At 62.9% G+C, this 56,220-nt stretch carries 51 protein-coding genes and 1 tRNA gene (1 of these 52 only partly in view); 28 read left to right on the forward strand and 24 right to left on the reverse strand.

Annotated features, from left to right (window positions below):
• Nucleotides 1-27: 27 nt before the first annotated feature.
• The 5 genes from QRN22_RS02875 to QRN22_RS02895 form a co-directional block, all read right to left on the reverse strand.
• Nucleotides 28-717 (reverse strand): ABC transporter permease, encoded by a 690-nt coding sequence (locus tag QRN22_RS02875; RefSeq protein ID WP_042555481.1) that lies wholly within the window; start codon nt 715-717, stop codon nt 28-30.
• On the reverse strand, nt 714-1,409 hold the full coding sequence (locus QRN22_RS02880; RefSeq protein ID WP_042555480.1) for an ABC transporter permease: 696 nt from the start codon (nt 1,407-1,409) through the stop codon (nt 714-716). The genes QRN22_RS02875 and QRN22_RS02880 overlap by 4 nt, the downstream gene beginning before the upstream one ends.
• 46 nt (nt 1,410-1,455) lie before the next feature.
• Complete coding sequence (locus QRN22_RS02885; protein WP_042555479.1) at nt 1,456-2,208, reverse strand: ABC transporter substrate-binding protein; 753 nt, start codon at nt 2,206-2,208, stop codon at nt 1,456-1,458.
• Between the two features lie 18 nt (nt 2,209-2,226).
• Nucleotides 2,227-3,000, reverse strand: a complete 774-nt coding sequence (locus QRN22_RS02890; RefSeq protein WP_042555478.1) for an ABC transporter ATP-binding protein — start codon at nt 2,998-3,000, stop codon at nt 2,227-2,229.
• A 272-nt stretch (nt 3,001-3,272) separates the two neighbouring features.
• Entirely contained in the window at nt 3,273-3,668 is a 396-nt protein-coding gene (locus QRN22_RS02895; RefSeq protein ID WP_264650062.1) for a response regulator, read from the reverse strand.
• Between the two features lie 370 nt (nt 3,669-4,038).
• Here QRN22_RS02895 and QRN22_RS02900 point away from each other — a divergent pair, with 370 nt between their 5' ends.
• Genes QRN22_RS02900 through QRN22_RS02920 form a run of 5 tightly spaced genes read left to right on the forward strand, consistent with a single transcriptional unit; the run spans nt 4,039 to nt 10,555 of the window.
• Nucleotides 4,039-7,521, forward strand: coding sequence for a response regulator (locus QRN22_RS02900; protein WP_042555477.1), 3,483 nt, complete (start codon nt 4,039-4,041; stop codon nt 7,519-7,521).
• 1 nt (nt 7,522) lies between these two features.
• Entirely contained in the window at nt 7,523-8,341 is an 819-nt protein-coding gene (locus QRN22_RS02905) for a CheR family methyltransferase (protein ID WP_042555476.1), read from the forward strand.
• Nucleotides 8,338-8,925: a chemotaxis protein CheB gene (locus QRN22_RS02910; protein WP_042555475.1), complete on the forward strand. Its 588-nt coding sequence runs from the start codon at nt 8,338-8,340 to the stop codon at nt 8,923-8,925. The genes QRN22_RS02905 and QRN22_RS02910 overlap by 4 nt, the downstream gene beginning before the upstream one ends.
• Nucleotides 8,919-10,121: a hybrid sensor histidine kinase/response regulator gene (locus QRN22_RS02915; protein WP_042555474.1), complete on the forward strand. Its 1,203-nt coding sequence runs from the start codon at nt 8,919-8,921 to the stop codon at nt 10,119-10,121. The genes QRN22_RS02910 and QRN22_RS02915 overlap by 7 nt, the downstream gene beginning before the upstream one ends.
• Before the next feature lie 59 nt (nt 10,122-10,180).
• Nucleotides 10,181-10,555 carry a response regulator gene (locus tag QRN22_RS02920; protein WP_042555473.1) on the forward strand — a complete coding sequence of 125 codons (375 nt, stop codon included), beginning with the start codon at nt 10,181-10,183 and terminating at the stop codon, nt 10,553-10,555.
• A gap of 975 nt (nt 10,556-11,530) precedes the next feature.
• On the opposite strand, the gene QRN22_RS02925 is transcribed toward QRN22_RS02920, so the two are convergent.
• The 7 genes from QRN22_RS02925 to QRN22_RS02955 form a co-directional block, all read right to left on the reverse strand.
• Complete coding sequence (locus QRN22_RS02925; RefSeq protein WP_042555472.1) at nt 11,531-11,716, reverse strand: hypothetical protein; 186 nt, start codon at nt 11,714-11,716, stop codon at nt 11,531-11,533.
• A gap of 182 nt (nt 11,717-11,898) precedes the next feature.
• Nucleotides 11,899-11,974: transfer RNA gene (locus QRN22_RS02930), tRNA-Phe, on the reverse strand.
• Between the two features lie 89 nt (nt 11,975-12,063).
• Nucleotides 12,064-12,336 carry an oxidative damage protection protein gene (locus tag QRN22_RS02935; RefSeq protein WP_042555471.1) on the reverse strand — a complete coding sequence of 91 codons (273 nt, stop codon included), beginning with the start codon at nt 12,334-12,336 and terminating at the stop codon, nt 12,064-12,066.
• Nucleotides 12,333-13,400, reverse strand: coding sequence for an A/G-specific adenine glycosylase (gene mutY / locus QRN22_RS02940; protein WP_042555470.1), 1,068 nt, complete (start codon nt 13,398-13,400; stop codon nt 12,333-12,335). The genes QRN22_RS02935 and mutY overlap by 4 nt, the downstream gene beginning before the upstream one ends.
• The gene (locus tag QRN22_RS02945) at nt 13,397-15,625 is read right to left on the reverse strand and encodes an AsmA family protein (RefSeq protein WP_042555469.1); all 2,229 of its coding nucleotides are present in this window, start codon (nt 15,623-15,625) and stop codon (nt 13,397-13,399) included. The genes mutY and QRN22_RS02945 overlap by 4 nt, the downstream gene beginning before the upstream one ends.
• A 66-nt stretch (nt 15,626-15,691) precedes the next feature.
• Nucleotides 15,692-16,798 (reverse strand): NAD(P)/FAD-dependent oxidoreductase, encoded by a 1,107-nt coding sequence (locus QRN22_RS02950; RefSeq protein WP_042555468.1) that lies wholly within the window; start codon nt 16,796-16,798, stop codon nt 15,692-15,694.
• A 57-nt stretch (nt 16,799-16,855) separates the two neighbouring features.
• Nucleotides 16,856-18,142, reverse strand: a complete 1,287-nt coding sequence (locus QRN22_RS02955; protein ID WP_082045854.1) for a winged helix-turn-helix domain-containing protein — start codon at nt 18,140-18,142, stop codon at nt 16,856-16,858.
• Nucleotides 18,143-18,378: 236 nt separating this feature from the next.
• On the opposite strand from QRN22_RS02955, the gene QRN22_RS02960 reads away from it, so the two are divergent.
• The 12 genes from QRN22_RS02960 (at nt 18,379) to QRN22_RS03015 (ending at nt 27,678) form a co-directional block, all read left to right on the forward strand.
• Nucleotides 18,379-19,269, forward strand: coding sequence for a hypothetical protein (locus tag QRN22_RS02960; protein ID WP_197077042.1), 891 nt, complete (start codon nt 18,379-18,381; stop codon nt 19,267-19,269).
• A complete protein-coding gene (locus QRN22_RS02965) occupies nt 19,266-19,802 on the forward strand; it encodes a GTP-binding protein (RefSeq protein ID WP_042555466.1) in 537 nt (178 codons plus the stop codon). Before QRN22_RS02960 ends, QRN22_RS02965 begins: the two co-directional genes overlap by 4 nt.
• 2 nt (nt 19,803-19,804) lie before the next feature.
• Nucleotides 19,805-20,245, forward strand: coding sequence for a roadblock/LC7 domain-containing protein (locus QRN22_RS02970; protein ID WP_042555465.1), 441 nt, complete (start codon nt 19,805-19,807; stop codon nt 20,243-20,245).
• A 3-nt stretch (nt 20,246-20,248) separates the two neighbouring features.
• Entirely contained in the window at nt 20,249-20,608 is a 360-nt protein-coding gene (locus QRN22_RS02975) for a hypothetical protein (RefSeq protein ID WP_042555464.1), read from the forward strand.
• Nucleotides 20,609-20,859: 251 nt separating this feature from the next.
• A complete protein-coding gene (locus QRN22_RS02980; RefSeq protein WP_042555463.1) occupies nt 20,860-22,518 on the forward strand; it encodes an OFA family MFS transporter in 1,659 nt (552 codons plus the stop codon).
• 183 nt (nt 22,519-22,701) lie between these two features.
• On the forward strand, nt 22,702-23,295 hold the full coding sequence (gene hisB / locus QRN22_RS02985) for an imidazoleglycerol-phosphate dehydratase HisB (RefSeq protein WP_042555462.1): 594 nt from the start codon (nt 22,702-22,704) through the stop codon (nt 23,293-23,295).
• Complete coding sequence (hisH, locus tag QRN22_RS02990; protein WP_042555461.1) at nt 23,295-23,933, forward strand: imidazole glycerol phosphate synthase subunit HisH; 639 nt, start codon at nt 23,295-23,297, stop codon at nt 23,931-23,933. The genes hisB and hisH overlap by 1 nt, the downstream gene beginning before the upstream one ends.
• Nucleotides 23,933-24,187, forward strand: a complete 255-nt coding sequence (locus QRN22_RS02995; protein WP_042555460.1) for a DUF2164 domain-containing protein — start codon at nt 23,933-23,935, stop codon at nt 24,185-24,187. Before hisH ends, QRN22_RS02995 begins: the two co-directional genes overlap by 1 nt.
• A gap of 37 nt (nt 24,188-24,224) precedes the next feature.
• Nucleotides 24,225-24,962: a 1-(5-phosphoribosyl)-5-[(5-phosphoribosylamino)methylideneamino]imidazole-4-carboxamide isomerase gene (gene hisA, locus QRN22_RS03000; RefSeq protein WP_042555459.1), complete on the forward strand. Its 738-nt coding sequence runs from the start codon at nt 24,225-24,227 to the stop codon at nt 24,960-24,962.
• A gap of 34 nt (nt 24,963-24,996) precedes the next feature.
• Nucleotides 24,997-25,767: an imidazole glycerol phosphate synthase subunit HisF gene (gene hisF / locus QRN22_RS03005; protein WP_042555458.1), complete on the forward strand. Its 771-nt coding sequence runs from the start codon at nt 24,997-24,999 to the stop codon at nt 25,765-25,767.
• A 214-nt stretch (nt 25,768-25,981) separates the two neighbouring features.
• Nucleotides 25,982-26,737, forward strand: coding sequence for a substrate-binding periplasmic protein (locus QRN22_RS03010; protein ID WP_042555457.1), 756 nt, complete (start codon nt 25,982-25,984; stop codon nt 26,735-26,737).
• 188 nt (nt 26,738-26,925) lie between these two features.
• Nucleotides 26,926-27,678, forward strand: coding sequence for a substrate-binding periplasmic protein (locus QRN22_RS03015; protein ID WP_042555456.1), 753 nt, complete (start codon nt 26,926-26,928; stop codon nt 27,676-27,678).
• A gap of 727 nt (nt 27,679-28,405) precedes the next feature.
• Here the strand turns inward: QRN22_RS03015 and QRN22_RS03020 are convergent.
• From QRN22_RS03020 to gpmI, 3 genes are all read right to left on the reverse strand, one after another.
• A complete protein-coding gene (locus tag QRN22_RS03020) occupies nt 28,406-29,719 on the reverse strand; it encodes a S41 family peptidase (protein ID WP_042555455.1) in 1,314 nt (437 codons plus the stop codon).
• A 32-nt stretch (nt 29,720-29,751) separates the two neighbouring features.
• A complete protein-coding gene (locus QRN22_RS03025) occupies nt 29,752-30,996 on the reverse strand; it encodes a murein hydrolase activator EnvC family protein (protein ID WP_042555454.1) in 1,245 nt (414 codons plus the stop codon).
• Nucleotides 30,997-31,117: 121 nt separating this feature from the next.
• Nucleotides 31,118-32,653, reverse strand: coding sequence for a 2,3-bisphosphoglycerate-independent phosphoglycerate mutase (gene gpmI, locus QRN22_RS03030; protein WP_156152763.1), 1,536 nt, complete (start codon nt 32,651-32,653; stop codon nt 31,118-31,120).
• A gap of 146 nt (nt 32,654-32,799) precedes the next feature.
• Here gpmI and QRN22_RS03035 point away from each other — a divergent pair, with 146 nt between their 5' ends.
• The 3 genes from QRN22_RS03035 to secB are packed head-to-tail and all read left to right on the forward strand — an operon-like array spanning nt 32,800 to nt 33,981.
• Entirely contained in the window at nt 32,800-33,213 is a 414-nt protein-coding gene (locus QRN22_RS03035) for a rhodanese-like domain-containing protein (RefSeq protein ID WP_042555452.1), read from the forward strand.
• A 1-nt stretch (nt 33,214) separates the two neighbouring features.
• Nucleotides 33,215-33,469 (forward strand): glutaredoxin 3, encoded by a 255-nt coding sequence (grxC, locus tag QRN22_RS03040; protein ID WP_042555451.1) that lies wholly within the window; start codon nt 33,215-33,217, stop codon nt 33,467-33,469.
• A gap of 47 nt (nt 33,470-33,516) precedes the next feature.
• A complete protein-coding gene (secB, locus tag QRN22_RS03045; protein WP_042555450.1) occupies nt 33,517-33,981 on the forward strand; it encodes a protein-export chaperone SecB in 465 nt (154 codons plus the stop codon).
• A gap of 156 nt (nt 33,982-34,137) precedes the next feature.
• On the opposite strand, the gene trmL is transcribed toward secB, so the two are convergent.
• Nucleotides 34,138-34,599 (reverse strand): tRNA (uridine(34)/cytosine(34)/5-carboxymethylaminomethyluridine(34)-2'-O)-methyltransferase TrmL, encoded by a 462-nt coding sequence (gene trmL / locus QRN22_RS03050; protein WP_042555449.1) that lies wholly within the window; start codon nt 34,597-34,599, stop codon nt 34,138-34,140.
• A gap of 73 nt (nt 34,600-34,672) precedes the next feature.
• Here trmL and QRN22_RS03055 point away from each other — a divergent pair, with 73 nt between their 5' ends.
• Nucleotides 34,673-35,038: a hypothetical protein gene (locus QRN22_RS03055; RefSeq protein WP_197077021.1), complete on the forward strand. Its 366-nt coding sequence runs from the start codon at nt 34,673-34,675 to the stop codon at nt 35,036-35,038.
• A 558-nt stretch (nt 35,039-35,596) separates the two neighbouring features.
• On the opposite strand, the gene ntrC is transcribed toward QRN22_RS03055, so the two are convergent.
• The 5 genes from ntrC to glnA form a co-directional block, all read right to left on the reverse strand.
• Nucleotides 35,597-37,033: a nitrogen regulation protein NR(I) gene (gene ntrC, locus QRN22_RS03060; RefSeq protein ID WP_042554273.1), complete on the reverse strand. Its 1,437-nt coding sequence runs from the start codon at nt 37,031-37,033 to the stop codon at nt 35,597-35,599.
• The gene (glnL, locus tag QRN22_RS03065; RefSeq protein WP_042554274.1) at nt 37,030-38,115 is read right to left on the reverse strand and encodes a nitrogen regulation protein NR(II); all 1,086 of its coding nucleotides are present in this window, start codon (nt 38,113-38,115) and stop codon (nt 37,030-37,032) included. The genes ntrC and glnL overlap by 4 nt, the downstream gene beginning before the upstream one ends.
• 418 nt (nt 38,116-38,533) lie before the next feature.
• Nucleotides 38,534-39,157, reverse strand: coding sequence for a DUF4124 domain-containing protein (locus QRN22_RS03070; protein ID WP_042554335.1), 624 nt, complete (start codon nt 39,155-39,157; stop codon nt 38,534-38,536).
• 5 nt (nt 39,158-39,162) lie between these two features.
• The gene (locus QRN22_RS03075; RefSeq protein ID WP_042554275.1) at nt 39,163-39,690 is read right to left on the reverse strand and encodes a DUF4124 domain-containing protein; all 528 of its coding nucleotides are present in this window, start codon (nt 39,688-39,690) and stop codon (nt 39,163-39,165) included.
• Nucleotides 39,691-39,860: 170 nt separating this feature from the next.
• Nucleotides 39,861-41,267, reverse strand: coding sequence for a glutamate--ammonia ligase (glnA, locus tag QRN22_RS03080; RefSeq protein WP_042554276.1), 1,407 nt, complete (start codon nt 41,265-41,267; stop codon nt 39,861-39,863).
• Nucleotides 41,268-41,597: 330 nt separating this feature from the next.
• Between glnA and thiI the strand changes: the two genes are divergently transcribed.
• The 4 genes from thiI (at nt 41,598) to QRN22_RS03100 (ending at nt 49,962) form a co-directional block, all read left to right on the forward strand.
• The gene (gene thiI, locus QRN22_RS03085) at nt 41,598-43,052 is read left to right on the forward strand and encodes a tRNA uracil 4-sulfurtransferase ThiI (protein WP_042554277.1); all 1,455 of its coding nucleotides are present in this window, start codon (nt 41,598-41,600) and stop codon (nt 43,050-43,052) included.
• Nucleotides 43,053-43,225: 173 nt separating this feature from the next.
• Nucleotides 43,226-45,046 (forward strand): translational GTPase TypA, encoded by a 1,821-nt coding sequence (gene typA / locus QRN22_RS03090; RefSeq protein ID WP_042554278.1) that lies wholly within the window; start codon nt 43,226-43,228, stop codon nt 45,044-45,046.
• Between the two features lie 294 nt (nt 45,047-45,340).
• The gene (locus QRN22_RS03095) at nt 45,341-48,595 is read left to right on the forward strand and encodes a DUF2339 domain-containing protein (RefSeq protein ID WP_042554279.1); all 3,255 of its coding nucleotides are present in this window, start codon (nt 45,341-45,343) and stop codon (nt 48,593-48,595) included.
• Nucleotides 48,592-49,962: a DUF3999 domain-containing protein gene (locus QRN22_RS03100; protein WP_042554280.1), complete on the forward strand. Its 1,371-nt coding sequence runs from the start codon at nt 48,592-48,594 to the stop codon at nt 49,960-49,962. The genes QRN22_RS03095 and QRN22_RS03100 overlap by 4 nt, the downstream gene beginning before the upstream one ends.
• Before the next feature lie 54 nt (nt 49,963-50,016).
• Here the strand turns inward: QRN22_RS03100 and QRN22_RS03105 are convergent, their stop codons facing one another.
• The 3 genes from QRN22_RS03105 to QRN22_RS03115 all read right to left on the reverse strand — a co-directional run bounded on the left by QRN22_RS03105 (nt 50,017) and on the right by QRN22_RS03115 (nt 52,646).
• On the reverse strand, nt 50,017-51,075 hold the full coding sequence (locus QRN22_RS03105; protein WP_231570166.1) for a serine hydrolase: 1,059 nt from the start codon (nt 51,073-51,075) through the stop codon (nt 50,017-50,019).
• Nucleotides 51,076-51,085: 10 nt separating this feature from the next.
• A complete protein-coding gene (locus QRN22_RS03110; protein WP_052493809.1) occupies nt 51,086-52,156 on the reverse strand; it encodes a serine hydrolase in 1,071 nt (356 codons plus the stop codon).
• Nucleotides 52,157-52,253: 97 nt separating this feature from the next.
• Complete coding sequence (locus QRN22_RS03115; RefSeq protein ID WP_042554281.1) at nt 52,254-52,646, reverse strand: YkgJ family cysteine cluster protein; 393 nt, start codon at nt 52,644-52,646, stop codon at nt 52,254-52,256.
• Between the two features lie 355 nt (nt 52,647-53,001).
• Between QRN22_RS03115 and QRN22_RS03120 the strand changes: the two genes are divergently transcribed.
• The 3 genes in view from QRN22_RS03120 to QRN22_RS03130 are tightly spaced (at most 35 nt apart) and all read left to right on the forward strand, a layout consistent with a single transcriptional unit that may run on beyond the window.
• On the forward strand, nt 53,002-54,690 hold the full coding sequence (locus QRN22_RS03120; RefSeq protein ID WP_042554282.1) for a histidine kinase N-terminal 7TM domain-containing diguanylate cyclase: 1,689 nt from the start codon (nt 53,002-53,004) through the stop codon (nt 54,688-54,690).
• Nucleotides 54,691-54,725: 35 nt separating this feature from the next.
• Nucleotides 54,726-55,736 carry a class 1 fructose-bisphosphatase gene (locus tag QRN22_RS03125; protein ID WP_042554283.1) on the forward strand — a complete coding sequence of 337 codons (1,011 nt, stop codon included), beginning with the start codon at nt 54,726-54,728 and terminating at the stop codon, nt 55,734-55,736.
• Nucleotides 55,737-55,745: 9 nt separating this feature from the next.
• On the forward strand, nt 55,746-56,220 hold the 5' portion of the coding sequence (locus QRN22_RS03130; RefSeq protein WP_042554338.1) for a DUF924 family protein. It continues 125 nt past the right edge of the window; the window shows 475 of its 600 coding nt (coding positions 1-475); the start codon lies at nt 55,746-55,748; its stop codon lies beyond the right edge, outside the window.

Raw genomic sequence — 56,220 nt, forward strand, 5'->3', positions numbered from 1 at the left:
GGGTGACGGGGCGCGGGCCCCGTCACTTCAGCGGCCCTGGCAGGCGTCGACGCGCAGCCAGCGTTCGAGCAGTTTGAAGGCGTTGATCAGCACGAAGGTGATCACCAGATAGAACACGGCGGCGGTGAAGAAGAACTCCATGTTCACATAGGTGCGCGCGTTCAGCGTGCGCGCCATGCCGGTGAGGTCCAGCAGGGTGACGGTGCTTGCCAGTGCACTGGCCTTGAGCATCAGGATCACTTCGTTGCTGTAGGCCGGTAGGCCGATGCGCGAGGCACGCGGCAGGATGATGTGCAGCATCGATTGTGCCCGCGACATGCCCAGCGCCCGTGCTGCTTCGACCTCGCCCGGTGGTACGGCCTGGATGGCGCCACGCAGGATCTCGGCGATATACGCAGTGGTGTGCAACGTCATGGTGATCACCGCGCACCAGTATGGATCGCGCAGGTAGGGCCACAGTGGGCCCTGGCGCACCGCATCGAACTGCGCCAGGCCGTAGTAGACCAGGAACAACTGCACCAGCATCGGCGTGCCACGGAAGAAGAAGATGTAGCCGTAGGGCAGAGCGCGCACGTACCAGAGGCGCGAGGCGCGGGCGATGCCCAGCGGTATCGCCAGGATCAGGCCGGCCACCACGGCGACCGCGAGCAGTTCGATGGTCAGCAGCGCACCTTCGGCCATTTTCGGCAGGTGCTTGATGATCAGCTCCCAATTCATTGAGTGCTCCTTACGAAGCCGCGCGAGGCTCTCTTCTCGAGGAAGTGCAGGCCGATCATGGAGATGATGGTCAGGCTCAGGTAGATGATGGCGGCGACCAGGTAGAAGGTCATGGCCTGCTTGGTCGCGGTGACGGCGATCTGCGACTGGCGCATGATTTCGGTCAGGCCGATCACCGATACCAGGGCGGTGTCCTTCATCAGGATCATGAACAGGTTGCCCAGGCCTGGCATCGCGATGCGCCACATCTGCGGCATGATCACCCGCCAGATGATGCGCGGCTTGGACAGGCCCAGGGCCTGGCCGGCCTCACGGTGGCCCTTGGGAATCGCCAGGATGGCGCCGCGGAACACTTCGGTGGCGTAAGCGCCGAAGCACAGGCCAAGGGCGATGACGCCCGCTGCGAACGGGCTCAGCTCGAGGCTGCCGACGCCCAGGCTTTCGCCCAGCTCGCGCAGTACGTTGACGGTGCTGAAGTAGATGAGCATCACCCACAGCAGCTCGGGCACGCCGCGGACGATGGTCGAGTAGGTGCCGCCAAGCCACTGCAGCGGCTTGTACGGAGAAGTCTTGGCGAAGGCGCCGAGCAGGCCGAGCACCAGACCAAGGCACAGTGCGCTGAGCGCCAGCTGGATGGTCATCAGGGTGCCGGCGGCCAGGGCCGGGCCGAATCCGGAAAGGTCGAAATTCATGGAAACTCAAGCGCCCGCGCCGTCATCGACGACGCGGGCAGGCTGCTTAGTAGATGCTGAAGGGGAAGTACTTGTCGTTGATCTTCTTGTAGGTGCCATCGGCGACGACTTCGGCCAGAGCCTTGTTCAGACGCTCGCGCAGGGCATCACCCTTGCGCACGGCGATGCCGATCTTGTCGTTGTCGAACACCGGGTCACCCTTGAATTCGAAGTCCTTGCCGGCGTCGCTCTTGAGCCATTCCCAGTTCACGAAGGTGTCGGCCAGCACGCCGTCGACGCGGCCGGAAGCCAGATCGAGGTAGGCGTTTTCCTGGGTGTCGTAGAGCTTGATGTCGACCACGCCATCGAGGTTGTCTTCCAGCCAGGTACCGGCGATGGTCGCGCGCTGGGCACCGATCACTTTGCCTTTCAGGCTGGCTTTGTCGCTCTTGAAGTCACTGCTTTTAGGCGCGATGAACTGCAGCTTGTTGGTGTAGTACGGGTCGGTGAAATCGACCGCTTGCTGGCGCTCTTCGGTGATCGACATGGAGGCGACCAGGAAGTCGAACTTCTTGGCGTTCAGGGCCGGGATGATGCCGTCCCAGTCGGAGGTGACCACTTCGCACTCGGCCTTCATCTTGGCGCACAGGGCCTGGGCGATTTCCACGTCGAAGCCGCCGACCTGGCCGCTGGCGTCGATGAGGTTGAAGGGCGGGTAGGCGCCTTCGGTACCGATCTTCAGTTTGTCGGCAGCGACGGCACTGGTGCCGAAAGCCAGGGTGGCGGCAGCTGCCAGCAGAATCTTTTTATAGCTATGCATGCGTGATTGCTCCGTGTTTTAACGATTGCTGGACATGAATTGTTTGCAACGCGCCGATACGGGGTTGTCGAACACCTGTTGCGGCGACCCCTGTTCCTCCACCACACCCTGATGCAGGAAAACCACTTCACTGGAAACCTGGCGGGCGAAGTTCATCTCGTGGGTCACCAGCAGCATGGTGCGACCTTCGTCGGCGAGCGCGCGGATCACATTAAGCACTTCTTGTACCATTTCCGGGTCGAGCGCCGAAGTCGGTTCGTCGAACAGGATCACCTTCGGCTGCATGGCCAGGGTGCGAGCGATGGCCGCGCGTTGCTGCTGGCCGCCGGAAAGCTGGTTGGGGTAGGCGTGGCGCTTGTCGGCGATGCCGACCTTGGCCAGCAGCGCTTCGGCGATCTCGGTGGCTTCGGCCTTGCTCTTGCCGAGCACGCGGCGCGGCGCTTCGATGATGTTGTCCAGCACGGTCATGTGCGGCCACAGGTTGAAGTTCTGGAACACGAAGCCGATTTCGCTGCGCAGGCGATTGATCTGTCGGCTGTCGGCGGCGACCAGTTCGCCGTTCTTCTGGCTCTTCAGCTTGAGCTCTTCACCGGCCACGATGATCTGGCCCTGATGAGGGTTCTCGAGCAGGTTGATGCAGCGCAGGAAGGTCGACTTGCCCGAGCCGGACGAGCCAAGGATGGAAATCACATCGCCGTCGCGTGCGGTAAGGGAAACGCCCTTGAGCACTTCGAGGTCGCCATAGCGTTTGTGCAGATTGCGGATTTCCAGCGCGGGCGTGGCCTCGGCCATCGAGCAGTCCTCTTGATTCTTGTGCGGATTGGATCCGTGTACGGCAGGGCTGTGGGCTGCAAACCTAGCATAGGCACCTGGGGGCGCCAAGTTGGTGCTGGCCCGCTGCCGCTACGGTTGCGGGGGGTGTCGCATCAGCGCAGTTGCTTGTCGCCCCGCCGCAAAAACAGGGAGAACGCAGGCTGCATTTTCAAAAAGACGCGAACCCTACTCACATCCGCCTCGCAATTCCAGTGCCAGTACGCGGTTTGGCCGATCCGAGGCCTGAACTGTCAGTTGCCGAGCATGCCTTGTACCTTGTCGCGCAGGGCATCGAGAGAAAAAGGTTTGCCAATGATGTCGGTGCGGGTAGCCGGCTCGCTCTTGTCGATCTCGACGCTTTCCGCATAGCCGCTGGCGAACAGCACTTTCAGCTCCGGGCGCAGTTGGCGAGCCGCGACGGCGAGCTCCTGGCCGTTCATGCCGGGCAGGCCGATGTCGGTCATCAGCAGGTCGATGTGTTCATCGCTACGCAGTATCTCCAGAGCCTGTAGCGCCTCGGCGGCTTCGCTCACCTGATAGTCGAGTTCTTCGAGCACTTCCACGGTGAGCATGCGCACCACATCGGAATCTTCCACCAGCAGGATGCGCTGGCCGGCAGGCGATGCGTTGGGAGCTTGGTCGGACACAGCGTTACCTCTGTAAGGGATGATGAAACTGCAGGTCGAAAAGCCGGGCGGTTGGCCCTGCATTCGATCGAGCCTCGGAGCCGGGTGGACGGCAGGTCGTTTAGCATGGCACGAATTGCGGGCTTGATCTGCACCGTGGAGATGCCGCTGGGCTGAAAATTACCGTATTTACAGGTTGGCCCGTGCGAGCGTGGCGTGCGTCACGCATCACGAAAAAATAAGTCGAACCTGGCGCCTGCGCGCACCATCCAAGCGCGCGGGCCATTGAGCGCTGATCGTTGGATTAACTTCTGCTAGCGCATTACCATCACCCGTTTACCGAACCACCATGCAGCCTCATGCATCAGCCAACCGCGGCCAGGGATTTCCGATGACCAACACCTCTTCCATCGATGAGAACAGCTTCAAGCGCATTCTCAGGCGCAACGTCGCCTTGCCGCTTGGGGTGGGGGTGGTCAGCGCGATCTTCTTCGTGGTGCTGATCGGCTATCTGCTCAACGTGCTGGGCTGGGTGCAGCACACCGACCGGGTGCTCAACAACGCCAATGAGGGCCTGAAACTGTCGATCGACCAGGAGACCGGGTTTCGCGGTTATCTGCTGTCTGGCGATGTGCGCTTCCTGCAGCCGTTCGAAGTCGCCAAGCCGCGGATCAAGGCGGAGATGGAGATTCTCTCCGAGCTGGTTTCGGACAACCCGGTGCAGGTCGATCGCCTGCGCGCCATCGCGGCGCTGCAGGACGAGTGGAGCAACTTTGCGCAGACGGCGATCACCGCCAAGCGCGAGGGCGGCAATTTCATCGACCCGGTGCGTGATGGTCGCGGCAAGCAACTGACCGACGCCATTCGTGCCGAGTACGCGGACTTCGTCGCCCACGAGCAGCGCCTGCGCAAGGAGCGCAACGATGCGGCCAGCAGCACGGCGACCGTCACAATCGGCCTGTTCCTGCTCTTCACGCTGCTGTTCAGCGGCTCGCTGGCGCTGTTCGGGCGTCGCGAGCTGTTGAGCCTCACCAACACCTATGGCGCCATCCTCAAGAAACAGGATGAGCACAACGAACGTCTGCAGGCCCAGGCCTGGCTGCGCAACGGCCAGACCGACATGTCCGAGCGGCTGATCGGCCAGCAGGCGCTGCCGGTGCTGGGCCGCAACATGCTGGAGTTTCTCGCCAGCCATCTGGGGGCCGCAGTCGGTGCTCTTTATGTGCGCGAGGAGCATGGCGGCCTGCGTCGCGTCGCGTCCTACGGGTTTTCCCGTGAGCAGGAGAAGGCCGAACAGTCCTTCTACAGCACCGAAGGTCTGGTCGGCCAGGTGGCGCAAAGCCGTCGCCTGCTGACCCTGGATCACTTGCCAGCCGATTACCTCAAGGTCAGTTCGGGGCTCGGCCAGGGCGAGCCGCTGACCGTGGCGCTGCTGCCCATCGACAACGACGGTGAGGTCAACGGCGTGATCGAGCTGGGCTTTCTGCGCCCGCTGAGCGAGCGCGACGGCGAGTTCCTCAAGCAGATCGCTTCCAGCATCGGCGCTTCGGTCGAAGCGGCTCGCTATCGCCACCGCCTGCAGGAGATTCTCGCCGAAACCCAACAGCTCAACGAGGAGCTGCAGGTACAGCAGGAAGAGCTCAAGACCGCCAACGAGGAGCTGGAAGAACAGTCCCGCGCGCTCAAGGAGTCCCAGGCGCACCTCGAGACCCAGCAGGCGGAACTGGAACAGACCAACGAGCAGTTGTCTTCGCAGCGTGACGCCCTGGATGACCGCAACAGCGCCCTGCGCGTTGCCCAGCAGCAGTTGGAAGAGCGCGCCGAAGAGCTGCAGCGCGCCAGCCGTTACAAGTCCGAATTCCTCGCCAACATGTCCCACGAGCTGCGCACGCCGCTCAACAGTTCGCTGATCCTGGCCAAGCTGCTGTCCGACAACCCCAAGGGCAATCTGGACGCCGAGCAGGTGAAGTTCGCCGACTCGATCTATTCGGCCGGCAACGACCTGCTCAACCTGATCAACGACATCCTCGACATCTCCAAGGTCGAGGCCGGCAAGCTCGACCTGCGCCCCGAGAACGCCAACGTGGTGCGCCTGGCCGAGAGCCTGGAGGGCACCTTCCAGCCACTGGCCGGCGAGAAGCACCTGGGCTTCAACGTGCAGGTCGGCGAAGACGTGCCGCGCTCGCTGTACACCGATCGCCTGCGCGTCGAGCAGATCCTCAAGAACCTGCTTTCCAACGCCATCAAGTTCACCGAGCAGGGCTCGGTCAGCCTGACCGTCAGCCGGGTCGACGAGGGCGTGGCGTTCGCCGTGCGCGACAGTGGCATCGGCATTCAGGCCGATCAGCAGGAGTACATCTTCGAGGCCTTCCGCCAGGCCGATGGCACCACCAATCGCCGTTTTGGCGGCACCGGCCTGGGCCTGTCGATCTCCCGCGATCTGGCCGTGCTGCTGGGCGGCTCGATCAGCGTGTCCAGCGTGCTGGGCGAGGGCAGCGTATTCACCCTGGTGCTGCCGCAAAGCTATTCGCCTCTGGAGACCGACACCGATGAGCTGCCGGCTGCACCGGTCGTCTTCTCTCGCAGCCATGCGCCGCGTGCGCCCGAGCCCGTCAAACCGGTGAAGGATGTGGTGGTGGAAAACGCCGTGCCGACCTTCCCGGACGACCGTGGCATGTCGGTGCTCGGCGGCCGCAGCGTGCTGGTGATCGAGGACGAGCCGCAGTTCGCTCATATCCTGTATGACCTGGCCCATGAGCTGGATTACCGCTGCCTGGTCGCCCATTGCGCCGAGGATGGCCTCGACCTGGCCACCACCCATCACCCCGACGCCATTCTGCTCGACATGCGCCTGCCGGACGTTTCCGGTCTGTCGGTGCTGCAGCGCCTCAAGGAAAACCCCGGCACCCGGCATATTCCGGTGCACGTGATTTCCGTCGAAGACATGGCCGAGGCCGCTTTGCAGATGGGCGCCGTTGGTTATGCGCTGAAGCCGGCCACCCGTGACCAGCTCAAGGGCGTGTTCAGCAAGCTCGAAGCCCGCCTGACCCAGAAGATGAAGCGCGTGCTGGTGGTCGAGGACGACAAGCTGCAGCGCGACAGCATCGCCCGCCTGATCGGCGACGACGACATCGAAATCGTCGCCGTCGAGTTCGGCGAGCAGGCGCTGGAGCAACTGCGCCATCACATCTTCGATTGCATGATCATCGACCTCAAACTGCCGGACATGCAGGGCGACGAGCTATTGGCGCGCATGGGCAGCGAGCACATCCGCAGCTTCCCGCCGGTGATCGTCTACACCGGGCGCAACCTGACCCGCGCCGAGGAAGCCGAGCTGCTCAAGTACTCGCGCTCGATCATCATCAAGGGCGCGCGCTCGCCTGAGCGCTTGCTCGACGAGGTCACCCTGTTCCTGCACATGGTCGAGTCGGAGCTGTCCAGCGAGCGGCAGACCATGCTCAAGACCGCCCGCAGCCGCGACCGGGTGTTCGAAGGCCGGCGCATCCTGGTGGTCGATGACGACGTACGCAACATCTTCGCCCTCACCAGTGCCCTGGAGCAGAAGGGCGCCCAGGTGGAAGTGGCGCGCAACGGTCGCGAAGCCATCGACAAGCTGGAGGCGGTGAGCGATATCGACCTGGTGCTGATGGACGTGATGATGCCGGAGATGGATGGCTACGAAGCCACCCGACGCATTCGCGAAAACCCGCGCTGGCGCAAGCTGCCGATCATCTCGGTAACCGCCAAGGCGATGAAGGACGACCAGGACCTGTGCATGAAGGCCGGTGCCAACGATTACCTGGCCAAGCCCATCGACCTGGATCGCCTGTTCTCGCTGATCCGCGTCTGGCTGCCGAAGCTGGAGCGTATCTGAGATGTCCGACCGTACGCAGGATATCGAGCTGCGTCTGCTGATGGAGGCGATCTACCTGCAGTACAGCTACGATTTTCGCGACTACTCCGGCTCTTCGCTGAAGCGCCGGATGGTGCACGCCATGCGCCAGTTCGACTGCGCGAGCATTTCCGAACTGCAGGCGCGGATCATCCATGATTCGTCTGCGTTCATGCAGTTGCTGCAGTTCCTCACCATTCCGGTCAGCGAGATGTTCCGCGACCCGTCCTACTTCCTGGCGCTGCGCCAGGAGGTGGTGCCGTTCTTGCGCACCTACCCATCGCTCAAGCTCTGGGTAGCGGGTTGCAGCACCGGTGAAGAGGTGTATTCCCTGGCCATTCTGCTGCACGAGGAAGGGCTGCTGGAGCGCTCGATCATCTACGCCACGGACATCAATCCGCACTCGCTGGAAAAGGCCAAGAAGGGCATCTTTCCCATCGACAGCATGCGCCTGTACAGCGAGAACTATCAGCGCTCGGGTGGCAAGGGCTCGCTCTCCGACTACTACACCGCTGCCTACGATGGCGCGCTGTTCGAGCGCTTCCTGTGTGCCAACGTGACGTTCGCCGACCACAGCCTGGCGACCGACAGCGTGTTTTCCGAGACCCAGTTCATCTCCTGTCGCAATGTGCTGATCTACTTCAACAAGTCCCTGCAGGATCGCGCCTTCGGGCTGTTCCATGAGTCCCTTGGCCACCGCGGGTTCCTTGGCCTGGGCAGCAAGGAAAGCCTGGATTTTTCCGCGTATGCGGGGCATTTCGAAGCCTTGAATCGACAGGAACGGGTGTTTCGCAAGCTATGAGCGCGAATCCGCGGCAACTCGAAGCGGTGGTGATCGGCGCCTCGGCAGGTGGCGTCGAGGCGTTGCTGATGCTGTTCGAGGGGCTGCCCGCCAGCTACGGTCTGCCGCTGGTGGTGGTGCTGCATCTGCCCGACAGCCGCGAGAGCCTGTTGCCCGCGCTGTTCGCCCGGCGCCTGGCGTTGCGGGTCAAGGAGGCGCAGGACAAGGAAGCGCTGCAGCCGGGAACGTTGTACTTTGCAGCACCGGGTTATCACCTGTGCATCGAAGCCGATGGATGCTTTTCCTATAGTCGTGACGAGCCGCTGCACTATTCGCGGCCATCGATCGATTACCTTTTCGAGTCGGCGGCCGATACCTATGGCGCCAACGTGATGGGCATATTGCTGACCGGCGCCAACCAGGATGGCGCCGCCGGCCTAAACACAATAAAGCAGCGGGGCGGTGTGACCGTGGTGCAGGATCCGCAGGAGGCGCAGGTTCCCACCATGCCCGAAGCGGCTCTGGCGCTGCATCGTCCCGATTACATTCTTTCTTTGCGGGGCATTCTCGCATTGCTAGCCGAACTGGACTCACGCCCATGTTGAGTAGCACCGGATGCAAACTACTGATCGTCGATGACCTGCCGGAGAACCTGCTGGCACTGGACGCGCTGATCCGCCGTGAAGACCGTGAGGTGTTCCAGGCCCAGTGCGCCGACGATGCGCTGGTATTGTTGCTCGAGCATGAGTTCGCGCTGGCCATTCTCGATGTGCAGATGCCGGGCATGAATGGCTTCGAGCTGGCCGAGCTGATGCGCGGCACGGAAAAGACCAAGCACATCCCGATCGTCTTCGTCAGCGCTGCCGGGCGCGAGATGAACTACGCGTTCAAGGGCTACGAAAGCGGTGCCGTGGACTTCCTCTACAAGCCGCTGGACATCCAGGCGGTGCAGAGCAAGGTGGCGGTGTTCGTCGACCTCTATCAGCAGCGCAAGATCATGGCCCAGCAGCTCGAAGCCCTGAAACGCTCGCGGGAGGAGCAGGACGCCCTGCTCGCCGAACTGCGCTCCACCCAGGGCGAATTGCAGCACGCGGTGCGCATGCGTGACGACTTCATGTCCATCGTCTCCCATGAGCTGCGCACGCCCCTCAATGGCCTGATCCTCGACACCCAGCTGCGCAAGATGCACCTGGCCAAAGGCAACATGACGGCGTTCAGTGAAGACAAGCTCGGCGCCATGTTCGACCGCGACGAGCGGCAGATCCACAGCCTGATCCGCCTGATCGAAGACATGCTCGACGTGTCGCGCATCCGCACCGGCAAGCTGTCGATTCGCCCTGTGGAGTTCGACCTGGCGCAAACCGTACGCAACGTGGCCGAGAACTTCGCCCAGCAGATGGCCGTGGCAGGCTGCGCCCTGCAACTCGACAGTGACGGTGTGCTGCGCGGCAGTTGGGATCAGTTCAGGATCGAGCAGGTGATCAGCAACCTGCTCAGCAACGCCCTGCGCTACGGCTCGGGTCGGCCCATCGAGGTCCGGGCGCGCGCTGACGAAGGTGGCGTACGTGTCGAGGTTCGCGACCACGGCATTGGCATCTCCGAGGAAAACCAGCGGCGCATCTTCCAGCAGTTCGAGCGTGCGGTGAGCAGCGAGTCGGTGGCGGGGTTGGGCCTCGGGCTGTTCATCTCCGACCAGATCGTCAAGGCGCATGGCGGGCGCATCGAAGTGCAGAGCAGCCTGGGGCAGGGCTCGCTGTTCAGCGTGTGGCTGCCACAGAGCAAGCGCGCAGATATAGGTTGAACTCACTCCGCCGGCAAGGTCGAAGCGAAGGAGTAAAAAAGAGAGCCAGGAGCAGGGCAATGAACCAACCCACACGAACCGTACTGATCGTCGAAGACGATCCGCTCCTGCTCATGCTGCTGGCTGAATACCTGCAGGGCGAGGGCTATAGCGTAATGAAGGCCGATTGCGCCACCGATGCCTTCGCCATCCTCGCCACCAAGCCGCACCTCGATCTGTTGATCACCGACTTCCGCCTGCCGGGCGGCGTCTCCGGCGTGCGCATTGCCGAACCGGCGCTGCTGCTGCGCCCGGATCTGAAGGTCATCTTCATCAGCGGCCACCCCGCCGAAGTCCGCGAAACCGGCAGCGCACTGCTCGACTCCGCCCCACTGCTGAGCAAGCCCTTCACGCTGGAAACCCTGAGCACGCAGATCGCCCATCTGCTTGATTGAGGGGCGAGACGGCCGCGCGCTCCCACAATCTCATTTCAGACTGGCCTGATAGCCCGCAGCTTGAGTGAAGGCGCTCCCCGATCCGATGTCCTGTGCACATCTTCGTGTGGGAGCGCGCCATGCGCGCGAAAATCATGGACATGGATCAGGCATCCCCGACCTCCCCACAAACCTATCCCAGACTGGCCTGATAGCCCGCAGCTTGTGTGAAGGCGCGCCCCGATCCGATGCCCTGTGCACATCTTCGTGTGGGAGCGCGCCATGCGCGCGAAAAATCCCGGGCCTGGACCAGGCTTCCCGCCCATTCCCACAAACCCATCCCAGCCTGGCCTGATAGCCCGCAGCTTGAGTGAAGGCGCTCCCCGATCTAATGCCCTGTGCACATCTTCGTCTGGGAGCGCGCCATGCGCGCGAAAATCATGGGCATGGACCCAGGCCTCCCGCCCGTTCCCACAAACCCATCCCAGACTGGCCTGATGGCCCGCGGCTTGAATGAAGGCGCGCCCCGATCCGATGCCCTGTGCACATCTTCGTGTGGGAGCGCGCCATGCGCGCGAAAAATCCCGGACCTGGACCAGGCGTCCCCGACATCCCCACAAACCCATCTCAGACTGGCCTGATAGCCCGCAGGTTAGTTGAAGGCGCTCCCCGGTCCGATGCCCTGCGCACATCTTCGTGTGGGAGCGCGCCATGCGCGCGAAAAATCATGTGCCTGGACCAGGCGTCCCCGACGTTCCCACAAACCCATCCCAGGCTGGCCTGATAGCCCGCAGCTTGAGTGAAGGCGCTCCCCGATCCGATGCCCTGTGCACATCTTCGTGGGAGCGCGCCATGCGCGCGAAAAATCCCGGGCATGAATCAGGTTTCCCGCCCGTTCCCACAAACCCAGACCGCTGTGTTGAGGGGCCACCCCTCACCCTGTGTGAATACCTGCTTTCCCGGGTATCGCAACGCTCAACCCTGGCGGCCGGACATTCAGCGCTTTTCCGGAGCAGGCTTCCCGGGCTCCTGGATGGGCCGCTGCGGGCTGAACGGACTATCCGGGTCATCGACGATGGAGCCCGGGTCTTCGTTACCCGGATCGTTGATCGGCTCTTCGTGGGGATCGACCGCAGGAAGCTTCGGGTCGTTGGCGGCATTCAGGGCAATTTGGATATGCATGGCTGGCTCCGGCTGCGATGAGGCTCGGCATGAAAGCGCGAGGTCCGTGCATTTGGAGGAGGTGTTGCGCAGGCGTGTTCAGGCTGTCGGCTGGACGGTACTTTTTCGCAGGCAATAAAAAACCGGCTCAAGGCCGGTTCTCTATTTTCTCATGTGATGCTGGCACCACCTGAGAAGAAAGGTGGTGCCCAGGGACGGAATCGAACCGCCGACACGGGGATTTTCAATCCCCTGCTCTACCGACTGAGCTACCTGGGCAACGGGGCGTATTAGACGGTTTTCACCTTTTGCTGTCAAACGTTTTTTGGAAAATATTTAAATATTCCGGGCGCTTACGTCTTCAGGCCTTATTCGCTGGGTGGAACGTAGCCTTCCGCTTGTGCGTAGTCTTCGCCGGACAGGAACTTGTCCATCTCGGCCTGCAGGAATTTGCGATCTTCGGCGTTCATCATGTTCAGGCGACGCTCGTTGATCAGCAGGGTCTGGTGCTTCTGCCATTCTTCCCAGGCCTGCTTGGAGACGTTCTGGTAGATGTCTTCGCCTTTGGCGCCAGGGTAGGGCGCGCGATCCAGGCCGGGCAGTTCTTGTTTGTGCTTGCGGCACATCACGGTGCGGGTCATGCCATTTCTCCTGTATGCAGTGCGTCGGCCGCGCGTTTGAGCAGTTTCTTCACCGGAGCGGCGAGGCCCAGGCGCGGCGGGGTGGCGAGGTTATACCAGAGCCAGTCGGCCTCGGCCACGTAACCGGGAACGCCGTCGACTTCGATCAGCCAGGGTTCGATGGCCAACTGGAAGTGGCTGAAGGTGTGGGTCAGGCCGTCGAGCTGGCGACGTTCACCGAGGCTTAACTGGTGCTGATCGGCAAGTGCAGCCAGGGCGTCGATATCGTCGAGCTCTGGGAGGCTCCATAAACCTCCCCAGAGACCCGTCGAAGGGCGTCGATAGAGCAGGATGGCGCCATCGCGGCTGGCGAGCATCGGCATTAACGTGCGCTTCTGCGGCACTTCTTTGCGTGGTTTGGGGATCGGGTAGCGGATCTCCAGGCCCAGCAGGTGCGCTTCGCAGCCGCTCTGCACCGGGCAGAGCAGGCAGGTGGGCTTGCTGCGGGTGCACAGCGTGGCGCCCAGGTCCATCATCGCCTGGGTGTAGTGGTTGACGCGTTCTTCGGGTAAAAAACGCTCGGCCACGGCCCACAGCTGTCTGGCCACCTTGGGCTCGCCTGGGTAGCCTTCCTGAGCCACGTAGCGGGCCAGCACGCGTTTGACGTTGCCGTCGAGAATCGGCGCCCGCAGGCCCATGCTCAGGCTGGCGATGGCGCCGGCGGTGGAGCGGCCGATGCCGGGCAGTTCGGTAAGCGCCTCGACATCGCGGGGGAATTCGCCGCCGTGTTCACGCATGACGATCTGTGCGGTCTTCTGCAGGTTGCGGGCGCGGGTGTAGTAGCCCAGGCCGGTCCACAGGTGCAGCACTTCGTCTTCCGGGGCTTCGGCCAGGTCACGCACGGTGGGCAGCGCGCTCATGAACCGGTCGAAGTAGCCGAGCACGGTGCTGACCTGGGTCTGCTGCAGCATGATTTCCGACACCCACACGCGGTAGGGCGTGATGTCCTGCTGCCAGGGCAGGTCCTTGCGTCCGTGGGTGTCGTACCAGCGCAGTACCGCGCTGGAGAATTGCTCGGGTGTCATCGGTTGAACAGGCCCTTGAGTGCGTCTTTCAGTTCGGGGCTGACCTTGTCACCGAGCTTCTCTTCGAGTTTTTCGTTGATGCGATCGCCTGCCAGTTTGGCGGCTACCTTGCCCATGCCTTCCTGGTCCAGGCGGCAGGCCTTGGCGCCCAGCTCCAGCGGGCCGCGGCAATGCAGCGGCCAGGCCACGCCAGCGTAGCGACGGTTGACCTCGCAGGCAGGGTCCGGCATTTCGCGCTGGTCGCCTTCGATGGTGATGCCGACGCGGTAGTCCAGGCCCAGCACGCGCAGGTCGAGGTCGCCGTCGCCGGTCACGGCGAGCCCGGGGATGCGCGCTTGCAGATCCGGGTTGCTGGCCACGCCGTTGCGGATGTTGAGGCTGCCCTGCAGGCGCTCGAACGGGGTGTCCTTGCTGCGCGGGTCGCTGCTCAGCGATTTCCGGTTGAGGGTGGCGATGCCTCGGCACAGCTGTTGTTCGAGGTTGGCGTCGACCAGCACACCGTTGTTGAGCAGGAAGCTGGCGGTGCCGTTGAGTGCGTCGATCCAGGCCTTCTGGCTATTGCCGCTGGTGGTCAGGTCGCTCTTCAGGTCGAGCAGCCCCTTGAGCGGCGAGGGGCGCTGTTCGTCCTTGAGGAAGGGCTCGACCGGGATGCCGTTCAGTTGCGTGTGCAAGCTGAGCACGGGCACGGCCGGGCGCACGTCGGCGTCGGCCTTGATGGTGAAATTGCCGCCGCCGAGGTTGCCACGCAGCTCTTCCAGATTCAGCGTGCCGCCCTGACTCCGAGCCTTGACGCTGAACTTGTCGATGGCCTGCTTGTGCACCGTCAGTTGCTCGAGGTTGAGGGTGGCTTGCAGGTCGAGTTTGCGTAGCGTGGGGATCGGCAGCACTTCGCTCGAACTCCAGGCCTGCTGGGTCGGCGCGTTGGGCACCGGCGTGCTGCCGGCCTGCCCGGCGTTGGCGACGGTTTCACGCACTTCGGCCTTGCGAGCGGTATCGCTGTCCTTCTTGTCCTTGCTCGCCGGTGGCAGGTATCGGTCGAGGTTCAGCTTGTCGCCCTTGAGCTGCACGCGCAGCGCCTGCTTGGCGAAATCGGCGACGGCGATCTTGCCCGTGAAGGTGCTTTCGTCGAGCTTGAGGGTCAGCTCGTCCAGCGCCAGGCTGCTCGGCGTGCCGCCGAGCTTGGTCACCAGTTCGAACTGCGACAGGGTCTTCTCATCGCTCATCGGCGGCAGTTTCTGGCCGAGGCTGGCGAGGAATTCGCGCAGGTTGACCGGGGCGACGGACAGGCCGCCGGACAGCTTGGGTTCGCTCTGCAGATCGCGAATCTTCAACTCGCCCAGGGCGCGCAACTGATTGGCCGAGAGCTTCAGGCCGTTCCACTCGGCCACTTGGGCCGCCAGGTCGACCAGCAGTTGGCCCTGGGCGGCGTAGGTGAGGGTTTGGCCATTGAACGGCTCGCCGGACGCCTCGCCGGACAGGCGTGCGTCTTCGAGCTGATAGCGCTTGAGTACGCGGTCGAAACGCAGTTCGCCCTGCAGTTCGGTACGTGCGCGCATCACTGGCTGGTTGCTGCCGAAGAAAGCACTGAGCTTGATCGGCACCCCGGCGCCTTCGCGAATCGCGCCGGTGGTGAGCTGGATGCTTTCGGCGCTGAATTGCTGGCCCTTCTGGGCATCGCGGTAGTCCACGCGGGCGCCGTTGACGATCAGGCTGTCGATGTCCAGCTTGATTGGGGCGCCGCTGTCCTGGGCAGGTTCGGATTGCGGCTGCTGCGGCTCACCGGCTGCGGTCTGCTCGGCCGGTGTTGCGCCTGGCTTGGCGGCAGGGCGGCCGACGTCTTCCCAGTTGCCGTGGCCATTCTCGTCGCGCTGCAGGTCGAGGTTGAGGCCATCGACGCGGATGTCGCTCATCTGCACTTCCTTGCGCAGCAGCGGCAGCACGCGCACCGAGAGGCCGAGCAGGCGCAGGTTGGCGAAGGGTTTGTCCGGCGTGCTGGCGCTGGCCAGCGTGGCGTCGGTCAGCTCCAGGCCCAGCCAGGGGAACAGGCTCCAGCCAATGTCGCCGTTGAGGGTCAACTCGAGGTTGGCCTTGTCCCGCGCCAGTTGGCGGATTTCATCTTTGTAGTCGTTGGGATCGAAGAGGTGAGTCAGGGCAAAGCCCAACGCCACGATGATCAGCAGTAGTCCGAGGAAGAACAGACCCAGGATTTTGCCGAGCGCTTTCATGGACGAGTCCTATGCAGTGACGAGAAATTTGAATCCGCGAGTATAACGCCGACGGCGCGCCCGCGGCTAAAGCCTGTGGGCGATGCGCTCGGCGATGGCCAGGCTTGCCGTGAGGCCGGGCGATTCGATACCGAACAGATTCACCAGTCCTGATAGACCATGGTCAGCCGGCATTTGCAGCATAAAATCTTCCGCCGCTTCGCCGGGGCCGCTGAGTTTTGGCCGAATGCCGGCATAGCCCGGCGCCAGGCGGTTGCTGTCGAGCGCCGGGAAATAGCGGCGGATGGCGCTGGCGAAGGCTTCGCGCAGGGTCTCATCGACGCGGTAGTCGATGCTGTCGAGGTAGCGGGTATCGGGGCCGAAGCGCAGTTGGCCGGCCAGGTCCAGCGTGGCATGCACGCCCAGGCCGCTGGTGTTGGCCTCGGGCATCGGGTAGACCAGATGGCTGAACGGCGATTTGCCGTTGTAGTTGAAGTAGTTGCCCTGGCACATGTGCAGCGGTGGAACGCGCTGCGCCGCAAGGCCATCGGTGCGCTGGGCCAACCGCTGGGCGAACAGCCCCGCAGCGTTGATCACGCGCTGGGCTTTCAGGCTGAACGGCTCGCCTGCGCTGATACCGCTGGCGATCCAGCCATCACCGTCATGGCTGAGGCTGTCGACGCGGGTCTGCAAAACCAGTTCGGCGCCCTGGCGTTCGGCGCAGGCCAGGAGTGACTGCAGGAAGGCGTGGCTGTCGATGATGCCGGTGTTGGGCGAGAGCAGGGCGGCAACGCCACGCACTGCGGGCTCCAGAGCGCGGAGGCGAGCACTGTCGATGGGCTGCAGCGCGTCCACGCCACTGGCCAGGGCATTGTTGGCCAGCGCATCGAGCTTGCCGCGCTCTTCGTCGCTCACCGCCACCAACAGTTTGCCCAGGCGCCGGTGCGGCACCTGCCATCGTTCGCACCAGGCGTACAGGCGTTCGCGGCCTTCGAGACACAGTTCGGCTTTTAAGGAGCCCGGTGGGTAGTAGATGCCGGCGTGGATGACTTCCGAATTGCGGCTGGAGGTATGGCTGCCTACCAGGGTTTCCTGTTCGACGATCAGCGTGCTGCGTCCAGGCTCCGCCAGGCGTGCCGCGCAGGCCAGGCCAAGCGCGCCAGCGCCGATTATCAAGGTGTCGATGCTGTCCATGGCTGCTTTCCGGTGGGGTGAGTGCAGAGCGTAGCAAGAGGCCGTGAGCGTTGGCCCTCACGGCAGCCTGGCGAAGACACGTTGTTGCAATGCCGGGTATTCGGGCAAGCCGTACAGGCCTGCAAGCGTCGGCGTGCGCAGCAGTATCGGCAAAAAGCCGCAGTTCGCATGGGCGGCCTGCTGCACCACGGACATGGCCTGGTCGGGTTCGTCGAGCAACAAGTAGGTCGACGCCAGCAGGGCCTGCTGGCTGCGGTCCGTGGGGGCGTGACGCTCGATCAGGCGCCGCGCTTCGTCATCGGCGCCGCAGCGGGCCAGCACGAAGGTCAGGGAGGCGGTCGTGAAGGTCCAGGCTTGCTCGTCCGGCGTTATCTGGCGGGCGCGCGCCAGCAGCCCCTCGTGGGGTTTCTGGATGGCGTCGCGGCTCAGGCGCCAGATGGCGGCCTTGGGATTTTCCGGGTGGTCATGATGCGCTTTATCCACCCAGCGGCTGAACTGTGGCTGATCGTCGGCGATCAGGCTGGCGTGTGCGAGCAGCAGGGTGATCGGCAGGGAGTAGGGCGCCAGCGTCTGAGCGTGTTGCAGTACCTGTATGGCCGTCTCGACTGCGCCGCAGGCAATCAGGTGCCAGCCGTGGTGAAAGTGGCCTTTGGCATTCTCAGGGTCTTTTTGCACGGCCAGCAGGTGCAGGGGGCGTGCTTCGTCGAATCGCCAGGCACAGTCGAGCAGGTGCGCCTTGAGGGTATTGATGCCGGTCAGGCCGGGTGCTTCGCGGCCAACCTCGTCGAGCAGTTCGATGGCCCGATCCAGCTCCTCTGGCGACAGGTCACGGCCGCTCGCGACCATGTCAGCCAGGCACTGTGCGTGGGCGACCTTGGCTTCCAGCAGGCTGGGGGCGTTCTGCATCACCTCTCGAATCAGCCCGTTGGCCTTGTTCAGCGAAGCTTCGCTGCCCAGTTGCATGCGTTGGTGGGCGTAATCGAGCGTTTCCAGCAGGGCGACGTTAGCGCCCGTCTGGTGCTTCGCGTTCGATGCCCGCGCCTGAATCACCAGTTGATAGCCGCGACCGTAGACGGAGCGTATGGCCAGCCCCGGGATCGGGCTCAGCAGGCGGCGCAGGTTGGCCACGGCCCTGGCCAGGCCCTCGTCGGTCATGCCGCCATGCCAGAGATGCAGGTCGAAGTCCTGTTTGGAAACCTGCGCAGGCCAGCTGCGCAGCAGCAGGCGCAGTACTCCGCATTCCTTGGGGGGCAGCTGCAGCGGCGTGCCATGCAGGCAGGCATCGCCATTCATGGCGACGGTCAGTCCGATTCTTTCAGGCGTGCAAGTCGTGGCAATAGACATCTATACGGCTCAGGTCGTCAGGCGGCTGGGAAGGCACTCCGCAGTGGTGGGCAATATTTAGCGCACTATTGATTGGCGGGCAGAGAACTCGGTTCCAAATTGCCATCGTCATGTTTTGATCAAGGTTGTTGTGTGATGGCCATTTAATATTTCTCTTTTGGTCTGCATTTCTTTTCGCTACGTCACTGGGTGTAGCGCGAGTTGCCGGCCTTCACCACCTTTTCAGATAAATCTCCATGTCCGCTGTACTGCGAATTGCCTGTAAAGGGCTGACCTCTCACGAGCAGGGACTGCTTACTCAGCAACTGAAGATGCTCAAGGGGCGTACGGCACAGTCGTGGGTCTACGTGGGGGAAAGCGATCACGCAGAGCTGCTGATCCTGCGTGGCCGTGATGAACACGACGAACGTGCGCAGGTGCAGCGGCGCATTGGCGCGCAGCTGCAGCCGGCGCATGCTATCGAGTGGCCGTTGCGGCTGTTCGGCCTTCTCGAGTTGCTGGTCGATTACGAAAAGCAGCCGCAACCGGGCGAGGTTGCGGTTGCCGAGCTCTGTGAGCGGTTGGCGGCTTTGTCCGCCGAGCGTCTCTACCGCGTTGGCGATGATCTGATCATCGTGCCCAGGGATGACCTGGTGCTGACTCGGCAGCCTGACTTCGCTTCGGCCCTGCAGTGTCTCGCTGCGGTTGGAGGCGACCCGGAGCCCCTGGCACTGGTCCCGCTTGGCGAGCTCTCCCAGTTTCCTCAGCGTTTTTCCTTCAAGAGTCTGCTTTGGTCGTTGGCATTGGTGCGTGGTGAGCAGGTCGGCGGTGATTTTCGCGCTCACGATGCGACCTTCCGGCTCGGTGCCTGGCCACTGTTGAGCGAATGGCAGAGTTCGCCGCCCCTGTTGCGTCTGGCGGCGCTGTATACCCGGCAGTTCGCGAGCATCGAGCGCGGTGTCGCGTTCTCGGGGGCGAGCCGGGAGCAGGTGCAGGCATTCCTGTTCGCCTGCAAATGTTGCGGCATGGGCCTCGACGCCCGGGTGGAGCGCCAGGACGTTGCCGTGGCGGCGCCGGCGGAAAAAACATTGTTGCAACGCCTGCGCATGCGCCTCGGGCTGGGCTATGGGAAGTCGAAACAGGCATGAAGATCCTTTTTATCGGCCCCATGGGCTCGGGCAAGACTACTGCCATCAATGCGGTCAGCGATATCGCCACGGTTTCCACCGAGGCCGAGAACAATGACCTCGAGGTCAATGCCAAGGCGACCACCACCGTTGCCATGGACTACGGCGAGATTCACCTGAGCGATGGCGAAACCGTCGCGCTGTACGGCATTCCTGGGCAGGCGCGTTTCGATTTCATGTGGACGATCCTCGCCGAAGGGGCCATGGGGGCGGTGTTGCTGCTCGACCACGGTGACCAGGATGCCTGTGGCCAGCTGGCCGTCTACCTCGACGCCTTCGCCGAATTGGCCGGGCGCGGCGCGCTGGTCATCGGCATCGGCCACACCCGTTTGCCGGCAGCCGAAGTGCTGGGGCCTTACCAGCAGTTGCTGCGTCAGCGTGGCCTCGCACTGCCGCTGTTCATCACCGACGTGCGTGAGCGCTCCAATGTCCTGCTGCTCATCGAATCGCTGATCGCCAATGCCGAAGTCAATCAACTGATGGAGAACTTCTGACCATGTCTCAGGCCATGCCCACGCTGCGCAGCCTCTGTCTGCAGCATCTTCAGGAGCTGAAGGATGGCACCGAGCATCTGGTAATGGCGGCGGTGTCTTCAGCAGACGGTTTCCCCATCGCGCTGCTTGGCGCAGAGCCCCAACTGGGGCGCAAGGCGACCGCCATGGCCGCTGCACTGGATGGCCTGAGCAAGTCGATCGCCAAGGAGTTTTCCCTGGGTGGCCTGGAGGGCACGGTACTGGAATGCGAGTTGGGGCTGGTGCTCTGCCGGCAGGTGCACACACCCAAGCGCAACCTGGTCCTGCTCATGGTCATGAGCAAGGACGTGACTTACGGACACGCCCTCTGGGCAATCAAGAACGCGGCCAGAGCCATGGCCACTTCACTGCAGACGTCCATCGAAGTTGGCGTCGCACCTACACTCACCAGCGTAAAGGAATGATCTGTGACCAGCATTACTGAAAACCTCAACCAGTTGCTCGAAGTCGATGGTGCATTGGCTGCTGCCGTCGTGGACTACTCCAGCGGCATGCTGCTCGGTTCGGTCGGCCAGGGCATCGACCTGGATATCGCCGCCGGCGGCAACACCGAAGTGGTACGCGCCAAGCTGAAAACCATGAAGATGCTGGGCCTCAATGAAAACATCGAGGACATCCTGATCACCCTGGGCACCCAATACCACCTGATCCGCCCGCTGACCAGCACTCAGGAGTTATTCATGTACTACGTACTGGACCGTTCCAAGGCGAATCTGGCGCTGGCGCGTCGCAAGCTCCAGTCCGTCGAAGGTCAGATCGCCATCTGATTTCCAGTCAGCTGACAGCTCTAGGGGGCTGTCGGCTGTCGGGAAGCCTGAGAAAGGCGTCTCAGACGCTGAAAAGTGCCGTTTTGGTGGCTGCACAACCGCTATGGCTATGTGACACAATGACGCGGGAACTCTAGCGTCATGCTAGCTGCGAATGATTCGCTGAAATATATGTGCTGTGTAGTGAGGCCTCTATTTCGGGCCTCGCAAGTAATCGTCTTGTTTGCCAACTTAAACTCAGAGAAGAAAAAATGACTGACGCCATCGTGCAAAACGGTGCTTCAGCGACCCCTGCGTTCCTTTCCAAGGCGCGCATCATCGCTAAGCCCGGTTTCAACCGCTGGCTGGTTCCGCCAGCTGCCCTCGCCATCCACCTGTGCATCGGCATGGCCTACGGATTTTCCGTATTCTGGCTGCCGTTGTCGAAAGCCATCGGTATCGATGCTGCCGTCGCCTGTGCGCCGGACATCGGCTTCTTCGAGCAGATCTTCGCCAGCAACTGCGATTGGCAGATCTCCATGCTGGGCTGGATCTACACGCTGTTCTTCGTATTCCTGGGTTGTGCGGCTGCCGTGTGGGGCGGTTGGCTGGAGCACGCTGGTCCGCGCAAGGCCGGCCTTGTTTCCGCCGTTTGCTGGTGTGGTGGTCTGCTGATCTCCGCGCTCGGTATCTACACGCACCAGATCTGGTTGATGTGGGTGGGTTCCGGCGTGATCGGCGGTATCGGTCTGGGCCTGGGCTACATCTCCCCGGTATCGACCCTGATCAAGTGGTTCCCGGACAAGCGCGGCATGGCGACCGGTATGGCCATCATGGGCTTCGGTGGCGGCGCGATGGTCGGTGCTCCCCTGGCTGCAGCACTGATGGGTCACTTCTCCAGCGAAACTGACGTCGGTGTATGGCAGAGCTTCGTGGTCATGGCGGTGATCTACTTCGTCTTCATGGTCGGTGGCGCACTGTCCTACCGCGTTCCGCCGACTGGCTGGAAGCCGGCAGGCTGGGTCGCCCCGGCAGCCAAGGCCAACAACGCCATGATCACCAAGGGCCACGTACACGTGAACACCGCGTGGAAGACCCCGCAATTCTGGCTGGTCTGGGCGGTTCTGTGCCTGAACGTATCCGCTGGTATCGGCATCATCGGCATGGCTTCGCCCATGCTGCAGGAAGTGTTCGGTGGCAAGCTGATCGGCGTGAACGTGCCGTTCAGTGAGCTGAGCAAGGATCAGTTGCTGCAGATCGCCGCAATCGCTGCCGGCTTCACCGGCTTGCTGAGCCTGTTCAACATCGGTGGCCGTTTCTTCTGGGCATCGTTCTCCGACCTGATCGGCCGTAAAGCGACCTACTTCGTGTTCTTCGCGCTGGGTTTCGCCCTGTACGCGCTGGTTCCGTGGACCGGTCACCTGGGCAGCATCGCGCTGTTCGTATTCGCTTTCTGCCTGATCCTGTCCATGTACGGTGGTGGTTTCGCAACCGTTCCGGCCTACCTGGCGGACCTGTTCGGTACTCAGATGGTTGGCGCCATCCACGGTCGCCTGCTGACCGCCTGGGCGTTCGCTGGCGTGCTGGGTCCGGTACTGGTGAACTACCTGCGTGAATATCAGCTGAGCATCGGTGTCGAGCGCGCTGCTGCCTACGACATCACCCTGTACATTCTCGCTGGCTTGCTGGTTCTGGGCTTCATCTGCAACCTGCTGGTTCGCCCGGTGGATCCGAAGTACTTCATGACCGAAGAACAGCTGGCCGCTGAGCGTGCTCACGGCGAAAAATCCGCACCGAGCGCCAGTGAACTGGAGTGGGCTGCCGATCCGTCGAGCAAGCCGCTGGTCATCGCTGCCTGGCTGGCCGTGGGTATCCCGCTGGCCTGGGGTGTGTGGGTGACCCTGCAGAAGACCGTCGTGCTGTTCCAGTAACGGTTCGTCGTTGGTAAAAATCCCGCCGGTGCCCTGTGCACCCGCGGGATTTTTTGTGGGTGTCACTTTTTCCAGCCAGGCCTCACGCGTTTTTCGTCCATTTTTGCCGTGTGGCTTTATAGGTTCGCTGCTTATCAGCCTATAATGGCGGCCCTTTCGCCCAACGATTTTGTGGAGCAGGTGATGGCCGAACGTACGGCATCCGTCGAGCGCAATACCCTGGAGACCCAGATCAAGGTCTCGATCAATCTGGATGGTACCGGCAAGTCCAAGTTCGATACCGGTGTGCCATTTTTCGAGCACATGCTCGACCAGATCGCCCGCCATGGCCTGATCGATCTCGACATTTTCTGCAAGGGCGACCTTGAGATCGACGACCACCACACCGTCGAGGATGTCGGTATCACCCTCGGCCAGGCGTTCGCCAAAGCGGTCGGCGACAAGAAGGGCATGACCCGTTACGGCCATTCCTACGTGCCGTTGGATGAAGCGCTGTCGCGCGTGGTCATCGATTTCTCGGGGCGTCCGGGCCTGCAGATGCACGTGCCGTTCACCCGCGCGGTAGTCGGCGGCTTCGATGTCGACCTGTTCCAGGAGTTCTTCCAGGGTTTCGTCAACCACGCTCAGGTCAGCCTGCACATCGACAACCTGCGTGGCGTGAATACCCACCACCAGATCGAAACCGTGTTCAAGGCCTTCGGCCGCGCGCTGCGCATGGCCGTGGAGCTTGACCCGCGCATGGCCGGGCAGATGCCATCGACCAAGGGCGTGCTCTGATGCAGACGGTTGCAGTCATCGACTATGGCATGGGCAACCTGCACTCGGTGGCCAAGGCGCTGGAGCACGTTGGTGCCGGCCGGGTGCTGGTGACCAGTGACGCTCAGGTAATTCGCGAAGCCGACCGCGTGGTGTTTCCCGGTGTCGGTGCGATCCGTGATTGCATGGCCGAGATCCGCCGCCTGGGCTTCGATGAGCTGGTGCGTGAAGTCAGCCAGGACCGTCCGTTCCTCGGCATCTGCGTCGGCATGCAGGCGCTGCTCGAGCGCAGCGAGGAGAACGACGGCGTCGACTGCATCGGCCTCTTCCCCGGCCAGGTGCGTTTCTTCGGCAAGAGCATGGTCGAGGACGGCGAGCCACTCAAGGTGCCGCATATGGGCTGGAACGAAGTGAGCCAGGCGGTCAATCACCCGCTGTGGCACAGCATTCCGGATCAGGCGCGCTTCTACTTCGTGCACAGCTATTACATCGAAGCCGGCAAGGCGCAGCAGGTCGTTGGCCGTGGGCATTACGGCAAGGATTTCGCCGCTGCCCTGGCCGATGGTTCGCGCTTCGCCGTGCAGTTTCACCCCGAAAAGAGCCACACCCACGGCCTGCAACTGCTGCAGAACTTCGCCGCCTGGGATGGCCGCTGGTAATGGCCAGGCTCAAGAGCCCGATCCTCACGCTCACGCCCGAGCAGGAAAGCGATGCGGTGCACAAGCTGCAGCGCTTCCTGGCCGACCGTTACGAGCTGGAGCTGGGTTCCTTCGAGGTGCTGGAGCTGCTCGAACTGTTTGGCCGTGAAGTGGCGCCGCATTACTACAACCGGGCGGTCAACGATGCGCACGGTCTGCTGCGCGAACGCTTCGAAAGCCTCGAAGTCGACCTGTGGGCGCTCGAGAAAGATTGATTCCAGCCACGCTGATTGAACTGAACAAGGTGTACAGATGCTGATTATCCCCGCTATCGACCTCAAGGACGGCGCCTGTGTGCGTCTGCGTCAGGGCCGTATGGAAGACTCCACGGTGTTTTCCGATGACCCGGTGAGCATGGCTGCCAAGTGGGTCGAAGGCGGTTGCCGTCGTCTGCATCTGGTCGACCTCAACGGTGCGTTCGAAGGCAAGCCTGTCAACGGCGACGTGGTCACTGCCATCGCCAAACGCTATCCGAAGCTGCCGATCCAGATCGGCGGCGGTATCCGCTCTCTGGAAACCATCGAGCATTACGTCAAGGCAGGCGTCAGCTACGTGATCATCGGCACCAAGGCGGTGAAAGATCCGCAGTTCGTGACCGATGCCTGCAAGGCCTTCCCAGGCAAGGTGATCGTCGGTCTGGACGCCAAGGACGGTTTCGTCGCCACCGACGGCTGGGCTGAAGTCAGCACCGTGCAGGCCACCGACCTGGCCAAGCGCTTCGAGGCCGATGGCGTCTCGGCGATCGTCTACACCGACATCGCCAAGGACGGCATGATGCAGGGCTGCAACGTCGAGGCCACGGCGGCCCTGGCGGCCGCCAGCCGTATTCCGGTGATCGCCTCGGGCGGTATCCACAACCTGGGCGATGTCGAGAAGCTGCTGCTGGCCCGTTCGCCCGGCATCATCGGCGCCATCACTGGCCGTGCCATCTACGAAGGCACCCTGGATGTCGCTGAAGCGCAGGCTTTCTGCGACAACTTCAAGGGCTGAGCATCCGCCTGACGCCGTATTTCGGAGAAACACCATGGCATTGGCCAAACGCATCATTCCTTGCCTCGACGTGGACAACGGCCGTGTGGTCAAGGGCGTCAAGTTCGAGAACATCCGCGACGCCGGCGACCCGGTGGAGATCGCTCGCCGATACGACGAGCAGGGCGCCGACGAGATTACCTTTCTCGACATCACCGCCAGTGTCGATGGTCGCGATACCACGCTGCACACCGTCGAGCGCATGGCCAGCCAGGTCTTCATCCCGCTGACCGTGGGCGGCGGCGTGCGTACCGTGATGGACATTCGCAACCTGCTCAACGCCGGTGCCGACAAGGTCTCGATCAACACCGCCGCAGTGTTCACCCCCGAGTTCGTCGGCGAGGCGGCTTCGCGCTTCGGTTCGCAGTGCATCGTCGTCGCCATCGATGCCAAGAGGGTCTCCGGCCCGGGTGAAACGCCGCGCTGGGAAATCTTCACCCACGGTGGGCGCAAGCCCACCGGCCTCGATGCCGTGGCCTGGGCGCAGAAGATGGAGGGCCTGGGCGCAGGCGAAATCCTTCTGACCAGCATGGATCAGGACGGCGTCAAGAGTGGTTACGACCTCGGCGTGACGCGCGCCATCAGCGAGGCCGTCGGCATTCCGGTGATCGCTTCCGGTGGTGTCGGCAACCTGCAGCATCTGGCCGATGGCATCATCGAAGGCAAGGCGGCGGCGGTGCTGGCTGCGAGCATCTTCCACTTCGGTGAATACACCGTGCCGGAAGCCAAGGCCTACATGGCCAGCCGCGGTATCGTGGTGCGTTGAGCACCTCCTGTGCGGGTTGGATGTGCCACACGTCCAACTTGGTGCATTTGCGCTTTTGGATGCCCGCTAATGGCGCTAAGCTAGCACTCGTGTGACAGGGATTGGTCTCGAGCCAGGGCGTCTAGCCCGGTAGTATGAGCGAATCGCCTGGTCGCACCGGGCGTGACCTTTCCGGCCGTCCGTCAACGCTCTGAATTGACAGGTAGTCGAGTACATGTGGAAACGTCTGTGGTTGGCAGCGGCGGGTGCCCTGCTTTTGATGACATCGGCGGCGCGCGCCGAAATCGATCCGAACTACAACGTGGTGTTGCTGACGGAAAACTTCCCGCCGTACAACATGGCGATCAATGGCAAGAACTTCGCGCAGGAAGACAACATCGACGGGATCGCCGTCGATGTGGTGCGCGAGATGTTCAAGCGTGCCGGCGTGTCCTACAGCCTCACTCTGCGCTTCCCCTGGGACCGCATCTATAAACTCGCACTGGAAAAGCCCGGCTACGGCGTGTTCGTGACCGCGCGTCTGCCTGAGCGCGAGGAACTGTTCAAATGGGTTGGGCCGATCGGCCCGGACGACTGGATACTGCTCGCCCGTGGCGACAGCACCCTGGTGGTCAACAACCTGCAGCAGGCCAAGCAGTACCGGATCGGCGCTTACAAGGGCGATGCCATCGCCGAGCACCTGGAGAAGCAGGGGCTGAAGCCGATTACTTCGTTACGCGATCAGGAAAATGCCAAGAAGCTCGAGAGCGGTCAGATCGACCTCTGGGCCACCGGTGATCCTGCTGGCCGTTATCTGGCACGTCAGGAAGGTGTCAGTGGCTTGAAAACCGTGCTGCGTTTCAACAGTGCACAGCTCTATCTGGCCCTTAACAAGGACGTGCCGGACGAGGTGGTACAGAAGCTGCAGTCGGAATTGGACAAGATGCGCGCTGAGGGTTACGTCGACAAAATCCTCAACAGTTATCTTTAGGCATGAAGGTCATTTAGCTGCACGTCGCGAGCGCTACCGAGGGGGCGCTCGCGTGGTCAAGAACTGGCGTTCATGCTGCAATGCAGCGTGCCTTCGGCATGCGGTAGTCATTGCCATGGAAGGTGATGGTGCGGGGATTCGGCAGGAAGCCGCCAACCATAATCATAACCACGCGGCGGGGACGACTGATGTTGAACACTTTGAAAGCGCTTGGGCTATTGCTCACTTTCGCGGCTTGCACCGCCAGGGCCGAGCTGCCACCTGACTACAAGATGGTGCTGCTGACCGAGAACTTCCCGCCGTTCAACATGGCGGTGGACGACAAGAACTTCGCCCGCGAAGACGCCATCGACGGCATCAGCGCCGAAGTGGTCCGCGAGATGTTCAAGCGCGCGCAGATCAATTACACCCTGACGCTGCGTTTCCCCTGGGATCGCCTCTACAAGCTGACCCTCGACAAGCCCAACTACGGCCTGTTCTCCACCACCTTCACCCCCGAGCGTCAGCCACTGTTCAAGTGGGTCGGCCCGCTGGCCAAGACCAGCTGGGTGTTGCTGGCGGCTCCCGGCAACAACCTGACCGTCAACAGCCTGAAGGAGGCCAGCCAGTACACCATCGGCGCCTACAAGAACGATGCGGTCAGCCAGCATCTGGAAAGTCAGGGGCTGGCCCCGGTCAACGCCCTGCGTGATCAGGAAAACGTGAAAAAGCTCACCGGCGGCAAGATCGACCTGTGGGCCACCACCGATCCGGTCGGCCGCTACCTGGCCAAGCAGGAAGGCGTCAGTGGCCTGACCACGGTACTGCGTTTCAACGAAGCCGAGCTGTATCTGGCGCTGAACAAGGACACGCCGGACGAAGTGGTGCAGCGCCTGCAGAAGGCCCTGGACGAGTTGCGCAACGAAGGCTTCATCGAGCAGATGACCAACAACTATCTGTAAGAGCGTCGCCAGAAATCGGTATGGGCCAATGCCGATCAGCAGGTCGCCTGCGCAGGTGCGGTAACACGGACCTTTGCAGGCCTACGAACTCCGTTTTGCAGGATGGCAGTAACCGATTCGCCCCGGGGGCGGGGCTCCTACGAGATGGTTGATACGCAAGAGCGCCCCGCGGCGAATGGCGGCCCTGACGCGCAATTGCGCAATGACCAGCATCGCTTCGCCCGCAAGCGGGCTCCTACGGGTGCAGGCTTATGCACTCAGTTTTGCAGGGCGGCTGTAACCGTTTCGCCCCGGGGGCGGGGCTCCTACAAGATGGTTGATACGCAAGAGCGCCCCGCGGCGAATGGCGGCCCTGACGCGCAATTGCGCAATGACCAGCATCGCTTCGCCCGCAAGCGGGCTCCTACGGGTGCAGGCTTATGCACTCCGTTTTGCGGGACGGTTGTAAGCGTTTCGCCCCGGGGGTGGGGCTCCTACGAGATGGTTGATACGCAAGAGCGCGCCGCGGTGAATGGCGGCCTTGACGTGCAATCGCGCAATGACCAGCATCGCTTCGCCCGCAAGCGGGCTCCTACGGGGGTAAGCCTACGCACTCCGTTTTGCGGGATGGCAGTAACCGTTCCGCCCCGGGGGCGGGGCTGCTACAGGGTCATGTGTCACCCATTCATCGCCAAGAAAAAGCCCCATTGCAGTCGCCTGCAATGGGGCTTTTCGTTACCGCTGGCGCTTAGTCGGCGCGGGTGACGTTCAGGCCCTTGAGCAGGTTCAGTGCCTGGCTCAACTGGTAATCGTCATCCTGCGGACGAGCCGCCCTGCCAGCACCGCCCTGGCTCGGACGGTCGGCGCCGCCGTTGCCGTTGCCCAGGTGACCTTGCAGATCGGCTTCCTTGAGGGTCGGGTCGTCGCTCTCGCGAGTCAGCTTGGCGCGTGCCACCTCCACGTCCGGAACGATGCCCTGAGCCTGGATGGAGCGGCCATTGGGGGTGAAGTACAGCGCGGTGGTGATCTTCAGGGCGCGGTCGTTGTTCAGCGGCAGCACGGTCTGTACCGAGCCCTTGCCGAAGCTGTCGGTGCCCATCACCACGCCGCGTTTGTGATCCTGCAGGGCGCCGGCGACGATTTCCGATGCCGAGGCACTGCCACCGTTGATCAGCACCACCAGCGGGACGCCTTCGCTGGCGTCGAGCGGGTCGGCCGAGAAGCGCAGCTCCGAGTTGGGGATGCGGCCCTTGGTGTAGACGATCAGGCCCTTCTTGAGGAAGTGATCCGCCACTTCCACGGCCGACTGCAGCACGCCGCCCGGGTTGTTGCGCAGGTCGAGGACCAGGCCGCTGAGCTTCTTGCCGTTTTCCTTGCGCAGCTTGTTCAGCGCCTTGCCGACTTCTTCGCCGGTGTTGACCTGGAACTGGGTGACGCGGATGTAGCCGTAGCCCGGGTCGATCAACTGGCTACGCACGCTGGTGACCTTGATCACCGCGCGGGTCAGTTCCACGTCGAACGGCTTGCCGCCTTCGCGCACCAGGGTGAGCAGAATCTTGCTGCCGGCCTTGCCACGCATCCTGTCCACGGCTTCCATCATCGACAGGCCCTTGGTCGGCTTGCCGTCGATCTTGACGATCAGGTCGCCGGGGTGGATGCCGGCCTTGGACGCCGGTGTGTCATCGATGGGCGAGACCACCTTGATGAAACCGTCTTCCGTACCGACTTCGATGCCCAGGCCGCCGAATTCGCCGCTGGTGCTTTCCTGCAGCTCGGCAAAGGCTTTCGGGTCGAGGTACGCCGAGTGCGGGTCGAGGTTGCTGAGCATGCCCTTGATGGCGTTCTCCAGCAGTTCCTTGTCGGTAACCGGCTCTACGTAGGCGGCCTTGATGCGGTCCATCACCTCGGCGAAGGTGCGCAGCTCCTCGAGCGGCAGTGGCGCTGCGCTCTGGTCGGCGGCCGGCGGAGGCGTGATTGGAGCCTGGTCGGCATGCAGCACAGGTGCGCCACCGAGCAGGGCTATCGCCAGGGCCAGGGAGGTGAGGCGAGACAGTTGCGGCATTCGAACTAACTCCTACGACAATGAGATGGCGCTTATCCTTGCGCCCGACACCATTGGGCCGGATCGCTGGCGCGGCCCTGCTGGCGAATCGCGAAATACAGGGCCGGCGTGTCCTGCCCGCCGCTGGTACCAACGGTGGCGATTGGGTCGCCGGCCTTGACGATGTCTCCGGCGTCCTTGAGCAGGCTCTGGTTGTGCCCGTACAGGGTCAGATAACCGTTGCCATGGTCGAGGATGACCAGAAGCCCGGATCCGCGCAACCAGTCTGCGAAGACCACTCGACCACCATGCACAGCGCGTACCTGACTACCGGCGGCGGCGCCGATCAGTACGCCGTCCCACTTAGTCCGAGCGTCTTCGCCGCGAGGGGTTCCATATCTCGCCACCAGGCGTCCGTTCACCGGCCAAGGCAGCTTGCCCTTGGCATTGCCGAAAGGGCCGCCATAGGTGGCCCCGGAGCTCACCAGCGGGCCATCCGCAGGTTTTCTGGCAGCAGGCGTCGCGGGCTTTTCACGGGCCGCGGCGAGGGCACGCTGACGTTCCTGCTCGGCTTCACGGGCCTGGCGGGCGAGGGTTTCCTCGATGGTCTTGAGTACGCGGCCGAGCTCGGCCTGTTCCTGCTCGCGGGCCTTGAGGCGCTCACCGCGGGCGGCGTAGTCCTTGTTCAGCTTGGCCAGGGCGATCTGGCGTTCCTTGCGTACGGCCGCCAGCTCGTTGCTGCGCGTGTCCAGCTGGCTTTTCTGTTCCTGCAGCTGAGCCTGGTGATGGCCGATGTCTTTCTCGACGTTGGCCAGTTGGCGCAGCGTTTCGTTGAAGGCCGTCAGTTGCTCCATGCGGGCTTCAGCGAGGTAATCGTAGTAGGTCAGGGTACGGGAGAACTTTTCCGGATTCTGCTGGTTGAGCAGCAGCTTGATGTATTCCTGACGCCCCCCCTGATAGGCGGCGCGCGCCTGAATGCCGATCAGCCGCTGCTGTTCAATGCGCGCGTCCTGGAGTTTTTTTTTCTCCTGGTCGAGGCGCTTGAGTTCCTCTTCGCTCTCCTGCAGTTCGTCACGCAGGCTCTTGACCTGGTTTTCCAGATCGCCCATTTCGGTTTCGGTGGACTTGAGCTGCTTCTGCACGCCGGATTTCTCCTGCTGCAGTTGCTCGAGCAGCTTCTTCAGCTCGGCGACGTCGGAGCGTGCGGCCTCCAACTGCTTTTGCGTTTCCGCTTTCTGGTCGGCGAAAGCAGGCACCAGCAGGCTGGTCAGGAGAACGAGGATGAGGGCACGAAACATGGGGCAGGCGGTACCTGGCGGGGAACGCGCCTAGTATGCCCTTGGCGCGGGTTAAAAAGAACGCCCCGGATCGCGGATTGCGACCCAAGGCGTGCCGCTGTCGACCGATGGCCGATGTCGTTCAGTTGAAGGTGACGATGCTGGTGCCGGTCATTTCCTTGGGGATCGGCATGCCCATCAGCGTCAGCAGGGTCGGTGCCACGTCGGCCAGCACGCCGCCTTCGCGGATGCTCACGTCGCGCTTGCCGACATAGATGAACGGCACCGGCTCGCAGGTGTGGGCGGTGTGCGCCTGACCGGTGCACTCGTCCTGCATCTGCTCGACGTTGCCGTGATCCGCGGTGACCAGCGCTTCGCCACCGACCTTGTCGAGGGCTTCGACGATGCGCCCGACGCAAGTGTCCAGGCACTCCACGGCGGCCACGGCGGCCTCGAAGACACCGGTGTGGCCGACCATGTCACCGTTGGCGTAGTTGACCACGATCACGTCGTAACGCTGGTTCTCGATGGCATCGACGATCTTGTCGGTGACTTCGGGCGCATTCATCTGCGGCTGCAGGTCGTAGGTGGCGACGTTCGGCGACGGAATGAGGATGCGTTCTTCGCCGGGGAAGGGTTCTTCACGGCCACCGGAGAAGAAGAAGGTCACGTGGGCGTACTTCTCGGTCTCGGCGATGCGCAGCTGGGTCTTGCCGTTGTTGGCCAGGTACTCGCCAAACACGTTGACCAGCGGCTCGGGCTTGTAGGCGCTCGGTGTGTCGATGCTCGCTGCGTACTGCGTGAGCATGATGAAGCCGGCGGTCTGCGGCACGCGGGCACGTTCGAAGGCATCGAAGCCCGGCTCGACGAAGGCGCGGGTCAGTTCGCGGGCACGGTCGGCACGGAAGTTCATGAACACCACGGCGTCGCCGTCTTCGACGCTGACCGCTTCGCCGATGCTGGTGGCCTTGACGAACTCGTCGCTCTCGCCACGCGCGTAGGCGGCATCGAGGCCAGCCACGGCGGTGTCTGCGCTGAATTGGCTCTGCCCGGCGGCAATCAGGTTGTAGGCCTGGGCGACGCGATCCCAGCGGTTGTCGCGGTCCATGGCGAAGTAGCGGCCGATCAGCGAAGCGGTGCGGCCTTTGCCGAGCCTGGTGAAGGTCGCGTCGAGCAGCTCGAGAGAGGCCTGGGCGCTTTTCGGCGCGGTGTCACGGCCATCGAGGAACGCGTGCAGGTAGATTTTCTCGGCACCGCGGCGGGCAGCCAGTTCGGCCATCGCCACCAGATGGTCCTGATGGCTGTGGACACCGCCATCGGACAGCAGACCGAGGATGTGCACGGCCTTGCCTGCGCCAACGGCTTTATCCACGGCACCGGTAATGGCAGGGTTCTCGAAGAACTCGCCATCGCGGATCGCCTTGGTCACTCGAGTGAAGTCCTGGTACACCACACGGCCGGCCCCCAGGTTCATGTGGCCGACCTCGGAGTTGCCCATCTGGCCGTCCGGTAGACCGACATCCATGCCGCTGCCGGAAATCAGCCCATGGGGCTGGGTGGCACGCAAACGGTCGTAGACCGGCGTGTTGGCGGCGAAGATGGCATTGTGCTCGGGCGTGTCGCTGTGGCCGAAGCCGTCGAGAATGACCAGAACCAAGGGTTTGGGCGTTGCGCTCATACTGGGCTCGCTCTGCTTGAGGGACGCATAAAAAAGATCTGACATTCTACGGCCAAGGAAAGATCCCGTCACCGCCGTACGGCCTTTGGTGGGACTCTCGTGGCTGTGTATACTGGCCGGCATTTTACCGTCCCCGGAACCGCGTGATGCTTGCCAACCTGATTGAATTCGCTACCACCCACTTCATCCTCAGCGGCCTGTTCGTCATCATCCTCTCGCTGCTGATCTTCACTGAGCTGCAAAAGGGTGGTCAGAGCCTGAGCAGTCGCGAAGTCACCGCGCTGATCAACCGCGACGAAGGCGTAGTGATCGACATCCGCAACAAGAAGGACTTCGCCACCGGCCACATCGTCGGCGCGCTGAACATTCCCCTCGACAAGCTGACCTCGCGTATCGCCGAGCTCGAGAAGCACAAGGCCAAGACCCTGATCATCGTCGATGCTCTGGGCCAGCAGGCCGGCACCGCTGCTCGCGACCTGAAAAAGGCCGGTTTCACCGCAGCGCGTCTGGGCGGTGGTATCGCCACCTGGCGCAGCGACAACCTGCCCGTGGTGAAGTGAGATGGCCAAGGTCGTCGTCTATTCCAGCGACTGGTGCCCTTACTGCATCCGCGCCAAGCAGCTGTTGACCAACAAAAGCGTGGCGTTCGACGAGATCCGCGTCGACGGCAAACCGGACCTGCGGGCAGAGATGACCCGCAAGGCCGGTCGCACTTCGGTGCCGCAGATATGGATCGGTGATACCCACGTGGGTGGCTGCGACGACCTGTTTGCCCTGGAACGGGCAGGCAAGCTCGATGCACTGCTCCGTGCCTGATAGACCCAGAACCTTTCTTTAAGTCCATATAGCAGAAGGCTTTGCCCATGACCGAACAAGTTACCGGTGCCGCCCAAGGCGACCAGAATCCTCAGTTCTCCCTGCAGCGCATCTACGTGCGTGACCTGTCCTTCGAAGCGCCGAAGAGCCCTGAGATCTTCCGTCAGGAGTGGACCCCGAGCGTCGCGATGGACCTCAACACCCGCCAGAAAGCCCTGGAAGGCGACTTCCACGAAGTGGTGCTGACGCTGTCGGTGACCGTGAAGAACGGTGAAGAAACCGCCTTCATCGCTGAAGTGCAGCAGGCAGGTATCTTCCTGATCAAGGGTCTGGATGCCGGCTCCATGAGCCACACCCTGGGCGCGTTCTGCCCGAACATCCTGTTCCCGTACGCACGCGAAGCGCTGGACAACCTGGTCGTTCGCGGTTCGTTCCCTGCCCTGATGCTGGCGCCGGTGAACTTCGATGCCCTGTACGCTCAGGAACTGCAGCGCCAGCAAGCGGCCAACTGAGTCGTCGGTCCTTGTATGAAAAAACGCCCTTCGGGGCGTTTTTTTATGGCTTACCCAGATATCCGCAAGGCCGTAGCCTGCCGTCGAGCGCAGCGATACCCAGGGATACCGTTACCGGGTTTGGCTGCGCATCCAGCACTGATCTGCCGAGGTCTCTCAGCCCATGCTGAAGCCGTGCTGGCGCCAGGCTTCGTAAACGGCCACCGCCACCGTGTTGGACAGATTGAGGCTGCGGCACCCCTCGCGCATCGGCAGGCGCACACGTTGCTGTTCCGGCAGGGCGTCGCGGACTTCCTGAGGCAGACCGCGGCTTTCCGGGCCGAACAGAAAGGCGTCGCCTGGCTGGTAGCGCACTTCGTGAAATGGCTGCGAGCCCTTGGTGGTGAAGGCGAACACGCGGGGCTGGCCGAGGCTTTCCAGGCAGGCCTCGAGGCTGGCGTGGCGCTGTACGGGGGCGTACTCGTGATAGTCCAGCCCGGCGCGGCGCAGACGCTTGTCATCCAGTTCGAAGCCAAGGGGTTCGATCAGGTGCAGGTGGCAGCCGCTGTTGGCACAGAGCCTGATAATGTTGCCGGTGTTGGGCGGAATTTCCGGTTGAAAAAGGATTACATGAAACATGCACGGCTCCGAGCCAGAAGACGGCAGACATTCTACGCCCGATAAGCCGCCAAGACCGCGTCCGTGGTTGCGTGTGATCGGTTCGTTGGCGATCTTCGGCTTTCTGGTCGGCTTGATGATCGGCCGCCTGTTCCATCCCGATGCGATGCATCTGAAGGACGTGGAGGCGGGCGATGAGCGACTGGTGCTGTGGTTCAACGTCGAGCCGCAGGTGCAGGTCAGCGATTTTCAGGGCACGTTCCTGCTGCGTTTCGAGGGGCTGGGTCGCGAGCGGCAGGGCCAACTGCAGATCGCCGGGCGCACGGCCAACTGGCGTGTGGTTCGTGAAGGGAGAGAGCTGGAGGTGCGTGTCCTGGCGGCTCGCCCCTTGCGTGGTGAGTTGACTGCCGAGGAGGTCGATGGTCGCTGGCGCCTGACGGTTCGTCTGGCGCCGCAGTAGCGGATAAAAGAGGGGGACACCCGGCCTGCCTGTACCAAGGCCCCCGAAGAAAATGGGGAGTATCTGATCTGCCTGTATCAGAGTCCCCGAAGAAAGAAGGGAGTTCCCGGCCTGCCTGTACCGAGGCTCCCAAAGAAAGAGGGGAATCCCCGGCCTGCCTGTACCAAGGTCCCCGAAACTGGGTTATTTATACCATTGCAGATGGCGTGCCAGTTTTCGTTTTTCACCTGTAGGCCCCGTGTTTGTTGGCGTGTGGTCGATCAAGGCGGTATCGGCGAGCGTAGAGCCTGGGCGCAGGTGGTGCACGGGTGTGGTTTTCGTGCGCTGATGGCGTGCATTCGCCGTGCTCGCTGCTGGGCAAAAGCGCAAGCGCGCCCGCGAGCACGCTATCGGTTTCGATGAATCAACGGGGCGACCGATTCATGCAGGTGTCGCGAGATCGCGGGCATGGCCCGCTGTCACGCTGGAGCGCCGAGCGGGCGTTCGTGCTTTCCAGGTGCTCATAAAAAACGCCGCGCCCTGGTCGGGACGCGGCGTTCCTGTCGTTGCGGTCGCGGCTCAGTTGTCGTCGCTGTCGTCTTCTTCGGAGCCGTCCACGTTCATGCCCAGTTCCTTGATCTTGCGGGTCAGGGTGTTGCGGCCCCAGCCGAGCAGGATGGCCGCGTCACGGCGGCGCCCTGCGGTGTGCTTGAGGGCCGTCTCGATCATGATCCGCTCGAACGCCGGTACGGCGCTGTCGAGTAGGTTCGACTGGCCACGGCCCAGGGCCTGATCGGCCCACTGGCGCAGTGCCTGTTCCCAGTTGCTGACCGGCGCATTGTCCTGGGGCTGGACGAGCAATTCCGGCGGCAGGTCGTCGACATGCACTTCACGCCCCGAGGCCATCACCGTGATCCAGCGGCAGGTGTTCTCCAACTGGCGCACGTTGCCCGGCCACGCCAGCTGCTGCAGGTAATCCTCGGTTTCGCTCTTCAGCAGCTTGGGCTCGACCGCGAGCTCCGTGGCGGCACGGCTGAGGAAGTGCCTGGCCAGGGTCGGAATGTCTTCGCGGCGATCGGACAGGCGCGGGATATGGATGCGGATCACATTGAGGCGGTGGAACAGGTCTTCGCGAAACTTGCCGGCCGTGACCAGGCTTTCCAGATTCTGGTGGGTAGCGGCGATGATGCGTACGTCCACCTTGACCGGCGTGTGCCCGCCGACCCGGTAGAACTCGCCATCGGCCAGCACGCGCAGCAGGCGGGTCTGGGTGTCGGCCGGCATGTCGCCGATCTCATCGAGAAACAGGGTGCCACCATCGGCCTGCTCGAAGCGCCCGCGCCGCTGGTTGGCCGCGCCGGTGAAGGCGCCTTTTTCATGGCCGAAGAGCTCGGACTCCATCAGGTCCTTGGGGATCGCCGCCATGTTGAGTGCAATGAACGGCGATGCTGCCCGCGGGCTGTGACGGTGCAGGGCATGAGCGACGAGCTCCTTGCCGGTACCGGACTCGCCATTGATCAGTACGGTGATATTGGAGTGCGACAGCCGGCCGATGGCCCGGAATACCTCCTGCATCGCCGGCGCTTCACCGATGATTTCCGGGGTGCGCGCTTGTACGACCGGCACGTGAAGGCCCTGCTGCTCCTGGGCATGCTGATTGGCACGCTTGACCAGCGATACCGCTTCGTCGACATCGAAGGGTTTGGGCAGGTACTCGAAGGCGCCGCCCTGATAGGACGCTACGGCGCTGTCCAGATCCGAATGGGCGGTCATGATGATCACCGGCAGGCGCGGGTGCATCTCGCGGATTCTGGCCAGCAGCTCCAGGCCGCTGGAGCCAGGCATGCGAATGTCGGAGATGATCACGTCCGGCTGCTGACGGGTCAGGCGACCGAGCACGCCATCGGCGCTGTCGAAGCTCTGGGTGCTCATGCCCTCCTGCTGCAGGGCCTTTTCCAGGACCCAGCGGATGGAGCGGTCGTCGTCAACGATCCATACGGTTTCACTGCGGCTCATGTCGGAGTTGCTCCTTGTTCCAGCGGCAGAAAGATCGAGAACACGGTGTTGCCAGGATGGCTCTCGCATTCGATCAGGCCTTGATGCTGACTGATGATGTTCTGGGTAATCGCCAGGCCCAGCCCGGTGCCGTCGGCACGCCCGCTGACCATGGGATAGAAGATGGTTTCCTGCAGTTCAGGCGCGATACCCGGACCGTTGTCGATGATTTCGATCTTGGTCACCAGGCGATGGCGAATGTAGCCAATGGTGAACTGCCGCAAGGTGCGCGTGCGCAGGGTGATGCGCCCAGGGCGCAGGTCGGGCTTGGAGCCTATCGCCTGCATGGCATTGCGCACGATGTTGAGTACGGCCTGGATCATCTGTTCGCGGTCGATGATCAGGTCCGGGATGCTCGGGTCATAGTCGCGCACCAGCACGATGCTGCCCTGGCTCTCGGCTTCGACCAGGCTGGCGACGCGTTCCAGTACTTCGTGCACATTGGTGACCGCCAGCGATGGCAGCTTGTTGGAGCCGAGCATGCGATCGACCAGATTGCGCAGGCGGTCCGACTCTTCGATGATGACGTTGGTGTAATCCTTGAGGCTTTCCTCCGGCAGCTCGCGGGCCAGCAACTGGGCCGCGCCGCGAATGCCGCCCAGCGGGTTCTTGATTTCGTGGGCCAGGCCGCGGACCAGCAGTTTGGTGGTCTCCTGCTTGGAGAGCTGGGCTTCTTCCTTGGTGATGCGCAGCAGGCGATCACGAGGATGCACCTCGAGCAGCAGCATGGTTTCGCCGCGGCTGAGTACGGGCGTGACGGCGTAGTCGACGGTCAGGCTCTGGCCGGTCTGGGTGGTCAGCACGGCCTCGCGTTTGTTGAACGGATGCGCCTCGGCGACCGCCTGGCGCAGAGCGCCCAGGGCTTCGCGGGTTTCGGTGAACAGTTCGCTGATGAACTGGCCGTGGCTGCGTTGACCGCTGACGGCCAGAAGCATTTCGGCGGCAGGGTTCATGTATTCCAGGCGCAGGTCGGCATTGAGCAGCAGCGTGGCTGTGGTCAGGTTGTCGAGCAGCAGGCGGTGCAGGGCTTCATTGATGATCATCGGGCAAGCTCCAGGGGCTTGCCCGCAGTGCATCCGCCAGCAGGGGATGTCTGGACAAGGCGATGGCCGTTGTCTGGCAACGTGGCGCAGCTTGGCGTGTCTCGTTGCGGGTGTGGGCCAGCCAAAATTCGTTCCTCGTGCGGTTTACAGCAGAAGGGCCGGAGGGTATGGCGGTCGAGGCGCACCTCGGGCCATCCGGCAGTGCGGGAGAAAATGCAAGAAGCAAACCAAAGCCCTCTAAAGACGCGCGCAAAGGCGCAATGGGCCGGATTTGGCAACTTTTCGGCGCAACGATGAAAATCGTCGTGTGCCAATTTGGGACGAGTATAGAAATAGGTGCGTTGATGCGCACCTTATTGGTGCGAAGTGATTTGAGGCGGAGTATCTTGCGGTGCCGGTCGTGTCGCCGCGGCGGGTATTACAGGAAAGGCAGGATGCTGATGATGCCCTTGTCTTCCTCTTTCGGCTTGTCCTTGAGCGGGCATTCCGGACGCACGCCGTAGTCGGTTTTCTCGCAGGGGCGGACCTTGCGCTTCTGGGCCAGGGTTACCCGCTTCATGTGGAAAGGCTGGCTGGGCGTGCGCTCGACGATGATGCCGCCCTCGGTGATGATTTCCACGGCAATCTGGTGAGTGCCTCGGTCGACGTTCTCGAGGGGGAATACCGGGCTACGCCCGGCGCTGCCGACCGGTTGGCCGTCCAGTAGCAGGCGATAGCTATGGCCCGGGTGCAGAGCCGGGTCGCTGTTGACGGTGACGATCAGGTTGCCGGCGTTGTCGTTGATGGTCGCGTCCGGTTGCGGAATGGTGATTCTCAGCAGCTCGTAGCCAAGCACCGGCTGGGGTGCGACTGGTGCGGCAGGGGTCGTGCTGCGCGTTTGCGCAGGCTCGATGCGGTTGGATGGTGCCATCTGCACCTGCTGGGCGTTGCCGTCTCGCGGTTTATCGGTGAACACGCGGTTACCCTCTGCATCCACATAGGTATAAACCTGGGCGAGGCAGGGCAGGGCGATCAGCAAAAGGCCGAAAAGCAGGGCGCGCATGGCGATCACTTACCTCGGGCCGGGCTGTTGGTGCTGGTGCGTTGCACCGTGAAGGTGCGCGTTTCGCTTTGCTGGACGATCTGCTCGCCCTGCATGACGGCAACCGCCAGGCTGTGCTCGCCACGGTCAATCTGATTCACCTGCAGGCGCGGCACGTTACTGGGCGAGCCATAGGGTTTTCCATCCAGTATCAGGCGCAGGCTGTGGCCGGGGCCCAGGCGGGGCTCGATGGTGACGCCTACCGAGAAGGTGCCGTTGTTGGCGCGTAGCGCTTCGTCACTGGGCAGGTCGCGCAGCGCCAGTATCTGATAAGGGTTCTGAGGCATCTCACTCAGTCGCGGCGTGGCCGGCTGCGCGGGCGCTGCCGCCGGCTCCGTGGTATTGATCGGCTTCAGCTCGACACTCTCGGCCTTGGTGCCCTCGGGGGGCTGATTGGTGAACACCGTGTTGCCGTTGGTATCGGTGTACTTGTAGATCTGTGCGCTGACCGGCAGGGCCAGTATCAGCAACAGGCAAGCGAGCGTGCGGCGCATGGGGCCGGTCTCCGATCTGGATGATGTGAGTAGCCTTGCACCGCGGCGGCGCGCTGGCAAGCGTGCGACGCCAAGGATTTGCACTCGCCCATGAAATGGCAGGCATAAAAAAACCTCCCCGGCAGAGCTGGGGAGGTTTCTGTCACGCCGCTATGTGCAGCGAGGCTGGTTTAGACGCTGTAGTACAGGTCGTATTCCAGCGGGTGCACGAAAGTGCGCACCTTGATTTCTTCTTCCGATTTCAGCTCGATGTAGGCATCGATGAAGTCGTCGGAGAATACGCCGCCCTTGGTCAGGAATGCGCGGCCCTTGTCCAGCTCTTCCAGGGCTTCTTTCAGGCTGCCGCAAACCTGCGGGATCAGCTTGCCTTCTTCCGGCGGCAGGTCGTACAGGTTCTTGTCCGCAGCGTCGCCAGGGTGGATCTTGTTCTGGATGCCGTCCAGGCCGGCCATCAGCAGTGCTGCGAAGGCCAGGTAGGGGTTGGCAGCCGGATCCGGGAAGCGCGCTTCGATGCGGCGGGCTTTCGGGCTGGAAACGTATGGGATACGGATCGAGGCGGAACGGTTGCGAGCCGAGTAGGCCAGCATGACCGGCGCTTCGAAGCCTGGAACCAGACGCTTGTAGGAGTTGGTCGACGGGTTGGTGAAGCCGTTCAGGGCCTTACCGTGCTTGATGATGCCGCCGATGAAGTACAGCGCGGTTTCCGACAGGCCGGCATAGCCTTCACCGGCGAAGGTGTTCTTGCCGTCTTTGGAAACCGAGATGTGCACGTGCATGCCCGAACCGTTGTCGCCATACAGCGGCTTCGGCATGAAGGTAGCGGTTTTGCCGTAGGCATCGGCCACGTTGTGCACGCAGTACTTCAGGGTCTGGGTTTCGTCGGCCTTGGCCACCAGGGTGTTGAACTTCACGCCGATTTCGTTCTGACCGGCAGTCGCCACTTCGTGGTGGTGAACTTCGATGACCAGGCCCATTTCTTCCATGGCATTACACATGGCAGTACGGATTTCGTGGTCGTGGTCGCACGGCGGAACCGGGAAGTAACCACCTTTGACGGCTGGGCGGTGGCCCTTGTTGCCGCCTTCGATGTCGGCGTCGGTGTTCCAGGAGCCTTGTTCGGAGTAGATCTTGAACATGGAGCCGGAGATGTCGGACTTGAACTTCACTTCGTCGAAGATGAAGAACTCTGGCTCCGGGCCTACGAATACGGTGTCACCGATACCGGTGGTTTTCAGGTATTCCTCGGCGCGACGAGCGATGGAGCGCGGGTCACGATCGTAGCCTTGCATGGTGCTCGGCTCGATGATGTCGCAGACCAGGATCAGGGTCGGCTCTTCGGTGAACGGGTCGAGAACGGCAGTGCTGTCATCCGGCAGCAGGATCATGTCGGAGGCTTCGATGCCTTTCCAGCCATGGATGGAGGAACCGTCGAACATCTTGCCGACTTCGAAGAATTCGTCGTCCAGGGCATCACGGGCCGGCATGGTCACGTGGTGCTGCTTGCCCTTGGTGTCGGTGAAGCGCAGGTCAACCCACTTCACGTCGTGTTCTTTGATCAGTTGAACAGCCTTAGACATGTTGTCCTCCAGGTGGATAGGGTCTTCTATTGACCCTTCTTTGAGTTCGTGACGCCGGGCAAGATGGTCTGCCAGGACACCCTGCCTCACAAGGGAGCAATTTGCATGCCAGTGCCCCGTGATGGGCTCATGCCCTGAAAACCAGCGCTGGCGCGGGTATCCTCTCATCAACGCGCATCGGCGTGGCTCCTTATTGGTGCGAATATTTAACATCGTGCTCGATATTGGTGCGATGGCGGAATGTTTGAGGATTTTTGGTCAAAGCTTGAGCAATTTCCGCTATAATCCGCGCCCCTGTTTTTCAGGCCCTGGTGCCCGACATTTGCTCCCATGAAACTGATCGTCAAAGTCTTTCCGGAAATCACCATCAAGAGCCCGCCGGTTCGCAAGAACTTCATCCGGCAGTTGGCCAAGAACATCCGTGCAGTCACGCGTGATCTCGATCCGCAACTGCAGGTGACCGGTGTCTGGGACAATCTGGAAGTGAAGACCGAGGTCACCGAGGCCAGGCTTCTGCACGAGCTCGTGGAGCGCCTTAGCTGCGTGCCGGGCATCGTGCATTTTCTGCAGATCGACGAATACCCGTTGGGCGACTTCGACGATATCGTCGAAAAGTGCAAGCTTCATTACGGCGACCTGCTGCCGGGCAAGATCTTTTCAGTGCGCTGCAAGCGCGGTGGCCGGCATTCTTTCTCCTCCATCGATGTCGAGCGTCATGTCGGCAGCCAGTTGCGCCAGCAATGCGGCGCTGCAGGTATCGACCTGAAGAAGCCCGAGATCGAGGTGCGCATCGAGATCCGCGATCAGCGCCTGTTCGTCATTCATCACCAGCATCCGGGCATGGGCGGTTATCCGCTGGGCTCGCTGGAGCAGACTCTGGTGCTGATGTCCGGTGGTTTCGACTCTACCGTCGCCGCTTACCAGATCATGCGCCGCGGCCTGATGACCCATTTCTGTTTCTTCAATCTCGGTGGTCGTGCCCACGAACTGGGCGTGATGGAAGTCGCCCATTATCTGTGGCAGAAGTACGGTCGCTCGCAGCGCGTGCTGTTCATCAGCGTGCCGTTCGAGGAAGTGCTCGGCGAGATTCTCGGCAAGGTCGACAACAGCTACATGGGCGTGACCCTCAAGCGTATGATGCTGCGCGTCGCCAGCCGTCTGGCCGATCGCCTGCAGATCGATGCGCTGGTCACCGGTGAAGCGATCAGCCAGGTATCCAGCCAGACCCTGCCGAACCTCTCGGTGATCGATTCGGTCACCGACAAGCTGGTACTGCGCCCGCTGATCACCAGCCATAAACAGGACATCATCGATACCGCCGAGGCTATCGGCACCGCCGAGTTCGCCCGGCACATGCCAGAATACTGCGGCGTGATTTCGGTGAACCCGACCACCAAAGCCAAGCCCAATCGCGTCGTTTATGAAGAAGAGCAGTTCGACATGGCCGTGCTCGAGCGCGCCCTCGAGCGGGCACGCCTGATCGCTATCGATCGGGTGATCGAAGAGCTGGGCCAGGACGTGCAGGTCGAGGAAGTCGCCGAGGCGTTGCCGGGCCACGTGGTGATCGATATTCGTCACCCCGATCAGGTCGAGGACGAGCCGCTCGAGCTCGCCGGTATCGACCTGCAGGCCATGCCGTTCTATGCCATCAACAACCGTTTCAAGGAACTGGACGCTAGCCGCCAGTACCTCCTGTATTGCGACCGAGGGGTGATGAGTCGCCTGCATGCCCACCACCTGCTGAGCGAGGGACATGCCAATGTGCGCGTTTATCGTCCGGCATAAGACGCCCGGGCTCAATGGCGGCAGCATCCGCCATCGCCCTCCCGACCCGATTGGCGACGAGTTTGTCGCCACACATCGTTAACAGACTGCCTTTATCCTTAATCCCGATTTTTCGCGTTGGGCCGCTGAATGCAACTGCTGGGTAGCCCGACCCAACCTACGAGACCACTACTGTGATCGAGAATCTACGCAACATCGCCATCATCGCCCACGTTGACCATGGTAAGACCACCCTGGTTGACGCCCTGCTGCGTCAGTCCGGCACCCTGGAGCGCAGCGAGCTCAACGACGAGCGCGTGATGGACAGCAACGACCAGGAGAAAGAGCGCGGCATTACCATTCTGGCCAAGAACACCGCCATCAAGTGGAACAACTACCGCATCAACATCGTCGACACCCCCGGCCACGCCGACTTCGGCGGTGAAGTAGAGCGCGTGATGTCGATGGTCGACTCCGTGCTGCTGGTCGTTGACGCCCAGGACGGCCCGATGCCGCAAACCCGTTTCGTGACCAAGAAGGCCTTCGAAGCCGGCCTGCGTCCGATCGTGGTGATCAACAAGATCGACCGTCCGGGCGCGCGTCCGGATTGGGTCATGGACCAGATCTTCGACCTGTTCGACAACCTCGGTGCCACCGAAGAACAGCTGGACTTCCAGGTTGTCTACGCCTCGGCCCTGAACGGCATCGCCGGTCTGGATCACACCGACATGGCTGAAGACCTGGCCCCGCTGTACCAGGCCATCGTCGACCACGTTCCCGCGCCGAACGTCGACATCGACGGTCCGTTCCAGATGCAGATCTCGGCACTGGACTACAACAGCTTCCTGGGCATCATCGGTGTTGGCCGTATCGCCCGTGGTCGCGTCAAGCCGAACACTCCGGTTACCGCCATCGACGTCAACGGCAAGAAGCGTAACGGCCGTATTCTCAAGCTGATGGGCCACCACGGTCTGCACCGTGTGGACGTCGAAGAGGCCACCGCCGGCGACATCGTCTGCGTCAGCGGCATGGACGAGCTGTTCATCTCCGACACCCTGTGCGACCAGAACAACGTCGAAGCGATGACCCCGCTGACCGTCGACGAGCCGACCGTATCCATGACCTTCCAGGTCAACGATTCGCCGTTCTGCGGCAAGGAAGGCAAGTTCGTCACCAGCCGTAACATCAAGGAGCGCCTGGACAAGGAGCTGCTGTACAACGTTGCCCTGCGCGTTGAAGAAGGCGACTCGGCCGACAAATTCAAGGTCTCCGGCCGTGGTGAACTGCACCTGTCGGTACTGATCGAGAACATGCGCCGCGAAGGCTTCGAAATGGGCGTTGGTCGTCCGGAAGTGATCATCCGTGAAGTCGACGGTGCCAAGCACGAGCCGTACGAAAACGTCACCATCGACATCCCGGAAGAATCCCAGGGCAAGGTCATGGAAGAAATGGGTCTGCGTAAAGGCGACCTGAGCAACATGGTGCCGGATGGCAAAGGTCGCGTACGTCTGGAATACAACATCCCGGCGCGTGGTCTGATCGGCTTCCGTAACGCCTTCCTGACCCTGACCAACGGTGCAGGCATCCTGACCTCGATCTTCGACCGTTACGACGTGATGAAGTCGGGCCACATGTCCGGTCGTCAGAACGGCGTACTGGTGTCGATCGATACCGGCAAGGCGCTGACCTACTCCCTGGAAACCCTGCAGGCGCGCGGCAAGCTGTTCGTCGAGCACGGCCAGGAGATCTACAACGGTCAGATCATCGGTCTGAACAGCCGCGACAACGACCTGGGCGTCAACCCAACCAAAGGCAAGAAGCTCGACAACATGCGTGCTTCGGGTAAGGACGAAACCATCGCTCTGGTTCCGCCGGTCCGCTTCACTCTGGAGCAGGCTCTGGAATTCATCCAGGACGACGAGCTGTGCGAAGTGACGCCGAAGTCGATCCGTCTTCGCAAGAAGATCCTCGACGAAGGCGAGCGCACCCGCGCTGCCAAGAAAGCCAAGAACTGATCCGGTTCTAGCTGACTAGAGAGCCCCCGCCGGCGTGAGCCTGCGGGGGCTTTTTTGTGGGCGGTGATCGCGCTGACAACGGCAGGCGCACCCGGAAATCTTGCCCGCTGCCATGACAAGTCACCTTTCACGTTGTCAGTATCGGTGCGAAAAAATTGCCGGGTTTTGCCGTTCCATTGCCGTCGTCCACAATTGTGAGCGACGCCATCATCTGAACGTGTGAAGCCCATATACTGCGGGGTCTGTCAGGCCTGCGCCCGGCATGGATGGTTTTCTCTTCAAGGATGCGAGTGCATGCAGTGGATTTTCATGCTGGTCGGACTGGTGCTCGGCGCGCTGTTGCTGGGCGCGACGAATGGCGAAGCGATGGCCGGGGCGGCGCTGGGTGCCCTGCTTGGGCTGGCGGCAGGGCAGGCGCTCGCGCTGCATGCGCTGAAGCTTCAGCATGAGGCGCTGCGTAAATCTCTGGCGGAGCTGATTGCCCGCTTCAACCATGGCACCGGCGACCTGCACGAGCGCCTCCTGCGCCTGGAGCAGGGCGCTGCGCAGCCGCGCACCGATACGCTGCCCGAACAGCCCGACGTAGCGCCAGTCCGGACTCCTGTGGAGTCTGCCGCTGCGGCGCCTGTCGCGCCGACCGTCGAGCGTGAGTGGGAACTCGACCTGGTACTGCATGCTGCCAAGCCGGCTGCACCACCTGCACAGGTGAGCCCGCAGCCCACCTTGGAGCTACTTGTCGCGACGCCTCTACCGGCTGCCGGGCAGGGCGCCGAGCCGCCGGCGCCGACCTGGCTCGAACGTGGCATCACTGCGGCGCGAGACTGGCTGCTCGGCGGCAACACCGTATTGCGCGTGGGGCTGGTGCTGCTGTTCCTGGGCCTGGCTTTCCTGCTGCGCTACGCCTCGGAGCGGGTGGTGGTGGCCATCGAGTTGCGCTACGCAGCAGTGGCGCTGGCGGCGATCGCGCTGCTGGCACTGGGCTGGTGGTTGCGTCAGCGGCGACCTGCCTATGCCTTGCTGATGCAGGGCGGGGGGATCGCCGTGTTGTACCTGACGGTATTCGCGGCCATGCGTTTGCATCCTCTGCTTTCCCCGCAGGTGGCCATGGTGCTGCTGGTGGTGGTGACCCTCTGCTCGGCCGTGCTGGCCATCCTGCAGGACGCCCGTGGCCTGGCCGCGGCGGCGGCGCTGGGCGGTTTCGCCGCACCGATCCTGGCCTCCAGTGGTGGTGGTAGTCACGTCGCCCTGTTCAGCTATTTCGCCCTGCTCAACGCCGGGATCTTCGCCATCGCCTGGTTCAAGGCCTGGCGCGAGCTCAATCTGATCGGTTTCGTCGGCACCTTCGGTATCGGCCTGGCCTGGGGCCTGCGCTCCTACACCACGGACCTGTGGCCCAGCACCCAGGCGTTCCTGCTGCTGTTCTTCCTGATGTACGTCGCCATCGGCCTGCTGTTCGCCCGGCGGCGCCTGCTCGAGGCACCGACCGAGCCAGAAAACGACTCCCGCGAGGCGCTGCTCAAGTGGTCGGCGCGTCAGGCCGGTTACGTCGATGGCAGCGTGCTGTTCGGTACGCCGCTGGTGGGCTTCGGTCTGCAATACGCGGTGGTTCAGCACCTGCCTTTCGGTCCTGCTTTCAGCGCCCTGGCCATGGGCCTGCTGTACATGCTGCTGGCCCGGGTACTGGTTGCGCGTGCGCCAGGGCGTGCCGTGCTGTTGATGGAAACCTGCCTGGCGCTGGGCGTGATCTTCGCCACCCTGGCCATTCCACTGGGTCTGGATGCGCGCTGGACGTCCGCGGCCTGGGCGGTCGAGGGTGCTGGCCTGTACTGGCTGGCAGTGCGTCAGCAACGGCTGTTCGCGCGTCTGTTCGCCCTGCTGCTGCAGGTGGGTGCTGCAGTGGCGTACCTGTGGGGCCTGCGCTTCGGCGATGAGCCCTTGCTCGAGGGCTCGGCACTTGGCGCGCTGATGCTCGGTGTGGCCCTGCTGTTCAGCTTCCTGCAGGTGCGTGGTGCAGGCGATCGGGTGGCGGATCGCGAGCGTCAGCTGCAACCGGTGCTGGCCTGCGTCGGTCTGGCATTTCTCTACCTGATGGGGCCTCTGTGCTTCGGCCCCTACGGCACTGCCGCCGCCTGGGCCGTGGCGGGCGTGGCGACGCTGCTCGCCGGGCTGTATCTGGGGGCGCGCAGCGTGCTGATCAGTGCCTTCGTCGTGCAGGTGCTTGGTGGGATGATCTACCTGACCTTCAGTGACGGCCTTGGTCAGAGCGGGGTCGCCGAGGCCCTGCGACCGCTGGCCCACCTGACGTTCTGGGCGCCTGCGCTGCTGGCCTTGGCGGGCCTGTTCTGCGCCTGGCGCCTGCACCTCGCGGCGCGTGTGATCCGCTCCGATCTTCTGCCGCTGGACTTGCAGGAGTTGTCGCACGTGGCGTTGTTCTGGTGCGCGGCCTGGTGGTTAATGGCAGCGCTGAGCGAAATTTCGCGTTTCGTGCCGGACGACCTGCAGGGGCACGGATTCCTGCTGGTTGCCGTGGTCAGCCTGGCCGTTACTACCCTGTTCGCCGTGCGTCAGCGCTGGCCAGCACTGGCGGTGTTCAGCCTGGCGCTGGTGCCGTTGGGATTCGGTGTCGTGCTGCTCACCTGGCACCTTGGCTATCACCCGTTGGCGGCGCTCGGCTGGCTTGCCTGGCCAGCGCTGTTCGCCCTGCATTTCCTGATGCTGCGCCGCGTTCAGGGGCTGGCTCCGGAGGCATTGATCCGGATCGGCCACGTGCTCGGTTGCTGGTTGTTGCTGGGCATACTGGCGCTGGAACTGCGCTTCCTGTTCTCTGCCCTGGCCGAACACTACAACGCCTGGCGCTGGCTGGGCTGGGTACTGGTGCCCTGTGCCTTCCTGATGCTGATGAGCCTGCGCCGCGCGTTGCCCTGGCCGGTAGCGGCTTATCCACAGGAGTACCGCAGCTATGCGGCCATACCGGTGGCAGTCCTTCTGCTGGGCTGGTTCTGGCTAGTCAATCTGCTCAGTGACGGTTCTGCGGAGCCGCTGCCCTACGTGCCGCTGCTCAACCCCCTGGAAATGGGCATGCTGTTCGTGCTCTTCGCCGTACAGCGTTGGGCCCGGGACGGGTTGGCCGCGTTGCCTGTCGACTCGCGGCAGATGCAATTGGCGGCCCAGGCGGTGATCGGCGCCTCGTTGTTCGCGCTGTTGACCATGATGGTCTGTCGCACCGCATTCCATTGGGGGCAGGTGCCGTTCCAGATGGATGCCTTGATCGATTCGCGCCTGGTGCAGGCTGGCCTGTCCATCGTCTGGACACTGATCGCCCTGAGCCTGACCATCTTCGGACACCTGCGCGCTCGTCGTGATCTGTGGATGACGGGCGCGGCGCTGATCGCGGTGGTGGTCGTGAAGCTGTTCTTCGTCGATCTGGGCAACAGCGGCAGCCTGGAACGGATCATCTCCTTCATCGGCGTCGGCGTACTGTTGTTGGTGGTAGGCTATTTCGCCCCGCTGCCGCCCCGCCAGCAGCGTGCAGCGGAGGTGTCGGCATGAGCCTGCGTAGCGCAGTTGCGCTGCTTGCGCTGAGCCTGAGCCTGGCTGCGGTGGCCGCGGATGTCAGAGAAACCCCCGGCGATTATGCCGTGACCGTGCCGCTTACCCTGAGCGGAGAGGGGCCCTGGTATCGGGTGCAGTTGCCGATGGAGGCTCATTTCGCCGCCAGGTATGCCGACTTTCGCGACCTGCGCGTGTTCAATGGCGCAGGTGAGCGTCTGGCCTACAGCCTGATTCCCGGTGCGCAGCGCTTCGCCGAGAGCCAGCAGCGTGCCGATCTGCGCCTGTTTCCGCTGCATGGTCCGGCGGGGCGCCGCGACGCCGTGCCGACGTTGCGCGTGCAGCGTGGCGATGATGGCTCGATCATCGAGCTCAACGCGGGCGCCGAGTCCTCTGCCACTGCCGAGGTATTGCGAGGCTGGTTGCTGGATGCCAGTGCCACGGACTTTCCGCTGCAGCGCCTGCATCTGCAGTGGAGTGCCGAGAGCGAAGGTTTTCAGCGCTTCAGCATCGAGGCCAGCGATGATCTGGATCACTGGCGGCCACTGGGAGAGGGGCAGATCGCCCAGCTGAGTTTCAATGGCGAACGCATCGACAAGAGCGAAGTGGAATTGCCGCCCACCCGGGCGCGCTACCTGCGCCTGCTCTGGCTGGCGCCGGAGCAGGCGGTGAGCCTCGGCGCTGCCAGCGTCAGCGGCACGCGCAGCACTGCCGAACCGGCAACGCTGATCTGGTCCGCAGCGCTGCAAGGTCAGGCGGGTGAGCAGGGCGTTACCTGGACATTGCCGCTGGCCTTGCCCCTCGAGCGTCTGCGTATCGAGGTCGAGCAGGCCAACAGCCTGGCTCCGGTGTCGCTGCAGGGGCGCAGGGACAGCGCTGCGCCATGGACGCCGCTGGCACGCTCGGTTCTTTACCGTTTGCCCATCGATGGCCACGAGGTGGTGCAGGATCAGGTCGAGTTGCCGCAATTGCCGGTCAGCCAATTGCGCTTGCAGGTCGACAGCCGCGGCGGTGGCCTTGGGCAAAGCGAGCCGCGTCTGAGCGTGGCCATGCGCGCTACCGAGCTGCTGTTTCTGGCCCGTGGCAATCCACCCTATCAGTTGGCCCTTGGCCGGGTGGATGCCCAGGCTGGCAGCCTGCCGGTCACCACCCTGGTACCCGGTTTCCACTCGCAGCGCCTGGAGGGCATGGGCCAGGCCACCATCAGCGGCGCGATCGCGGACGTCGAGGTAGCGCCCGCGGCCGCCCCGGCGAAGCCAGGGGTCGACTGGAAACGCATCGGCCTGTGGGCTGTGTTGCTGGTTGGCGTCGGCGTGCTGGTGCTGATGGCGTCCAGCCTGTTGCGCGCGTCCGCAAAGCGCTCCTGACCGGCATACCAGGAGCGCAAGGCAGGATGGCTTGCGCCCTGTGGGGCGCGGTGCTCAGGCTCGGGCTGGCGCGGCGTTCAGCAGCAGTTCATCGATCGCCTCTCCGACCTGCTCGAACAGCGTGCCGGCCTCGTCGTTCTCGTCGAGATCCTCGGCGCAGGCGACGATGACCAGAGCCCTTTCATCCTGCGGATTGGCGATGCCCATGTGGCACGCGCGGTGCTGCTGGGTGCCGGTTTTCTGTATGAAGGGCAGGTCCTCGTTCAGGCCAGCCTCCAGGCGGTAGGCGTCGTAACCACCCAGCCCCATGATGTCGTACAGCAGCGCCGAACTGTCGCCGTTCAGCAGGTCGCCTGTCGCCAGCTTGCCCAGCAACTGACCGTAGGCGACCAGGGTGGCGCTGTTCAGGCCGCTATCGTAGTAGCGGCTATAGGCTTCATCGAGGTCACTGATCTCGAGCTGATCGGTCTGCAGGTCCAGCACATTGGCTACCGCCTCGACGCGCTGGGGGCCTAACGGTGCCGCGGCGATTTCGACGATCTTGCGGTTTTCCAGCGAGCGGGCGTCCGGGTGCAGTTGTCCGTACAGTTCGTGGCGTACCCGCAGCAGCGTGGTGATCTGGCCGAAATCACCGCCCGACGCGTCGTTGATGCGACGGTTGAGCAGGTCCTCGCCGATCACCCGAATCAACATGTCCGCGGCGGTATTGTCGCTTTCCTGAAGCATTTCGCGGATCAGCTCGCGCACGCTGTAGCGGGCACCCGCATCCTCCCAGACCAGGCCGCCGGAACCATCCACGCGGTCACTTTCTTCCAGGGTTATCTGCTGGTCGAGCTGCAGGTTTCCCGCATCGACTTCCTGCAGCACGGCAATGGCTATCGCAGCCTTGGTGGCCGAAGCCAGGTACCAGGCTCGATCGGCATGGTAGTTCAGCTGGCTACCATCGGCAGGGCGTAACAGGTAGACGCCGAGCCGCCCGGGGGAGGCCTCGTCGAGCTCGCCGAGGCGCTGCTGCAGCGCGTCGAAGCGTTCGTCGTGTTGCGGGGCGGCCCACAGCCACAGGGAAACGGCCGCGCAACCGAGCAGAGCAGTACCAGCCAGCCATACCTTCACGGGAATATCCTCAATTGAGTGCGTCACGTTGCAGCACGCCGGACGCGGTCAGCGCTTCGCCAACCTGGCGCAAGCTGCGCTCGGCCTTGGCCAGGGAGGGTTCGCCTTGTACGCAGGCGACGATCAACACCGGTTGGGCCGAACCGCGAGCGGGCGTCTCGATCAACCCTGAATCGCAGATGCGCTCGCGCTGGGTGCCGGTCTTGTGAGCGAAACGGGCATCGTCCGGCAGGCCGGCGACGATGCGTTTGCTGCCGGTCTTCACCCGACCCATGACGCCGAGCAGGTACCTGGTTTGTTCGGCACCCAATGCCTGGCCGTCGGCCAATCGCTCGAGCAACTCGCCATAGGCGCTGAGCCGCGCGGCATTGAGGTTGCTGCGGTAGTAGTTGGCGTAGGCGGTACTCAGGCTGATGGGCGCCAGCTCCTTGCGTGGCACGCCGAGCAGCGACGCTAGCCTGTCCAGTCGCTCGCCATCCTTGCGGGCCTGGCGCAGGCGCAGCAGGTCGCGACCGCCAAGGTGCTCCGCTGAAGGGTGCAACTCGCGGTAGATATGCCGACGCACATCGCCCAGCGTGGTGATGGGCTCGAAGCCCTCGGACACCAGTTCGCCGACCAGTGCGTTCACCGCATCCAGGCCAGCCAGACGAATCAGGCGGTCGGTGGCGGTGTTGTCGCTGTAAATGATCATCTGCTCGAGCAGAAAGCCTACGCTCAGGCGTTCGCCCGGCCCGTACTGATTGGTGCTGCCAGCGCCATCGACGAAGTCATCGGCGGCCAGTGTCAGGCGGCTGTCGAGGTTCCAGTCACCACGTTCCACGCCCCTCAGCACGGCAATGGCCACCGGCACCTTGATGCCCGAGGCCATGTACCAGAGTTCTTCGGCATGCAGCGTCACGGCGAGGTTGCTGTGCAGATCCTTCACGTAAACGCCGAGTTCGCCGTCCTGCTTGGCCGCCAGCGTCTGCAAGCGCTCCAGCAGCGGCTCTTGCCAGCCAGGTCGCTGGCCGTCGGCCGACGCAGGGCTGGTCAGCAGGGCAAGGGTGACGAGCGCGGGATACAGGAGTGGGCGGTGGTGCATGCGAATCCTCCGGGTGGCGGTGCGAGCCGGCTGTGGAGGATTCGAGGCGCGAGTGCGCCGGGGTGTTCAAGCAGGCGGGTAACCGGAAGTTGCAGGCCTACTTCGGTCGCCACGCGCAGTAGCCCGGGCGCGGGCCGATCTTCGGGTGATTGCGGCAGGTATCCGGACGGCGTTCGTAGATGGTGCACAGCCGGCTCTTGCGATCCAGGTAGTAGCAATCGTTGTTGCTCATGCGCGTCAGGGTGAAGATCCCGGTCTTCTGGCTGAAACGCTCGACCAGACCGTCCTTCTGCAGGCGCTTGGCGATGTTCTTCGGCGGATCGCCGCGCTCGAATTCGTCGACCACGCCAATGCGGATCAGGTCGGCGATGCGTACCTCGACCGGCAACTGACAGCAGCTGGAAATGCAGCTGTGGCACATGTCGGCGGTATAGCGCGCCCAGGTATCGAGGCGGTCTATTTCCGCAGCGGCGATCAGATTGCTTTTCATCTCGGGAGGTTTCGCGTGGTTGGCGGCGCGCGATAATAACGATGTTGGCGAATTTGTGAACAGGCATCCGCCGGCTGGTGAGTCCATGCGCACATTTTCAGGTGGGCAAGGCGATAAAAACCTCCTGAAAAGCAGGTGATTTGCAGTATCTTAGCGCGCGCGTTCCGCCGTACCGATCTGCCGCCCCAGAGGCTCGCCTTTCGGATCGGCGGCGCGGCGTCAGGCCCTGTGCGCTGGCCTCTATCCCGAGCCGTGTTGGAATGGAAACGTCTTCCTTGCTTGCCCCCCTATCGCGCCGCCCAGGCCCTTCGTTTCGAATCGTCGTTCGCCGCTGCGTGGCAGGCGGGGGCAAGGCATGAACGCCTGTATCAAGTCCGCCTGGCAATTCGACGCTGCCGTGCTGCTCACGCTGGTGGTCTGTATCGGCGGTGTGCTGCTCGCTCGCTGGGTGATCCATCAACGGGATTTCCCAGGCCGCGACACGTTCATCCTGATGCACCTGGCGAGCATGTGGTGGATGGCCATGGCTGGCCTCGAGGTCGCTGCGGCGGCGTCCGATTGCAAACTGTTCTGGGCCACCATGTCCTGGCCGGGGATCGTCTCGGTGCCAACCTTCTGGGCGGTATTTCTCTGGCAGTACGTGAGCAGCGTGCGCAAGCCGCTGCCTCGGCGCTCGGTGCTTGGTCTGATCGTCGCGCCGGTGCTGATCTGGTTGGTGGTGCTCAGCAACCCGTGGCACGGCCTGTTCTATGGCGCTGAAACCGGGCCGATATCTGCCGAGCCGGGCGCGCCGATTCGTTATCAGCATGGCCCGCTGTTCTATGCCACGGCGGTGTACGTCTACCTGTTCATGAGCTTCAGCCTTGGCGTGGTGCTGCGCGCTGCGCTCACCAGCCATGGCGTGCACAGGCGCCACTACCTGGCCTTCGTGCTGGTTACCGCAGTGCCCTGGTCGGCGAACATCGCCTACGTGGGCTTTGGCGTGGTGGTGTTCGGCGTCGATCCCACGCCATTCAGTTTCGTCTTCACGCTGGTGGCGTTCTCCTGGTTGATTCTCGGCGTGCGCCTGTTCGACCTGCTGCCGGTGGCGCGGCACCTGCTACTGGAGGCGCTGCCCGACCCGGTGCTGGTGGTCGATACCCAGTGGCGGGTGCTCGAGGCGAACCAGGCCGCCCTGAAGCTGGGTGGCTTCGACCCCGATTGGCAGGGCCGTAGGCTGCAGGAATGGCCCGTGTTCGGCAGTGAGCTGCAGGCTCTGCTGCTGGAGCAGGACACCCAGCAGGATCAACTGCTCATGCTCACCAGCTCCGAGCGCTATTTCGAGGTGCGCATGCGCGCGATCGAGCGGCTCACTCGCCAGGGCACTCTGGTGCTGGGGCAGATGCTCTATTTGCGTGACGTCACCCAGCGCCAGCTCAGCAAGCTGAGCCTGGCCGAGGCGCTGGCGCTCAGCGAGGAGCGCCTGCGTACCATCACCAGCCTGCACGAGCAGTTGCGTGAGCAGGCGCTCTGCGACCCGCTGACCGGCCTCTACAACCGACGCTATCTGGATGAGCTGTTCGGCCGCGAGCTGGCCCGCGTCAGACGCGAAAACGGTCCCCTGTCGCTGGCGCTGATCGATCTGGATCACTTCAAGCAGCTCAACGACGAGCACGGCCATCTCGACGGCGACGATGTGCTCAAGAGCGTGGCGCAGCATCTGCTGGTGAACTTGCGCAGTTCCGATACGGTCTTTCGTATCGGCGGCGAAGAGTTCCTGCTGATTCTCCCCGGTGCCGATGCGCTCGAAGCGAGCAAACGCCTCGAAGCCATCTGCCAGGGGCTGGCACAAAAGCCGATCGAAACCCGTAGTGGCGTGCGTCAGGTAACCCTGTCGGCCGGTCTTGCGCTGTGGCCCGATCAGGGCCTGGTGCTCGACGACTTGCTGCGGGCCGCCGATGCCGCCCTGTACGAAGCCAAACGTGGTGGGCGTAACCGTGTATGCAGCCTGCTGCCGCGCGCCGTGTCGCCAGCTGCTGAGGCGCCCGTTCCTGGAAAGGGTTAAACTCCTTCCGATTACCTTCCATCTCGGAGTCCTTCATGTCCCGCGTTACCCTCAGTCGCTACCTCATCGAGCAGACCCGTAGTCAAAATACCCCGGCCGATCTGCGCTTCCTGATCGAAGTAGTGGCGCGTGCGTGCAAGGAAATCAGCCATGCGGTCTCCAAGGGCGCCCTCGGCGGCGTGCTCGGCAGCATGGGCACCGAAAACGTACAGGGCGAAGTGCAGAAGAAGCTCGACGTGATCTCCAACGACATTCTGCTCGAAGCCAACGAGTGGGGCGGCCACCTGGCCGGCATGGCTTCCGAGGAAATGGACAACGCCTATCAGATCCCCGGCAAGTACCCGAAAGGTGCCTACCTGCTGGTGTTCGACCCGCTGGATGGTTCATCGAACATCGACGTCAACGTGTCGGTCGGCACCATCTTCTCGGTACTGCGTTGCCCGAACGAATACCTGAGCCAGAACGAAAGCCTCGACGAAAAGGCCTTCCACCAGCCGGGCACTCAGCAGGTCGCTGCCGGTTACGCCATCTATGGCCCGCAGACCATGCTGATCCTGACCCTGGGCAACGGCGTGAAAGGCTTCACCCTGGATCGCGAACTGGGCAGCTTCGTGCTCACCCACGACAACATCAGCGTGCCGGAAACCACCGCCGAATTCGCCATCAACATGTCCAACCAGCGTCACTGGGAAGCCCCGGTACAGCGTTACGTGGACGAACTGCTGGCTGGCAAGGAAGGCCCGCTGAACAAGAACTACAACATGCGCTGGATCGCCTCGATGGTTGCCGACGTGCACCGCATCCTGACCCGTGGCGGCCTGTTCATGTACCCGCGCGACGACCGCGAGCCTGGCAAGGCCGGCAAGCTACGCTTGATGTACGAAGCCAACCCGATGTCCTTCATCATCGAGCAGGCCGGTGGTGCCTCCACCGACGGTGTACAACGCATCCTCGACATCCAGCCGACGTCCCTGCACCAGCGGGTGCCGGTCTTCCTCGGTTCCAAGGAAGAAGTCGAGCGCGTCACCGGCTACCACAAGGGCTGATCGATGCAGATGCAGCCCTGGGAGTCCTTGCTGGACTGGTGGTTCGGCTCTTCCACTTCGGCTGTGGAAGCTGCCGCCGCACGCAACGGGCTGTGGTTCGGCAAGCGTGACGAGCAGGATGCCGAGGCGCGTGAGCGCTTTGGCGCCTTGGTCGAACAGGCGCTCGCTGGCGGGCTGCAGGAGTGGTCGGCCGATCCTCGCGGTTGGCTGGCCAAGGTACTGTTGCTCGATCAGCTGCCACGCATGATCTATCGCGACACGCCTCTGGCCTTTGCCGGCGATGCGCTGGCGCAACCGCTGGTCGAAGAAGGCGTCACCCTCGGCTGGGATCGGCAGTTGCCGGCGATCCAGCGGGTATTCATCTACCTGGTGTTCGAACATGCCGAAAGCGTTCCTCAGCAGCTGCGCGCCATGCAACTGTTCGGCGAACTGAGCGAGTCTGCAGCGGACGCCGAGCGTGAGCTGTTCGCCGGCTTTCTCGACT

The sequence above is a fragment of the Pseudomonas sp. MEJ086 genome (genome assembly GCF_030209025.1).
Taxonomy (GTDB): Bacteria; Pseudomonadota; Gammaproteobacteria; order Pseudomonadales; family Pseudomonadaceae; genus Aquipseudomonas; species Aquipseudomonas fulva_A.

Bases quoted from the DNA above. Each gene is read 5' to 3' on its own strand.
- QRN22_RS02875 (WP_042555481.1), bottom strand. From the start codon at position 717: ATGAATTGGGAGCTGATCATCAAGCACCTGCCGAAAATGGCCGAAGGT.
- QRN22_RS02880 (WP_042555480.1), bottom strand. From the start codon at position 1,409: ATGAATTTCGACCTTTCCGGATTCGGCCCGGCCCTGGCCGCCGGCACC.
- QRN22_RS02885 (WP_042555479.1), bottom strand. From the start codon at position 2,208: ATGCATAGCTATAAAAAGATTCTGCTGGCAGCTGCCGCCACCCTGGCT.
- QRN22_RS02890 (WP_042555478.1), bottom strand. From the start codon at position 3,000: ATGGCCGAGGCCACGCCCGCGCTGGAAATCCGCAATCTGCACAAACGC.
- QRN22_RS02900 (WP_042555477.1), top strand. From the start codon at position 4,039: ATGACCAACACCTCTTCCATCGATGAGAACAGCTTCAAGCGCATTCTC.
- QRN22_RS02905 (WP_042555476.1), top strand. From the start codon at position 7,523: ATGTCCGACCGTACGCAGGATATCGAGCTGCGTCTGCTGATGGAGGCG.
- QRN22_RS02910 (WP_042555475.1), top strand. From the start codon at position 8,338: ATGAGCGCGAATCCGCGGCAACTCGAAGCGGTGGTGATCGGCGCCTCG.
- QRN22_RS02915 (WP_042555474.1), top strand. From the start codon at position 8,919: ATGTTGAGTAGCACCGGATGCAAACTACTGATCGTCGATGACCTGCCG.
- QRN22_RS02920 (WP_042555473.1), top strand. From the start codon at position 10,181: ATGAACCAACCCACACGAACCGTACTGATCGTCGAAGACGATCCGCTC.
- QRN22_RS02925 (WP_042555472.1), bottom strand. From the start codon at position 11,716: ATGCATATCCAAATTGCCCTGAATGCCGCCAACGACCCGAAGCTTCCT.
- QRN22_RS02935 (WP_042555471.1), bottom strand. From the start codon at position 12,336: ATGACCCGCACCGTGATGTGCCGCAAGCACAAACAAGAACTGCCCGGC.
- mutY (WP_042555470.1), bottom strand. From the start codon at position 13,400: ATGACACCCGAGCAATTCTCCAGCGCGGTACTGCGCTGGTACGACACC.
- QRN22_RS02945 (WP_042555469.1), bottom strand. From the start codon at position 15,625: ATGAAAGCGCTCGGCAAAATCCTGGGTCTGTTCTTCCTCGGACTACTG.
- QRN22_RS02950 (WP_042555468.1), bottom strand. From the start codon at position 16,798: ATGGACAGCATCGACACCTTGATAATCGGCGCTGGCGCGCTTGGCCTG.
- QRN22_RS02955 (WP_082045854.1), bottom strand. From the start codon at position 18,142: ATGTCTATTGCCACGACTTGCACGCCTGAAAGAATCGGACTGACCGTC.
- QRN22_RS02960 (WP_197077042.1), top strand. From the start codon at position 18,379: ATGTCCGCTGTACTGCGAATTGCCTGTAAAGGGCTGACCTCTCACGAG.
- QRN22_RS02965 (WP_042555466.1), top strand. From the start codon at position 19,266: ATGAAGATCCTTTTTATCGGCCCCATGGGCTCGGGCAAGACTACTGCC.
- QRN22_RS02970 (WP_042555465.1), top strand. From the start codon at position 19,805: ATGTCTCAGGCCATGCCCACGCTGCGCAGCCTCTGTCTGCAGCATCTT.
- QRN22_RS02980 (WP_042555463.1), top strand. From the start codon at position 20,860: ATGACTGACGCCATCGTGCAAAACGGTGCTTCAGCGACCCCTGCGTTC.
- hisB (WP_042555462.1), top strand. From the start codon at position 22,702: ATGGCCGAACGTACGGCATCCGTCGAGCGCAATACCCTGGAGACCCAG.
- hisH (WP_042555461.1), top strand. From the start codon at position 23,295: ATGCAGACGGTTGCAGTCATCGACTATGGCATGGGCAACCTGCACTCG.
- QRN22_RS02995 (WP_042555460.1), top strand. From the start codon at position 23,933: ATGGCCAGGCTCAAGAGCCCGATCCTCACGCTCACGCCCGAGCAGGAA.
- hisA (WP_042555459.1), top strand. From the start codon at position 24,225: ATGCTGATTATCCCCGCTATCGACCTCAAGGACGGCGCCTGTGTGCGT.
- hisF (WP_042555458.1), top strand. From the start codon at position 24,997: ATGGCATTGGCCAAACGCATCATTCCTTGCCTCGACGTGGACAACGGC.
- QRN22_RS03010 (WP_042555457.1), top strand. From the start codon at position 25,982: ATGTGGAAACGTCTGTGGTTGGCAGCGGCGGGTGCCCTGCTTTTGATG.
- QRN22_RS03015 (WP_042555456.1), top strand. From the start codon at position 26,926: ATGTTGAACACTTTGAAAGCGCTTGGGCTATTGCTCACTTTCGCGGCT.
- QRN22_RS03020 (WP_042555455.1), bottom strand. From the start codon at position 29,719: ATGCCGCAACTGTCTCGCCTCACCTCCCTGGCCCTGGCGATAGCCCTG.
- QRN22_RS03025 (WP_042555454.1), bottom strand. From the start codon at position 30,996: ATGTTTCGTGCCCTCATCCTCGTTCTCCTGACCAGCCTGCTGGTGCCT.
- gpmI (WP_156152763.1), bottom strand. From the start codon at position 32,653: ATGAGCGCAACGCCCAAACCCTTGGTTCTGGTCATTCTCGACGGCTTC.
- QRN22_RS03035 (WP_042555452.1), top strand. From the start codon at position 32,800: ATGCTTGCCAACCTGATTGAATTCGCTACCACCCACTTCATCCTCAGC.
- grxC (WP_042555451.1), top strand. From the start codon at position 33,215: ATGGCCAAGGTCGTCGTCTATTCCAGCGACTGGTGCCCTTACTGCATC.
- secB (WP_042555450.1), top strand. From the start codon at position 33,517: ATGACCGAACAAGTTACCGGTGCCGCCCAAGGCGACCAGAATCCTCAG.
- trmL (WP_042555449.1), bottom strand. From the start codon at position 34,599: ATGTTTCATGTAATCCTTTTTCAACCGGAAATTCCGCCCAACACCGGC.
- ntrC (WP_042554273.1), bottom strand. From the start codon at position 37,033: ATGAGCCGCAGTGAAACCGTATGGATCGTTGACGACGACCGCTCCATC.
- glnL (WP_042554274.1), bottom strand. From the start codon at position 38,115: ATGATCATCAATGAAGCCCTGCACCGCCTGCTGCTCGACAACCTGACC.
- QRN22_RS03070 (WP_042554335.1), bottom strand. From the start codon at position 39,157: ATGCGCGCCCTGCTTTTCGGCCTTTTGCTGATCGCCCTGCCCTGCCTC.
- QRN22_RS03075 (WP_042554275.1), bottom strand. From the start codon at position 39,690: ATGCGCCGCACGCTCGCTTGCCTGTTGCTGATACTGGCCCTGCCGGTC.
- glnA (WP_042554276.1), bottom strand. From the start codon at position 41,267: ATGTCTAAGGCTGTTCAACTGATCAAAGAACACGACGTGAAGTGGGTT.
- thiI (WP_042554277.1), top strand. From the start codon at position 41,598: ATGAAACTGATCGTCAAAGTCTTTCCGGAAATCACCATCAAGAGCCCG.
- QRN22_RS03095 (WP_042554279.1), top strand. From the start codon at position 45,341: ATGCAGTGGATTTTCATGCTGGTCGGACTGGTGCTCGGCGCGCTGTTG.
- QRN22_RS03100 (WP_042554280.1), top strand. From the start codon at position 48,592: ATGAGCCTGCGTAGCGCAGTTGCGCTGCTTGCGCTGAGCCTGAGCCTG.
- QRN22_RS03110 (WP_052493809.1), bottom strand. From the start codon at position 52,156: ATGCACCACCGCCCACTCCTGTATCCCGCGCTCGTCACCCTTGCCCTG.
- QRN22_RS03115 (WP_042554281.1), bottom strand. From the start codon at position 52,646: ATGAAAAGCAATCTGATCGCCGCTGCGGAAATAGACCGCCTCGATACC.
- QRN22_RS03120 (WP_042554282.1), top strand. From the start codon at position 53,002: ATGAACGCCTGTATCAAGTCCGCCTGGCAATTCGACGCTGCCGTGCTG.
- QRN22_RS03125 (WP_042554283.1), top strand. From the start codon at position 54,726: ATGTCCCGCGTTACCCTCAGTCGCTACCTCATCGAGCAGACCCGTAGT.